This is a genomic window from Phaeobacter sp. 11ANDIMAR09, from assembly GCF_001294455.1.
In the GTDB taxonomy this organism is placed as follows: Bacteria; Pseudomonadota; Alphaproteobacteria; order Rhodobacterales; family Rhodobacteraceae; genus Pseudophaeobacter.
Genome location: NZ_LIKT01000014.1, coordinates 1 through 56,982, shown reverse-complemented (window position 1 = coordinate 56,982; position 56,982 = coordinate 1). Strand labels below are relative to the sequence as shown.

Annotated in this window: 52 protein-coding genes and 1 pseudogene; 26 read left to right on the top strand and 27 right to left on the bottom strand. The window is 57.8% G+C overall.

Features of this window, described 5'->3' with window-relative positions; translation table 11 throughout:
- The first annotated feature begins 175 nt into the window (after window positions 1-175).
- The 5 genes from fabI (at window position 176) to trpE (ending at window position 6,601) form a co-directional block, all read left to right on the top strand.
- Complete coding sequence (gene fabI, locus AN476_RS13095; protein ID WP_054462040.1) at window positions 176-979, top strand: enoyl-ACP reductase FabI; 804 nt, start codon at window positions 176-178, stop codon at window positions 977-979.
- A 174-nt stretch (window positions 980-1,153) separates the two neighbouring features.
- Complete coding sequence (gpt, locus tag AN476_RS13090) at window positions 1,154-1,672, top strand: xanthine phosphoribosyltransferase (RefSeq protein ID WP_054462039.1); 519 nt, start codon at window positions 1,154-1,156, stop codon at window positions 1,670-1,672.
- A gap of 165 nt (window positions 1,673-1,837) precedes the next feature.
- Window positions 1,838-3,040: an aminotransferase gene (locus AN476_RS13085; RefSeq protein ID WP_054462038.1), complete on the top strand. Its 1,203-nt coding sequence runs from the start codon at window positions 1,838-1,840 to the stop codon at window positions 3,038-3,040.
- 190 nt (window positions 3,041-3,230) lie between these two features.
- Window positions 3,231-5,075 (top strand): peptidylprolyl isomerase, encoded by a 1,845-nt coding sequence (locus AN476_RS13080; protein WP_054462037.1) that lies wholly within the window; start codon window positions 3,231-3,233, stop codon window positions 5,073-5,075.
- A 14-nt stretch (window positions 5,076-5,089) separates the two neighbouring features.
- Window positions 5,090-6,601, top strand: coding sequence for an anthranilate synthase component I (gene trpE / locus AN476_RS13075; protein ID WP_054462036.1), 1,512 nt, complete (start codon window positions 5,090-5,092; stop codon window positions 6,599-6,601).
- Between the two features lie 107 nt (window positions 6,602-6,708).
- Here the strand turns inward: trpE and AN476_RS13070 are convergent, their stop codons facing one another.
- Window positions 6,709-8,415 (bottom strand): divergent polysaccharide deacetylase family protein, encoded by a 1,707-nt coding sequence (locus tag AN476_RS13070; protein ID WP_054462035.1) that lies wholly within the window; start codon window positions 8,413-8,415, stop codon window positions 6,709-6,711.
- A gap of 241 nt (window positions 8,416-8,656) precedes the next feature.
- Between AN476_RS13070 and AN476_RS13065 the strand changes: the two genes are divergently transcribed.
- The 7 genes from AN476_RS13065 to lexA all read left to right on the top strand — a co-directional run bounded on the left by AN476_RS13065 (window position 8,657) and on the right by lexA (window position 14,298).
- Entirely contained in the window at window positions 8,657-9,238 is a 582-nt protein-coding gene (locus AN476_RS13065) for an aminodeoxychorismate/anthranilate synthase component II (RefSeq protein ID WP_054462034.1), read from the top strand.
- A complete protein-coding gene (trpD, locus tag AN476_RS13060; RefSeq protein WP_054462033.1) occupies window positions 9,235-10,263 on the top strand; it encodes an anthranilate phosphoribosyltransferase in 1,029 nt (342 codons plus the stop codon). Before AN476_RS13065 ends, trpD begins: the two co-directional genes overlap by 4 nt.
- A complete protein-coding gene (locus AN476_RS13055; RefSeq protein ID WP_054462032.1) occupies window positions 10,260-10,931 on the top strand; it encodes a uracil-DNA glycosylase in 672 nt (223 codons plus the stop codon). The genes trpD and AN476_RS13055 overlap by 4 nt, the downstream gene beginning before the upstream one ends.
- Before the next feature lie 43 nt (window positions 10,932-10,974).
- Window positions 10,975-11,787, top strand: coding sequence for an indole-3-glycerol phosphate synthase TrpC (trpC, locus tag AN476_RS13050; protein WP_054462031.1), 813 nt, complete (start codon window positions 10,975-10,977; stop codon window positions 11,785-11,787).
- A gap of 1 nt (window position 11,788) precedes the next feature.
- Complete coding sequence (gene moaC / locus AN476_RS13045; protein WP_054462030.1) at window positions 11,789-12,259, top strand: cyclic pyranopterin monophosphate synthase MoaC; 471 nt, start codon at window positions 11,789-11,791, stop codon at window positions 12,257-12,259.
- Window positions 12,260-13,432 carry a gephyrin-like molybdotransferase Glp gene (gene glp / locus AN476_RS13040; RefSeq protein ID WP_054462029.1) on the top strand — a complete coding sequence of 391 codons (1,173 nt, stop codon included), beginning with the start codon at window positions 12,260-12,262 and terminating at the stop codon, window positions 13,430-13,432. It abuts the gene before it with no gap.
- A 137-nt stretch (window positions 13,433-13,569) separates the two neighbouring features.
- Window positions 13,570-14,298, top strand: a complete 729-nt coding sequence (lexA, locus tag AN476_RS13035; protein ID WP_054462028.1) for a transcriptional repressor LexA — start codon at window positions 13,570-13,572, stop codon at window positions 14,296-14,298.
- Between the two features lie 93 nt (window positions 14,299-14,391).
- Here the strand turns inward: lexA and AN476_RS13030 are convergent, their stop codons facing one another.
- Window positions 14,392-16,404, bottom strand: a complete 2,013-nt coding sequence (locus tag AN476_RS13030; protein WP_054462088.1) for a ComEC/Rec2 family competence protein — start codon at window positions 16,402-16,404, stop codon at window positions 14,392-14,394.
- Between the two features lie 95 nt (window positions 16,405-16,499).
- Here AN476_RS13030 and gltX point away from each other — a divergent pair, with 95 nt between their 5' ends.
- From gltX to AN476_RS13015, 3 genes are all read left to right on the top strand, one after another.
- The gene (gene gltX, locus AN476_RS13025; RefSeq protein WP_054462027.1) at window positions 16,500-17,900 is read left to right on the top strand and encodes a glutamate--tRNA ligase; all 1,401 of its coding nucleotides are present in this window, start codon (window positions 16,500-16,502) and stop codon (window positions 17,898-17,900) included.
- Window positions 17,901-18,030: 130 nt separating this feature from the next.
- Window positions 18,031-19,326, top strand: coding sequence for a citrate synthase (gene gltA / locus AN476_RS13020; RefSeq protein ID WP_054462026.1), 1,296 nt, complete (start codon window positions 18,031-18,033; stop codon window positions 19,324-19,326).
- A gap of 336 nt (window positions 19,327-19,662) precedes the next feature.
- Window positions 19,663-20,583: a calcium-binding protein gene (locus tag AN476_RS13015; protein WP_054462025.1), complete on the top strand. Its 921-nt coding sequence runs from the start codon at window positions 19,663-19,665 to the stop codon at window positions 20,581-20,583.
- A gap of 159 nt (window positions 20,584-20,742) precedes the next feature.
- Here the strand turns inward: AN476_RS13015 and AN476_RS13010 are convergent, their stop codons facing one another.
- The 8 genes from AN476_RS13010 to AN476_RS12975 all read right to left on the bottom strand — a co-directional run bounded on the left by AN476_RS13010 (window position 20,743) and on the right by AN476_RS12975 (window position 31,219).
- A complete protein-coding gene (locus AN476_RS13010; protein WP_054462024.1) occupies window positions 20,743-21,519 on the bottom strand; it encodes an enoyl-CoA hydratase-related protein in 777 nt (258 codons plus the stop codon).
- 113 nt (window positions 21,520-21,632) lie between these two features.
- Complete coding sequence (locus tag AN476_RS13005) at window positions 21,633-22,118, bottom strand: cytochrome c-type biogenesis protein (protein WP_054462023.1); 486 nt, start codon at window positions 22,116-22,118, stop codon at window positions 21,633-21,635.
- Window positions 22,115-24,085, bottom strand: a complete 1,971-nt coding sequence (locus tag AN476_RS13000) for a heme lyase CcmF/NrfE family subunit (protein ID WP_054462022.1) — start codon at window positions 24,083-24,085, stop codon at window positions 22,115-22,117. The genes AN476_RS13005 and AN476_RS13000 overlap by 4 nt, the downstream gene beginning before the upstream one ends.
- 188 nt (window positions 24,086-24,273) lie before the next feature.
- Window positions 24,274-24,717 carry a cytochrome c maturation protein CcmE gene (gene ccmE, locus AN476_RS12995; protein ID WP_054462021.1) on the bottom strand — a complete coding sequence of 148 codons (444 nt, stop codon included), beginning with the start codon at window positions 24,715-24,717 and terminating at the stop codon, window positions 24,274-24,276.
- Between the two features lie 21 nt (window positions 24,718-24,738).
- On the bottom strand, window positions 24,739-25,767 hold the full coding sequence (gene argC, locus AN476_RS12990) for an N-acetyl-gamma-glutamyl-phosphate reductase (RefSeq protein ID WP_054462020.1): 1,029 nt from the start codon (window positions 25,765-25,767) through the stop codon (window positions 24,739-24,741).
- Between the two features lie 129 nt (window positions 25,768-25,896).
- Window positions 25,897-26,706, bottom strand: coding sequence for a glutamate racemase (locus AN476_RS12985; RefSeq protein ID WP_054462087.1), 810 nt, complete (start codon window positions 26,704-26,706; stop codon window positions 25,897-25,899).
- Between the two features lie 26 nt (window positions 26,707-26,732).
- Entirely contained in the window at window positions 26,733-27,611 is an 879-nt protein-coding gene (locus AN476_RS12980; protein WP_054462086.1) for a lysophospholipid acyltransferase family protein, read from the bottom strand.
- Window positions 27,612-27,796: 185 nt separating this feature from the next.
- Window positions 27,797-31,219, bottom strand: coding sequence for an indolepyruvate ferredoxin oxidoreductase family protein (locus AN476_RS12975; protein WP_054462019.1), 3,423 nt, complete (start codon window positions 31,217-31,219; stop codon window positions 27,797-27,799).
- A 165-nt stretch (window positions 31,220-31,384) separates the two neighbouring features.
- On the opposite strand from AN476_RS12975, the gene AN476_RS12970 reads away from it, so the two are divergent.
- From AN476_RS12970 to grxD, 5 genes are all read left to right on the top strand, one after another.
- On the top strand, window positions 31,385-32,290 hold the full coding sequence (locus AN476_RS12970) for a LysR family transcriptional regulator (protein WP_054462018.1): 906 nt from the start codon (window positions 31,385-31,387) through the stop codon (window positions 32,288-32,290).
- 412 nt (window positions 32,291-32,702) lie between these two features.
- A complete protein-coding gene (purL, locus tag AN476_RS12965; protein ID WP_054462017.1) occupies window positions 32,703-34,868 on the top strand; it encodes a phosphoribosylformylglycinamidine synthase subunit PurL in 2,166 nt (721 codons plus the stop codon).
- Between the two features lie 99 nt (window positions 34,869-34,967).
- A complete protein-coding gene (locus AN476_RS12960) occupies window positions 34,968-35,486 on the top strand; it encodes a hypothetical protein (protein ID WP_054462016.1) in 519 nt (172 codons plus the stop codon).
- Window positions 35,487-35,550: 64 nt separating this feature from the next.
- Window positions 35,551-35,787 carry a BolA/IbaG family iron-sulfur metabolism protein gene (locus AN476_RS12955; protein ID WP_054462015.1) on the top strand — a complete coding sequence of 79 codons (237 nt, stop codon included), beginning with the start codon at window positions 35,551-35,553 and terminating at the stop codon, window positions 35,785-35,787.
- A gap of 118 nt (window positions 35,788-35,905) precedes the next feature.
- Window positions 35,906-36,268: a Grx4 family monothiol glutaredoxin gene (grxD, locus tag AN476_RS12950; RefSeq protein WP_054462014.1), complete on the top strand. Its 363-nt coding sequence runs from the start codon at window positions 35,906-35,908 to the stop codon at window positions 36,266-36,268.
- Window positions 36,269-36,388: 120 nt separating this feature from the next.
- Here grxD and AN476_RS12945 read toward each other — a convergent pair whose 3' ends face one another.
- Window positions 36,389-36,787, bottom strand: coding sequence for a cell division protein ZapA (locus AN476_RS12945; RefSeq protein WP_054462013.1), 399 nt, complete (start codon window positions 36,785-36,787; stop codon window positions 36,389-36,391).
- Window positions 36,787-37,554, bottom strand: a complete 768-nt coding sequence (locus tag AN476_RS12940; RefSeq protein ID WP_054462012.1) for a colicin transporter — start codon at window positions 37,552-37,554, stop codon at window positions 36,787-36,789. The genes AN476_RS12945 and AN476_RS12940 overlap by 1 nt, the downstream gene beginning before the upstream one ends.
- A 265-nt stretch (window positions 37,555-37,819) precedes the next feature.
- Between AN476_RS12940 and tkt the strand changes: the two genes are divergently transcribed.
- The gene (gene tkt / locus AN476_RS12935) at window positions 37,820-39,841 is read left to right on the top strand and encodes a transketolase (protein ID WP_054462011.1); all 2,022 of its coding nucleotides are present in this window, start codon (window positions 37,820-37,822) and stop codon (window positions 39,839-39,841) included.
- A 46-nt stretch (window positions 39,842-39,887) separates the two neighbouring features.
- Here tkt and AN476_RS12930 read toward each other — a convergent pair whose 3' ends face one another.
- The 3 genes from AN476_RS12930 to AN476_RS12920 form a co-directional block, all read right to left on the bottom strand.
- Window positions 39,888-40,172: a hypothetical protein gene (locus AN476_RS12930; RefSeq protein WP_157063753.1), complete on the bottom strand. Its 285-nt coding sequence runs from the start codon at window positions 40,170-40,172 to the stop codon at window positions 39,888-39,890.
- Window positions 40,173-40,387: 215 nt separating this feature from the next.
- Window positions 40,388-41,209, bottom strand: a complete 822-nt coding sequence (locus AN476_RS12925; RefSeq protein WP_054462009.1) for an FkbM family methyltransferase — start codon at window positions 41,207-41,209, stop codon at window positions 40,388-40,390.
- Window positions 41,210-41,249: 40 nt separating this feature from the next.
- Entirely contained in the window at window positions 41,250-42,197 is a 948-nt protein-coding gene (locus AN476_RS12920) for a DUF808 domain-containing protein (RefSeq protein WP_054462008.1), read from the bottom strand.
- A gap of 244 nt (window positions 42,198-42,441) precedes the next feature.
- Between AN476_RS12920 and gap the strand changes: the two genes are divergently transcribed.
- The gene (gene gap, locus AN476_RS12915; protein WP_054462007.1) at window positions 42,442-43,443 is read left to right on the top strand and encodes a type I glyceraldehyde-3-phosphate dehydrogenase; all 1,002 of its coding nucleotides are present in this window, start codon (window positions 42,442-42,444) and stop codon (window positions 43,441-43,443) included.
- Window positions 43,444-43,544: 101 nt separating this feature from the next.
- On the top strand, window positions 43,545-43,688 hold the full coding sequence (locus AN476_RS12910; protein WP_054462006.1) for a hypothetical protein: 144 nt from the start codon (window positions 43,545-43,547) through the stop codon (window positions 43,686-43,688).
- A 134-nt stretch (window positions 43,689-43,822) separates the two neighbouring features.
- Here AN476_RS12910 and coaD read toward each other — a convergent pair whose 3' ends face one another.
- The 3 genes from coaD to AN476_RS12895 all read right to left on the bottom strand — a co-directional run bounded on the left by coaD (window position 43,823) and on the right by AN476_RS12895 (window position 45,977).
- Window positions 43,823-44,323, bottom strand: coding sequence for a pantetheine-phosphate adenylyltransferase (gene coaD, locus AN476_RS12905; protein ID WP_054462005.1), 501 nt, complete (start codon window positions 44,321-44,323; stop codon window positions 43,823-43,825).
- 267 nt (window positions 44,324-44,590) lie between these two features.
- Window positions 44,591-45,025 carry a CBS domain-containing protein gene (locus AN476_RS12900; RefSeq protein ID WP_054462004.1) on the bottom strand — a complete coding sequence of 145 codons (435 nt, stop codon included), beginning with the start codon at window positions 45,023-45,025 and terminating at the stop codon, window positions 44,591-44,593.
- 55 nt (window positions 45,026-45,080) lie between these two features.
- A complete protein-coding gene (locus tag AN476_RS12895) occupies window positions 45,081-45,977 on the bottom strand; it encodes a LysR family transcriptional regulator (RefSeq protein WP_054462003.1) in 897 nt (298 codons plus the stop codon).
- 147 nt (window positions 45,978-46,124) lie between these two features.
- On the opposite strand from AN476_RS12895, the gene AN476_RS12890 reads away from it, so the two are divergent.
- Together AN476_RS12890 and AN476_RS12885 are read left to right on the top strand one after the other, a co-directional pair.
- Entirely contained in the window at window positions 46,125-47,624 is a 1,500-nt protein-coding gene (locus AN476_RS12890; RefSeq protein ID WP_054462002.1) for a CoA-acylating methylmalonate-semialdehyde dehydrogenase, read from the top strand.
- Between the two features lie 203 nt (window positions 47,625-47,827).
- Window positions 47,828-48,427, top strand: coding sequence for a L,D-transpeptidase (locus AN476_RS12885; protein WP_054462001.1), 600 nt, complete (start codon window positions 47,828-47,830; stop codon window positions 48,425-48,427).
- Between the two features lie 166 nt (window positions 48,428-48,593).
- On the opposite strand, the gene AN476_RS12880 is transcribed toward AN476_RS12885, so the two are convergent.
- The 6 genes from AN476_RS12880 to dctP all read right to left on the bottom strand — a co-directional run bounded on the left by AN476_RS12880 (window position 48,594) and on the right by dctP (window position 53,268).
- The gene (locus AN476_RS12880) at window positions 48,594-48,962 is read right to left on the bottom strand and encodes a hypothetical protein (protein ID WP_054462000.1); all 369 of its coding nucleotides are present in this window, start codon (window positions 48,960-48,962) and stop codon (window positions 48,594-48,596) included.
- 160 nt (window positions 48,963-49,122) lie between these two features.
- The gene (locus AN476_RS12875) at window positions 49,123-50,196 is read right to left on the bottom strand and encodes a tartrate dehydrogenase (RefSeq protein ID WP_054461999.1); all 1,074 of its coding nucleotides are present in this window, start codon (window positions 50,194-50,196) and stop codon (window positions 49,123-49,125) included.
- Window positions 50,197-50,221: 25 nt separating this feature from the next.
- Entirely contained in the window at window positions 50,222-50,344 is a 123-nt protein-coding gene (locus AN476_RS23490; protein WP_256363950.1) for a hypothetical protein, read from the bottom strand.
- A gap of 10 nt (window positions 50,345-50,354) precedes the next feature.
- A complete protein-coding gene (locus AN476_RS12870; RefSeq protein WP_054461998.1) occupies window positions 50,355-51,662 on the bottom strand; it encodes a TRAP transporter large permease subunit in 1,308 nt (435 codons plus the stop codon).
- Complete coding sequence (locus tag AN476_RS12865; protein ID WP_054461997.1) at window positions 51,662-52,174, bottom strand: TRAP transporter small permease subunit; 513 nt, start codon at window positions 52,172-52,174, stop codon at window positions 51,662-51,664. Before AN476_RS12865 ends, AN476_RS12870 begins: the two co-directional genes overlap by 1 nt.
- A gap of 65 nt (window positions 52,175-52,239) precedes the next feature.
- On the bottom strand, window positions 52,240-53,268 hold the full coding sequence (gene dctP, locus AN476_RS12860; RefSeq protein ID WP_054461996.1) for a TRAP transporter substrate-binding protein DctP: 1,029 nt from the start codon (window positions 53,266-53,268) through the stop codon (window positions 52,240-52,242).
- 158 nt (window positions 53,269-53,426) lie between these two features.
- Between dctP and AN476_RS12855 the strand changes: the two genes are divergently transcribed.
- Entirely contained in the window at window positions 53,427-54,098 is a 672-nt protein-coding gene (locus AN476_RS12855) for a GntR family transcriptional regulator (RefSeq protein ID WP_054461995.1), read from the top strand.
- Window positions 54,099-54,637: 539 nt separating this feature from the next.
- On the opposite strand, the gene AN476_RS12850 is transcribed toward AN476_RS12855, so the two are convergent.
- The 3 genes and pseudogenes from AN476_RS12850 to AN476_RS12840 all read right to left on the bottom strand — a co-directional run.
- A complete protein-coding gene (locus AN476_RS12850) occupies window positions 54,638-56,215 on the bottom strand; it encodes a methyl-accepting chemotaxis protein (RefSeq protein WP_054461994.1) in 1,578 nt (525 codons plus the stop codon).
- Window positions 56,203-56,511: a hypothetical protein gene (locus AN476_RS12845; RefSeq protein ID WP_054461993.1), complete on the bottom strand. Its 309-nt coding sequence runs from the start codon at window positions 56,509-56,511 to the stop codon at window positions 56,203-56,205. Before AN476_RS12845 ends, AN476_RS12850 begins: the two co-directional genes overlap by 13 nt.
- A gap of 174 nt (window positions 56,512-56,685) precedes the next feature.
- Window positions 56,686-56,982: pseudogene (locus tag AN476_RS12840) on the bottom strand (transposase); the annotation flags it as partial.

The window sequence follows — 56,982 nt, the reverse complement described above, 5'->3', positions numbered from 1 at the left end:
GTTTTCATCCGCACACTAGGCAGCACCTTTGGGAACAGCAAGTGCCACCGACCACAAGTGGGGCTGTTCAGAAGAGGAGCAGACAGTGAGATGAACATGAAAGGTCGCCCCTTGAAGCAGACGCGCCATCATATTAAACGTCTTTAACTTCACGGATCACAGGCGGAGAACCTGAATGTCTAATCAACTGATGACCGGCAAGCGCGGTCTGATCATGGGCCTGGCCAATGACAAATCGATTGCCTGGGGAATCGCCAAGGCCTGTGCCGATGCCGGTGCCGAGCTTGCCTTTTCCTATCAGGGCGACGCCCTGAAAAAACGCGTTGGGCCGCTGGCCGAACAGTTAGGCAGCGATATTGTCCTGCCCTGCGATGTCTCGGACGAGGCCTCAATGGATGCGCTGTTTGCCTCATTGGAGGAAAAGTGGGGCAAGCTGGACTTTGTTGTCCATGCCATCGGTTTTTCCGACAAGAACGAGCTGCGCGGTCGCTATGTCGACACCAGCCGTGACAATTTCCAGATGACCATGGACATCTCGGTCTATTCCTTTACCGCCATTGCAAAACGCGCGGAAAAGATGATGTCCGAAGGTGGCTCGATGCTGACCCTGACCTATTATGGGGCCGAGCAGGTTATGCCACATTATAATGTCATGGGTGTTGCCAAGGCCGCGCTCGAGGCATCGGTCAAATACCTGGCCGAGGATCTGGGCAAGGACGGTATTCGCGTCAACGCGATCTCTGCCGGTCCAATCAAGACCCTGGCCGCCTCAGGCATTGGTGATTTCCGCTACATTATGAAGTGGAACGAGTACAACTCGCCCCTGCGCCGCAATGTGACGACTGATGATGTTGGGAAATCTGCCCTCTATCTTCTGTCCGACCTCAGCTCCGGTGTCACCGGTGAGAACCTGCATGTGGATGCGGGCTACCACGTGGTTGGCATGAAAGCTGTCGACGCTCCAGACATTACCAAATAGACTTGTCTTAACGCCCCTCCTGCCCGGCCCAGCTGCACCTCATTGCCGCTGCGCAAAGCAGGAGGAGACCATCCTCGAATCACTCGTGCTCAAGATCATGCCCATTGGCAGCGCAGAAGTTAGACGCCGCACAAGATCCTGAGCCGCCCTAGTAGCCAAGCCGGAGCCATAAAGATGACAGACCGCCTGCCGCATGAAAAAGGCTTTCACATCAGCTGGGATCAAATCCATCGCGACAGCCGGGCCTTGGCTTGGCGCTTGGATGGCAAGGGTCCCGACGAAGGGTCCTGGCGCGCCGTGGTGGCCATCACCCGCGGTGGCATGGCACCCGCCATGATCGTCAGCCGCGAGTTGGACATCCGCACAGTGGATACCATCTCGGTGAAATCCTACCATTCTGGTGGCGGCGCTCAGGATCAGCAACGTGACGCCCAGGTTCTCAAAAGCCCCGACGCCGATCTGATGCGCGATGGCGAAGGTATCCTGATCATCGATGACCTTGTTGACTCGGGTAAAACACTGGAACTGGTGCGTCAGCTGTACCCCAAGGCCCATTGCGCCACTGTCTACGCCAAGCCCAAGGGTGAACCCATGGTCGACACCTTTATCACCGGCGTCAGCCAGGACACCTGGATCTTTTTCCCCTGGGACATGGCTCTGCAGTATGTCGAGCCCTATCGCGGCCAGGACTGAACAACAGAGCCACCCGTCTAGCACCTATGGAAACGCGCCCAGATTTTGGCGCGTTTTTCTTTGTTAACGCTACGCTTTTCTGCCCCCATAGACAGAAGGATTGCCAAGCTCTTCGCCAGCCCCTACCAATTCTGTTTCAGAACTTTACCGCAAACAGGAGCGGTCATGACCAAAACACGCACAGAGGCCACTTTTCTTTCCCCCATCGTCGAATCCCGTCGCTGGGTGCAGGACGTCTCTTTTCCTCAGGATCGCCCCCTGCTCAACCTGAGCCAGGCTGCCCCCGCTGACCCGCCCCCCTTGGGTCTGCGACAGGCTCTGGCTGAGGCTGCGCTCCACCAGGACGACGCCCATCTTTATGGCGCGGTTCTAGGGCGCACTGATCTGCGCCAGGCGCTGGCGGATCAGATGTCGCAGCACTACGACGCCCAGATATTGCCCGACCAGATCGGCATCACCTCGGGCTGCAATCAGGCCTTTGCGGCCACCATTGCCGCCCTGTGCAGCGAAGGCGATGAGGTCATCATCCCGGTGCCTTGGTACTTCAACCATAAGATGTGGCTGGATCTCAGCGGCACCATTGCCCGCCCCCTCCAGGTTGGTGCGGATATGCTGCCCGATCTTGATGCTGCCAAGGCCCTGATCACCCCGCGCACCCGTGCCATTGTACTGGTCACACCTAACAACCCCACCGGTGTTGAATATCCCGACGCTCTGCTGCGTGCCTATTTTGATCTGGCCCGTGCCCATGAGCTGCACTTGATCGTGGATGAGACCTATCGCGATTTTGACAGCCGCTCAGGCCCGCCCCATGCGCTGTTCCAGGACCCGAGCTGGGCGCAGACCCTGGTGCATCTTTACTCTTTTTCTAAGGCCTATCGACTGACAGGATACCGGGTTGGGGCCATTGCCACCGCACCAGAGCTGTTGTTCGAAATGGAGAAGTTTTTGGATACAGTCACCATCTGCCCGTCACAGCTCGGACAGATCGGAGCAAGCTGGGGCATTCACAACTTGCAAAACTGGCTGGCGGGAGAAAGACAAGAAATTCTGGACCGCAAAAAGGCCATCATCGACAGGTTTCCGATCTTGGAATCCAAGGGCTGGCGGCTTTTGGGCTGTGGTGCCTATTTTGCCTATGTCGAGCACCCCTTTGCACAACCTGCAGAAGAGATCGCAAAGCAGCTGGTCACTGAAGCCTCTGTCCTAATGTTGCCGGGCACCATGTTCATGCCAAAGGGCAGCAAATCGGCAGAACGCCAGTTCAGGATCGCATTTGCCAATGTGGATGCAGAGGGGCTGACAGAGCTGTTTTCTCGCCTCAGCCGTTTTACCCCTGCTGGAGCGAACAACGCAGACGCGCCATAGGATATACATGGATTTCCGGCGAACATAGATCAGATCCCCTGCAAAGCACCGCATTCAAGGCTTTGAACGCGCGCAGGATCTTGCTCCCCATGGGGTGGCAGCGTATGCAAGGTGCGACATTCATTGAAAGAGGCCGCCGCGCGCAATTGCTGCGGCTAGGCCTTTATGAACCGAAAAAGACGAGGGCAGCATGGCCACTGGCATTAAAAAACTATCCAATACTTTTGTTTGGATCCTTATGGGCTTGCTGATTGTTGGCCTGGCCGGCTTTGGCGCGGTGAACTTCAGCAGCTCCATGTCAGCCATTGCTCTGGTTGGCGAAGAGGAGGTCAGCGTTGACGAGTACCTGCGCGAATTGCAGCGCGAACAGCGTGCCCTGCAGGCCCAGAGCGGCCAAGGCCTGACCATGGCCCAGATGGCGGCCTTTGGCATGGATCGCGCGGTCTTGGGGCGTCTGATTTCGATCGCCTCCATCGACAACGAGGTCAAAAATCTTGGGATTTCAGTTGGCGATGACAACCTGCGTCAGGAATTGGCGGAAATCCCTGCCTTTCAGGACGCCAGTGGTAAATTCGACCGCCAGACCTACAGCTTTGCCCTGCAAAACGCCAATCTGAACGAAAGCGAATTCGAAGCTGACCTGCGTCGTGAATCTGCCCGCACCCTGGTGCAGGGGGCCATTGTTGTTGGGGCCAAGATGCCTGACACCCTGACCAAGACCATGACCGATTACATCGGCGCCCGTCGCAGTTTTTCCTATGTCTCCTTCAGCCCCGATCAGATCGCCCTGATCCAGGTGGTTCCTGATGATGAGGTTCTCAAAGCCTTTTACGAGGCCAATGCCGCTGACTTTACCCTGCCCGAAACAAAACAGATCACCTATGCGCGTCTCAGCCCCGAAATGATTCTGGATTCGGTTGAGGTCGACGAAGCAGCCCTGCGCACTCTCTATGACGACCGCAGCGAACAGTATCAGGTGCCCGAGCGTCGCCTGGTCGAACGCCTGGTCTTTGCCGATGACGCAGCCGCCGCCGAGGCCAAGGCCCAGCTTGATGTCTCGGGCACCACCTTTGAGGCCCTGGTTGATGCACGCGGCCTGGCACTGCAGGATGTTGACCTCGGGGATGTGACCGCAGCGACCCTTGGCCAAGCTGCAGCAGCCGTCTTTGACGCCGAGGTGGGCAGCGTCGTTGGCCCGCTTCCCTCGGATCTGGGCCCTGCCCTGTTCCGCATCAATGGCCACCTCGAAGCCCGCCTCACCAGCTTTGAACAGGCGATGCCCGATCTGCGGGATGAGCTGGCAACCGATCGCGCCCGCCGCTTGATCGAACAGCAGGCCGAAGAGATCAATGATCTGCTGGCAGGCGGCGCCACCCTGGAAGATCTGGCCAATGAAAGCGATATGGAAGTAGCAAACATCGGCTGGAGCGGCGAAACTGGCGCTGGCATCACGGCCTACGAGGGCTTTCGCACCGCCGCCAGCGTTGTAACGCTGGAAGATTTCCCAACCGCCGAGTTCCTGGGCGACGGCAGCCTCTTTGCAATCCGCCTGGATGAGATCCTGCCGGAACGCCCCGAGGCCTTTGAAGAGGCCAAGCCAAAGGTCCTGGCCGCCTGGGAGGCCGACCGCGTAGCCAAGGCCCTGCAAGCTGAAGCAGAAGCCCTGCTGGCGGCCACAACAGAGGCTGGTTCCTTCCCCGAAGGCGCTCAGGTTCAGCAGGAAATTGGCCTCACCCGGACCGCCTATCTCGACACGACACCTGCGGATATGATGAACCAGATCTTCACCATGGAGCCCGGAGCGCTGCAGGTGATCAAGGGCGAAGACAGCACCGTTGTGGTGCGCCTGGAAGAGATCCTCCCCGCCGAAGAAACCGATGAGAGCAAGCTCCTGGCCAAGGCTCTGAGTACTCAGCTGGACCAAGCGGTTTCAGAAGCGCTGTTTGCAGCCTTTGTTTCTGATGCGCAGTTGCGTGCAGAACCTCGCGTTGACCAGCAGGCTCTGAACTCTGTCATGACCAACTACTTCCAATAAGCGAGACCTGCCTGATGGCTTTGACCCCAGACTTCGAGAGCTTCGCAACGGCCTATGAGAGCGGTGAAAATCAGGTTGTCTATACCCGCCTGGCAGCGGACCTGGACACGCCGGTCTCTTTGATGCTCAAGCTCACGGGCGCCCAGAAAGACGCCTTTATGCTGGAATCTGTAACCGGGGGTGAGGTGCGTGGCCGCTACTCCATCATCGGGATGAAGCCAGATCTGGTCTGGCGCAGCCATGGCGAGGCCTCATCGCTCAACCGATCCGCCCGCTTTGACTCGGAGGCCTTTGAAGCCCAGTCCGGCAATCCACTGGATAATCTGCGCAGCCTGCTGGCCGAAAGCAGGATCGACCTGCCCGAGGATATGCCCCAGGCGGCCGCCGGGCTGTTTGGCTATCTGGGCTATGACATGGTGCGCCATGTCGAATATCTACCCGACGTGAACCCCGACCCGCTGGGGCTGCCGGATGCTATCATGATGCGCCCCTCGGTGATTGCCGTGCTGGATGGGGTCAAGGGGGAGGTCACTGTGGTTTCGCCGGCCTGGGTCAGCGACGGGCAGACGGCGCGCGCCGCCTATGCGCAGGCGGCTGAGCGAGTGATGGATGCGGTGCGCGATCTGGAACGCGCCATGCCCTCCGAAACCCGTGATCTGGGCGATGCCCGCGAAATCGCGCCGCCGGTGTCAAACTTCACCAAATCCGGCTATATGGAAGCGGTTGAAAAGGCCAAGGACTACATCCGCGCCGGCGATATCTTTCAGGTGGTTCCGGCACAGCGCTGGAGCCAGGAATTTCCTCTGCCGCCTTTTGCGCTCTATCGCTCGCTGCGCCGCACCAACCCCTCGCCGTTCATGTTCTACTTCAACTTTGGCGGCTTTCAGGTCATTGGGGCCAGCCCCGAAATCCTGGTGCGGGTCTTTGGCAACGAGGTGACAATCCGCCCCATTGCTGGCACCCGTCCGCGCGGCGCCACCCCCGAAGAGGACAAGGCAAACGAGCTGGATCTGCTGGCCGATAAAAAGGAACTGGCCGAGCACCTGATGCTCTTGGATCTGGGCCGCAACGACACTGGCCGCGTTGCCAAGATCGGCACGGTGAAGCCAACTGAGCAGTTCATTATCGAACGCTACAGCCATGTGATGCATATCGTTTCCAACGTTGTGGGGGAGTTGCACGAAGACAAGGACGCGCTGGACGCCTTTTTTGCCGGCATGCCTGCAGGCACCGTTTCAGGCGCACCCAAGGTGCGGGCGATGGAGATCATTGACGAGCTGGAGCCGGAAAAACGCGGCGTCTACGGCGGCGGGGTTGGCTATTTTTCAGCCGGAGGCGACATGGATATGTGCATTGCCCTACGCACCGCCATCGTCAAGGATCAGACGCTCTATGTGCAGGCCGGCGGCGGCGTTGTTTATGACAGCGACCCAGAGGCCGAATATATGGAGACGGTGCATAAATCCAATGCCATCCGCCGCGCGGCAGCGGATGCGGCGCGTTTTATCGGCACGGGCAACAGCTAAACCGCATAGGCTGCTGATTTGCGTTAAACCCGATCCAAAACCTCAAAAGGGCCCCCATGACGGCGGCCCTTTTTGTTTGTTTTCAAGCACAAATTGGCCTGTCCTGATCACTCAACCCGAGACAGGGCCGCCTTCAATCCGGCGGAAATTGGGGCCAGGCCAACCTGGCTGGCGCGGTCCTGCAGGCCCCAGAGTAAAAGGGCCGAGATTGTATCAGGCCGCAAACGTCCCAGCATGATCACCGCACCCTCCTGACGGGCCCGAAAGGCCGCCTGATCCAGAAAGCGGCGAATGGCGCGGGGATTTTGCTCGGCCCCGTCAAAGTCACGGAACACCACGCCCGAGGGCAGGCCATCGCGCAGCGCCAGCTTTTGCACAGTGTTCAGACCACTGTTCTGGGTTACCATACCAAAACCAGCCGCCTGCATCACCGTAACCATCTGATCTGCCAGGGGGCGATTGCCCTGAAACCCGGTTTCAACGCCTTCGAGCACGCCGACCGCGAGTGGCATTTTCTGCATCCAGACAGCCATGGCGGTTTCTGCGTCCTGCGGCACTGCTTCGCGCGGCAGGTCGGCCAAAATCATCACCTCAAATCCAGCCGCACGACGCGCCTGCATTTTCTCCGCCGCCTTTGGATCATCCGGCGAGATCGCAAAGGTGAGTGGATAGGGGAAATCCTCCAGGGCTTCGGCACCAATGGCCGCGGCATCGTCAATCAGGACAATGGACATCAATGGGCGGTCCCCCAAAACGGCAAAGGCTTCGGCATTTGCTGCAAAGGGGGGACGATCATCCACGCGCTCTTCAGCGGGGGCTGCGGTCTCACCGTCGACCAGCGTCGGTGAATTGTCCCGTTCAGTAAGCGGCACCACCCGCGTGCCCAGACGGGATCCGGTTGCCGCGCCCTGCGCCGAGGTGAGTTGCTCTTGCTCTTGCTCTGCCTCTGCGGTGGGATCAGGTTCGGCGCCCTCTGGTATCGGCGCAACTTGACTGGCTTGCGGTTGCGGGGCCTCTTCTGTTTCGGGTCTGTCCGCCTCCCCGATCTGGATGGGGCTTGCCGGACTGGTTGAAATGCCCGGCAGGGCCGTCGGCACCGGGGCGCTGCCCAGGTTTGGCCCGGACAAATCGACCACCACAGGGGCGTTCCCTTGGGAAGCCGCGCCAGTCTCCGCCAGTGCGCTGGCCCCAATATCAGCGCCGCCCTCTGCAGCAGCGGCGGGTTCAGCATCGACAGAGGCTTCCGCGGCGGATACCGCCTGGCTGTCTGTTACGGTGCTCTCGCCGGAGGCGGTCTCTTCAGAGCCTGTGATTTGTGCCTCCACCGGCAGCTCTGTTTGCACTTCTGCCGGAGCGGGCGGGGCTGGCACTGCTGCAGTCTCCGTTGAGACGATGGGCGTTGTTTCCTGGCCCGGCGCATCTGGAGCGGCCGTGGTTGTGGTTTCAACAGTGACCGCGCTTGGCGCCTGCGGCAAGGCAGCAACCGCCCCCTCTGTCACATCCCCCGCGCTGGAGCCTTCGGCAGTGCCCACAACGGGTCGGTTGCCAGGCGTGATATCCAACACCGCAACCGGGCTGGTGTCTTCTGAGCTGGAGCCGGCGGGCGAACTGGGAACGGCCTCGACCAGATCGGCATCGCGCCGCTCACTGGCCTCAGGCACCTGTGCCTCAGCAACATCGGGCTGGCTGGATTGATCCGCCGCGGATGTGTCCACCTGCACGCGATCCGGCAAGGGAGAGGACAACGACCACATGGCCGCGCCCCCGACGGCCACCAATGCCCCGATACTCACGCCTCCGAGAAACCCTTTCATCGCGGTCCTGCCTCTCAACACCTGTTTCCGCCCTGTCACCGGGCTGGTTTATCCTCAAAATCCCAGACAGAAAGAGCACATGCCCGCCCGAAATCCTATCGATTTTGTCCCCAGTCAGGCCAGGCTCTGCGTCAATTGAGCCTCCTGCTCTTGACGCTGCCGCGCAAGCCTGAACAAGTATACCGCAACCACTATACTGCGGCGCGCCCCTCGCCCGCCACCCATAAAAGAGCCCGCCAAGATGCTGCTGCTAATCGACAACTACGACTCCTTCACCTACAATCTTGTGCACTACCTCGGTGAGTTGGGTGCAGAGATGGAAGTCCATCGCAATGATGCGCTCACCGTACAGGACGCCATGGCCCTCAAACCCACAGGCATCCTGCTGTCGCCCGGCCCCAAGGCCCCGGAACAGGCAGGGATCTGTCTGCCACTGGCCCTGGCCGCCGCCGAGACAGGCACCCCATTGCTGGGGGTTTGCCTGGGCCATCAAACCATTGGACAGGCCTTTGGGGGCAATGTTGTGCGCTGTCACGAGATCGTGCACGGCAAGATGGGTAAGGTACACCACAAGAACCGCGGCCTGTTTGCCGGGTTGCCTAGCCCCTTTGAAGCCACCCGCTATCACTCGCTGGTCGTCGAGCGCGACACCCTGCCCGACTGCCTAGAGATCACTGCCGAGCTGGAAGACGGCACCATCATGGGGCTGCAACATCGGGAACTGCCGATGCATGGCGTGCAATTTCACCCCGAATCCATCGCCTCCGAGCACGGCCATGCTATGCTCAAGAACTTCCTTGACGACATGAAGGTCTCCGCATGAGCGACATGATCAAGCCGCTGATTGGCGCTGCCGCCGATCGCCCCCTGACCCGTGACGAGGCCATGCAGGCCTTTACCCTGCTGTTTGAAGGCGAAGCTACGCCCAGCCAGATCGGCGGCATCCTGATGGCGCTGCGCACTCGGGGTGAGACCGTGGATGAGTATGCCGCGGCCGCTTCGGTGATGCGGGCCAAATGCAACCCGGTCAAAGCCCCGGCAGGGGCCATTGATATTGTGGGCACCGGCGGAGATGGCAAACATACGCTGAACATCTCTACTGCCACCGCCTTTGTGACTGCCGGGGCTGGTGTTGTGGTGGCCAAACACGGCAACCGCAACCTGTCGTCACGCTCCGGCACTGCAGATGTTCAGGCGCAGATGGGCATCAATGTCATGGTGCCGCCAAAGGTCGTCGAAGCGGCATTGGAGAGCTGCGGTATTGCTTTCATGATGGCGCCCATGCACCACCCGGCAGTGGCCCATGTGATGCCAACCCGCCAGGAGTTGGGCACAAGAACGATCTTTAACATCCTGGGACCACTAACAAATCCGGCTGGCGTCAAACGTCAGCTCACCGGGGCCTTCACCCGTGATCTGATACGGCCCATGGCAGAAACCTTGGGTCAGTTGGGGTCTGAACGCGCCTGGTTGGTGCATGGCTCGGATGGCACGGACGAGTTGACCATCACCGGCATCAGCTGGGTCTCGGCCCTGGAGGAAGACGGGTCGATCCGCGATTTTGAACTGCACCCCGAAGAGGCTGGCCTGCCTGTGCATCCCTTTGAAGCCATTGTCGGCGGCAGCCCTGAAGACAATGCTGCGGCCTTCCGCGCGCTGCTGGAGGGTGACAAGGGCGCCTACCGCGATGCTGTATTGCTGAATGCAGCCTCGGCCCTGGTGGTCGCAAATGCAGCGAGCTCTTTGGGGGAAGGTGTTGAGAAAGCGCGAGAAAGCATAGATTCTGGCAGAGCAAAGCAAAAGCTGGAGTCCCTGGCAAAGATCACCACTGCCGCCGCGACCTCATGACCCCGCAAGCGAGCGCCTCCCAAGTGGCGGAGCAGCTGGGAGGCTGGGCGGATCTGGCGTTTTTTACTCAGGACTGGCCCGCAATACGGGCGCAGCTGGAGGCAGAAAGCCGGGAAATCCTGCCCCCCGATGCCCTGCGCTTTGCGGCGCTTACGCTCACGCCGCCGCAGCAGACCCGTGTTGTGATCCTGGGGCAGGATCCTTATCCAACGCCGGGCCATGCCAATGGGCTAGCCTTTTCCGTTGCGCCTGATGTGAAGCCTTTGCCACGTTCGCTCGCCAATATTTACAAAGAGTTGAGCCAGGATATTGGCGGCCACCCGGTCACTGGGGATCTTCAGAACTGGGCCCGGCAGGGGGTTTTGCTACTCAATACTGCGCTGTCAGTTCCCGCTGGAGAGGCCAATGGCCACAAAGATCTAGGTTGGTCTGCACTGGTTCGACAGGTTCTGGAGCGCAGCTCGCAAAGCCCGACGGCCTATCTATTCTGGGGAAAACAGGCGCAGAGGCTTGAAAAATATGTCCATCCGGGCGATCACCTAATCCTGAAGACAGCCCACCCTTCGCCGCTATCGGCCCATCGCGGTTTCTTTGGTTCAGGGGTGTTTTCGCAGATCAACAGCTGGCTTGCCGCTCAGGGGTCACAGCCAATCGACTGGACGGTCTGATAGGAAAAGATGACAAACACATACGATGACAGGAGGCTGTGACATGGCTGAGAATGTTCTGGACAAGATCAAGGCCTATAAGCTGGAAGAAATCGCCGCTGATAAGGCCGCCAAGCCACTCTCCGAGGTCGAAGCCGAAGCCCGTGACGCCTCGCCTCCCCGTGGTTTTGCCGCAGCACTCTCAACTGCGGCGCGTGATGGCTATGGGCTGATTGCCGAGATCAAAAAAGCCAGCCCCTCCAAAGGGTTGATCCGAGAAGACTTCGATCCGGCCGCCCTCGCCCAGGCCTATGAACAGGGCGGCGCTGCCTGCCTCTCGGTGCTGACAGATACGCCCAGCTTTCAGGGCGCCAAATCCTTTCTGGTCGAAGCCCGCGCGGCCTGCGCCCTGCCCGCGCTGCGCAAGGATTTCATGTATGACACCTATCAGGTTGCCGAAGCCCGCGCCCTGGGCGCCGATTGCATCCTGATCATTCTGGCCTCGGTCAGCGATGCCCAGGCCGCTGAGCTGGAAGACAGCGCCATGGCCTGGGGCATGGATGTGCTTCTGGAAGTGCATGACGAAGCCGAGCTAGAGCGCGCCAGCCTGTTGAAATCTCCTCTGATGGGGATCAACAACCGCAATCTGAAGACTTTTGAAACCACGCTGGACACCACCCGTCACCTGTCGCGGCTGGTGCCTGCGGGGCGCAGCATCGTCTGTGAAAGCGGCCTGTCCACGCCGCAGGATCTGGCGGATATGGCGCGCTACGGGGCGCGGACCTTCCTGATTGGCGAATCCCTGATGCGGCAGGAAGATGTGGCACAGGCAACGCGGAGCCTGCTGGCTGATCCCTTGATTCCCGGAGCGCTCTGATATGTCTCTCACCCATTTCGACACCAAGGGCGACGCCCATATGGTCGATGTCTCGGACAAAGAGGTGACCGCCCGCGTCGCTGTGGCCGAAGGGCATATCACTATGGCCGCTGAAACCTATGAAATCATCGCCCAGGGCAAAGCAAAAAAGGGGGATGTGCTGAGCGTGGCGCGTCTGGCCGGGATCATGGGGGCAAAGAAGACTCCGGATCTGATCCCGCTGTGTCACCCGCTGCCCATATCCAAGGTGGCTGTCGAGCTGACGCTGGACCCCGATCTACCTGGGGTGCGGGTTGAAGCAACAGTCAAAACCACCGGCCAGACCGGGGTTGAGATGGAAGCCTTGACCTCCGTCTCCGTGGCCTGCCTCACGGTCTATGACATGGCCAAGGCCGTGGACAAGGCAATGCAGATCGGCGGCACCCGTGTTGTTTTGAAAGATGGCGGTAAATCAGGCCGTTACGAGGCATAGATGATTTCAGTTTCCGAGGCCCGCACAGCCCTATTGCAGCTCTGCACTCGCACCGAGATTGAGCAGATTCCTTTGACCCAGGCCAATGGCCGGGTGCTCGCGCAAGAGGTGCGCGCCGATCGGGATCAACCCCCCTTTGCTGCCGCCGCGATGGATGGATACGCTGTCAAACGCGACGAGGTTGAACGGCATGCGATGTTTCAGCTCATCGGTGAAGCTGCGGCTGGGCATCGCTTTGAGGGCACTTTAAAACCAGGCCAAGCGGTACGGATCTTTACCGGCGCGCCGGTGCCGGATGGCGCCGATTTTGTTGTTATCCAGGAAGATGTCGAGCGCAAAAACAACCTGATCACCATCCGGGACCACCCCGGAAACTCGGATAACATTCGCCCCAGTGGCGGCGATTTCCGTATTGGCCAAACCATCAGCGCGCCGCGAATCCTGCGCCCGTCGGATGTTGCCCTCTTGGCGGCCATGAATCTCCCCCTGCTGCCCGTCCGCCGCCGTCCCGTGGTTGCGCTGATCTCCACTGGCGACGAATTGGTCATGCCTGGAGGCTCGCCGGGACCAAACCAGATCATTGCCTCCAATACCTTTGGTCTCAAGGCGATGCTGGAGGATTTTGGCGCCAAAGTCTTGGTCTTGCCGATTGCCCGAGACAGCGAAGCTTCGCTCAAAACCGCCTTCTCCCTTGCCCACGATATTGACCTGGTGATCACCATTGGCGGCGCCTCGGTCGGCGATCACGATCTGGTCGCCAAAGTCTCGGCGGATCTTGGGATGCAGCGTGCTTTTTACAAGGTGGCCATGCGCCCAGGCAAACCGCTGATGGCCGGGCGCATGGGCAAGATCGCCATGGTCGGTTTGCCCGGAAATCCCGTATCTGCAATGGTTTGCGGCCACATCTTCCTACGCCCCATGATCCAAAACATGTTGGGTCTACCCGCGCAACACGGGCAGATGCAGACCGCAAGACTGACCCATGGCGTGCCGGGGAATGGCCCGCGTGAACACTATATGCGTGCGACCGTTCTGGAGGGGAAAATCACCGTTTCCCCCAAACAGGACAGCTCGCTTCTCTCAGTCCTGGCTGAGGCCAATGCACTGGCGGTTCTGCCCCCCAATGCGCCGCCTGCGCAGCCCGGCGACAGGATCCAGTATTTGACGATCTAAACGCCACTGTTTGGCCTCGCATCTCAGCCGCTATTGTAAAGCTCTCACAAAAGCGCCCTGTGATGTTCCTGCCGTGTTGACACAAAACGGGAACATGAATAGAACAAAAGCGCAGTGGTTGATTTGGAGGGACGGAAATGCTGACCAAGAAGCAGTTGGATTTGCTTAATTTCATTCATCGGCGCCTGCAAAAGGACGGTGTTCCCCCCAGTTTTGATGAAATGAAGGTTGCGCTGGATCTGCGTTCCAAATCCGGCATCCACCGGCTGATAACCGCGCTGGAAGAACGTGGCTTTATTCGACGCCTGGCCCATCGCGCCCGGGCCATTGAGATTCTGCGCCTGCCAGAAAACATGAGCAGCACGGTGGACGGCCCCGGGAAAAACCAACCAGAGCCGACCTCTGCTGCAATTGAGTTCACAAGCCCAAGGGCTGCACCCGCCATCTCCCCACAGAACACCCCGCCCGCTTCGGTCATTGCCTCTCTGGAAATTCCCGTAATGGGACGTATTGCTGCCGGTGTTCCGATTGAGGCGATCAATCAGATTTCGCATCAGATCGCTATTCCGCAAACCATGCTCTCCTCCAGCGGCAAACACTATGCCTTGGAAGTGCGCGGAGATTCCATGATCAACGCGGGGATCAATGACGGGGATATCGTCGTTATCCGCGAAACGGACACTGCCGATGACGGGGATATCGTTGTCGCCCTGATTGCTGATGAGGAAGCAACCTTGAAACGGCTGTTCCGACGCAATGGTGCTATCGCGTTGGAGGCAGAAAACCCCGCCTATGAAACGCGAATTCTCGCCCCCGATCAGGTCAAGGTTCAAGGACGTTTGGTGGGTTTGATCCGCAGCTATTGATGCTTAGCAGTCCGGCATCGCGAAACGATCTGCGGAACCGCTCACGGGTCACGTCACGGAAGATACCTCCGCCCGCTGACAAATGCGGGTAATTTAAGGGCGTGACCAGGGCCGATTGCCCGCCTGCAGTGCCACGGTGAGGATCTCACCATTTTGGTCCATGGCGATCGCCCCAGTCTGTCTCAACTGATCCGGCCCCACCACGCGGCACCCGCCGGTTGGCCGCAGAGCTTTGTTTGAAATCACCAGGTCTCCCGCCTGACAGGCGGTGAGACCTTCTGCTTGCCGCTTTCCAATGATGTGAAGAACCCGAAAACCGGCAACCTGAATGCCGCCCCTTTTGTCAAACTCTTCCCAGAGCCTTGCCGCCTCGATTTGCCCCGCAAGACTGCCATCGGCCGCCAGCCAATTTCTGGCCGTATAGGCTTGGCTACTTTTGCGCGACAGGGCTCTGCCCTGCGGCTGCAGGACCCCAACAAGCCCGCCATCGCCAGAAATGAGCAGCAAAGGCCGTTGTGTCTGTGCCCAGTTGAACAGTGCAAAGCTGACCAGCAGCAGACCAAGCCATCGCGCCCTGCCTCGCCAAAGCAAGGTAAATAAGGCTCCAAGTGCCAAGAGTGGCAGCACCACAGGGCCCGGCATCACCACCCCGCTTTGGGCATTTGGGAAAGAGGAAACCCAAGTCGCAACGAACAAGATCCATTCCAAGCCAAAATTGAGGAAAAAGATTCCGATTTGCTCGGCGCCTATGGTGGCAAGAAGGAGTGAAAGAACAGCCGCAGGAACCACCACCAGGCCCATTATGGGAACTGCCAATACATTTCCGATCAGCCCATAATGCGACAACAGATGAAAATGGGCCGCCCCAAAAGGAGCCGTCGACACCCCGGCCACGGCGGATGAAATCACCACTGTCAATACTGGGCGCAACCAGGGAGGACCCAGCCGATGGTCTTGGTTTCTGATCCAGCCAAAGACGGCCACCAGGGCCGTCGTGGCAGCAAAGCTCATTTGAAATCCTGGACTCAACAGTGTTTCCGGACGCCGCAACAGCACCAGAGCCGCGGCGACAGCAACCGCACGCAGGGTCAATGCGCGGCGATCCAGCAGTACCGCAACAAAGAGGACCAAAACCATGATAAAGGCTCTTTCGGTCGCAACATTCCCGCCAGAAATACAAAGATAGAGAAACCCCACCGCTAGGGCGGCACCCGCTGAGATCTTTTTTATGTTCCAGCGCAGAGCCAAAGCCGGAATAAAGCAGAGCGTGAAGCGCAGGGCCGCAAACACAAACCCGGTCAGCAGCCCCATGTGCAGCCCGGAAATAGCCAGGAGATGGGCCAAATTGCTGGCACGTAGAGCCTTCAGATCCTCAGCCCCAATGCTGCTGCGATCCCCGGCGATGATTGCGGCTGCAAAGCCACCCGTGCTGGGGCCAAGGCGGTGCCGTACCTCATGGGACAAGCGGTGACGAAACCTGCTCAGAAACAGTTCAGACTGTGCTGGCTGCAGAACGACCAGGGGAACCCTTGTATAGCCATTGGCGCCAATCCTTAGAAACCAGGCGTATCTTCGATAGTCGAACCCGCCTGGTTCGCTGGGTCCCTGAGGCGGCATAAGATGCGCCGTGGTTGCAATTCTGGCGCCCAGCTCCGGCAATTCTTCTGCAAAACCAGGCGCAAGAGAGAGCCGCGCCCGCGCAGGATGGTCCTTGGGGGCAAGTCGGCTCAGACGCAGCCGGTCCAAAGTCAGCCGGACTGCCCCGTTACCTGTGCGGCCCACAGCGATCAATCGCCCCTCCACCGGCCCGTAGTAGCGAAAGTCCAAAACTGGTGCCTGCACCAAAGCGCAGCGCACTCCAGCAACCAAAAACCCAAGACAGATAAAAATAGCGCCCCAGGCGAGGAGTGCCCGAGCATCCGCCGCAACCGTCAATGAAAGCATGGCGACAATGGTCAATGCCAGCCCGGTCCAGGTCCAAAAGCTTGGGTCATTGTGCATCAGAAAGAACAAACCAATTCCTACCCCCAGACAAACCGGAATCCAGGGCATCAGATGCCCGCGCTGCCTCTGCAGGATCCTGTCCATGCGCTGCAGGATCTGCATGGTTGCTCCAGCTTCCCCGCCTCGGTAAACAGACGCAAATTCCGGCTCACTCGCAAAATCCGGCTCATTCTTGGCTTCCAAAGGCAGATCACCTCATGTCAAAACCCGTCGTCACTCGCTTTGCCCCCTCTCCTACAGGCTATTTGCACATTGGTGGGGCCCGCACCGCCCTGTTTAACTGGCTTTTTGCGCGCGGACGCGGCGGCAAATTCCTATTGCGGATCGAAGACACGGATCGGGCGCGCTCGACCCCTGAGGCCACTGCGGCAATTCTGCAGGGTATGGACTGGCTGGGGCTTGATCACGACGGTGAAATTGTCAGCCAGTTTGAAGGGGCTAAGCGCCACGCTGAGGTAGCAGAGCAATTGCTTGCCGAGGGCAAAGCCTACAAGTGTTTTGCCACCCAGGAAGAAATTGCAGCCTTTCGCGATGCAGCCAAGGCCGAAGGCAAATCAACGCTGTATCGCTCTCCCTGGCGCGCGGCCTCTGCCGACAGCCACCCGGATGCGCCCTATGTCATTCGAATTAAGGCGCCCTTGGATGGGGTCACAGTGATCCGCGATCAGGTTCAGGGCGATGTGACAATCCGCAATGATCAATTGGATGACATGATTCTTCTGCGCTCCGACGGCACGCCAGTCTATATGCTAGCGGTGGTTGTGGATGATCACGACATGGGGGTCACCCATGTGATCCGGGGCGATGACCACCTCAACAATGCCGCCCGCCAGATGATGATCTATGACGCCATGGGTTGGGAAACCCCTGTTTGGGCGCATATTCCTCTGATCCATGGTGCAGATGGAAAAAAACTCTCCAAACGCCACGGCGCCCTGGGCGCGCAAGAGTATCAGGCCATGGGCTATTGTGCCGCCGGTATGCGCAACTATCTGGCCCGCCTGGGCTGGAGCCATGGGGATGACGAATTTTTCACCGATGCCCAGGCCAAAGACTGGTTCGGACTGGAGGCAATCGGCAAAAGCCCAGCACGGTTTGATACCAAAAAGCTGGAAAACCTCTGCAGCCAGCACAATGCTGTTAGCGATGACGCTGCATTGCGGCAAGAAATCCAATCCTACCTGATCGCTGCCGGTCAATCACCTCTTGATGACGCTCAGTCAGCAAATCTTGAACGTGCGATGTATTGCCTCAAGGATCGTGCCAAGACATTCCCGGACCTGCTTGAAAAAGCACATTTTATCCTGACTTCACGGCCGGTTGAGCCGGATGAGAAGGCGGCAAAAGCCCTCGTAAATGTATCCGACGGTATACTGAATGAATTGACGCCGCAGTTGCAAAATGCTAGCTGGACGCGTGAAGATCTTGAAGCGCTTCTCAATACATTTGCAGAAGCCCATGACACCAAGTTCGGCAAACTGGCCGCCCCCCTGCGGGCTGTGTTGGCCGGTCGGGCCGCAACACCATCGGTGTTCGACATGATGCTGATCCTGGGCCGTGAAGAAACGATGGCCCGGCTCAACGACGCCACAGGCTGACCCTGTCCTTAACCGGTCAGTAAGCCTGTTCCTATACCACCTCACCTGCGCGATCCGCGCGCAGGTTCTGCCTGCACCGTGCCCGGGATAAAATTCCGGGTATTCGTGCCTGATACAGGAAGGGACATCTATGACCGAGACACAGAAGACCGCAAAGCTCAGCCTGAATGGCCAGGATTATGAGCTTCCCATTTTCTCGCCAACCGCCGGGCCTGATGTTCTGGACATCCGCAAACTCTACGCCCAGGCCGGCGTTTTCACCTATGATCCCGGCTTCACTTCGACGGCCAGCTGCGACAGCACCATCACCTTTATTGATGGCGGCAAAGGCGAGCTTTTGCACCGTGGCTACCCCATTGACCAGCTGGCGTCGCAGTCACACTACCTAGAGGTCTGCTATCTGCTGCTCTATGGTGAGCTGCCCACCGCAACACAGCTGGAAGATTTTGAAGCCCGTGTGACCCGTCACACCATGGTGCACGAGCAGATGCACAACTTCTTCCGTGGTTTCCGCCGTGACGCGCATCCAATGGCCACGCTGGTTGGTGTTGTTGGCGCAATGTCCGCCTTCTATCACGATTCTACTGATATCGCTGATCCGTGGCAGCGCGAAGTTGCTTCGATCCGTCTGATCGCCAAGCTGCCAACCATCGCGGCGATGGCCTACAAATACTCGATCGGCCAGCCGTTCGTTTATCCAAAGAATGATCTCGATTACGCCGCCAACTTCCTGCATATGTGTTTCTCGGTTCCTGCCGAAGACTACAATGTGAACCCGATCCTCAGCCGCGCGATGGACCGGATCTTTACCCTGCACGCGGATCACGAGCAAAACGCCTCGACCTCCACCGTGCGTCTGGCCTCCTCTTCGGGTGCCAATCCGTTTGCCTGTATCGCTGCTGGTATTGCCTGTCTCTGGGGCCCTGCCCATGGGGGCGCCAACCAGGCCTGCCTAGAGATGCTCAAGGAAATCGGTTCTGTTGACCGCATTCCTGAATTCATCGCCCGCGCCAAGGACAAGGACGATCCCTTCCGTCTGATGGGCTTTGGTCACCGTGTTTACAAAAACACCGACCCGCGCGCCACGGTTCTGAAACAATCTGCAGATGAAGTGCTCGAGCTTCTGGGGGTCGAAGACAACCCGCTGCTGCAGGTTGCCAAAGAGCTGGAACAGACCGCGCTGAATGACCCCTATTTCAAAGAGAAGAAACTGTTCCCTAATGTAGACTTCTACTCGGGCATCATTCTCGAAGCTATGGGTTTCCCCACCTCGATGTTCACCCCTATCTTTGCGCTGTCGCGCACCGTTGGCTGGATTTCGCAGTGGAAAGAAATGATCGCAGATCCACAGAACAAGATCGGCCGTCCGCGTCAGCTGTACCTGGGTCAGACCGCCCGCGACTACGTGGATATCGAAAACCGCTGATCGGGCCTGCCGTGGTCCTTTCCAAGCCTCGCCTTTCTGGCGGGGCTTTTTTTGTTTCCGCCCCGACCACGCCACAGAGAGGCAGAGCACTGAGTCGCAAAAGGTCAAAGCCTGGCCTAATTGTGACCATATTCCAGTAAGGCCCGGTCGAAACCGGGTGATCTTGTGTTCATTTTGAGAGATTGGTTCACCAGAGAGAACAATAATCCTTCATCAAAACCATTGTCGTGAGCCTGGTTTGATTTTGATTAGAATGACCCTCTAATTGTCTTGTTACAACACCCCAACCAGAGGTAATTTACACGCAAGATTAATCACTTTCTGGGGGACAATTTTATGGTTTGGATGGCAGCTTTAGGGATCGCCCTGGTGGCAGGGCTCGTACTGATAATTGACGACGACGATGATTCCACTACAGACACCAGCGGTGGGTCTGACACCGATGGCGGTACTGACACCGGTGGCGGCGCGGATATTGACTCCTTTATCGGTGCCAGCGGTGACGATGAAATTGAAGGGGATGATGAGAACAACACCATCCTGGGAAAGAACGGCACTGATACGCTTGATGGCAATGCTGGCGATGACCGCGTCTTTGGGGATGGCGGTAACGATAGCGTACAAGGCGGTGAAGGCAACGACAGCGTTTTTGGCGGCAATGGCGAAGACCTGGTTAAAGGTGGCGAAGATGATGACCTTGTTCGCGGTGGGCGGAATGATGACGTGCTCATCGACTCAACCGGAGCGGATCGGCTTCAGGGCGACGGCGGCGATGATCTGATCGTTGCAAGCGGCACCATGGACGCTGATGCAGCTGCGGCCTTCGAGACAAACCCTGTCCCTGACAATGGTATCGGCAATTTGCTTGACCAGCTGCTCATCGATTTCTCTGCAGACAGCGACACGGAAGGCGATGAAGCCTTTGGCGGGAGCGGAGACGACACTGTGATCTTTGGTGTCAACGACACCGTGGGTGGCGGCAGCGGAGCTGATACTTTTGTGACCGCGTCCTGGCTGGAAGGTCAAGACGCTGCAACGGTGACCGATTTCGATCCAGCCGAAGACCAGCTGATGTACGCATATGACCCTGCAGAGGGTGTACCTGAGCTCACGGTGGAAATGGTAGAAAACGATGATGGCACCACGGACGCAATAGTCTCCGCCAATGGCTCCGAAGTGATCCGCGTTCTAGAACAAGATGATACCTTTGATCTGTCTGAAAACATACTGCTGATCAATGGCGTAAGGGCAGCCTAAACGCGTTTGACCTAAACAGTCTTCCTCTGCCTGCGGTGAACCTGCCAGTTCACCGCAGGCTTTTTTGTCTCCGCAAACCTCTTCCCGGATCCCGACCTCATAAGAAAACCGGCGGAAATGATCCGCCGGTTTTCCTGATTTGACAGAGATTGGGCTTGCTCAGCGTCCTTCGAATTTGGCGCTGCGCTTTTCCAGAAAGGCTGTCACGCCTTCGTTGAAATCACGGCTCTTGCCGCATTCCCCTTGCAAATGGGCTTCAACCGAAAGCTGATCTGGCAGGCTGTTGCCATAGCTGGCACGGATCGCCGTTTTGATGGCGCCAAAGGCCTTGGTTGGACCATTGGCCAGATAGGCCGCACGGGCACGCCAGGTGGCTTCGAATTCACCATCCGGGATGGCTTCCCAGATCATGCCCCAGTCGCTGGCCTGCTTGGCGGAGATCTTGTCGGCAAAAAGCGCCGCACCCATGGCTTTGGCCAGGCCCATCTGACGCGGCAGGAACCAGGTGCCCCCCGCATCTGGCATCAGCCCGATACGGGCAAAGGCCTGCAGGAAATAGGCGCTTTCCGTTGCAATCACCACATCCGCTGCCAGTGCCAGATTGGCCCCGGCCCCGGCCACTGGCCCATTGATCACTGACAGGGTGGGAACCGGGCAATCATAGACCGCTTCCAGCATCGGTGTGTATTCATCCCGCAGGGTGCGCTCCAAGTCCAGATCGCCATTGCCGGAGGCATCGCTCAGATCCTGGCCGGAACAAAAGGCCGCGCCTGCCCCGGTGAGCACGACCGCGCGGGCCTCAGAGGCGGCGCGTTTCATGGCATGGGTGATCTCAGCCCGCATCTGGCCTGTCAGGGCGTTCATCTTGCTCGGGCGGTTCAGTGTGACAACCGCCAGACCATCCTCAAGCGTGTACAGAATTTCCGTGTAATCCATCAAAGCCTCATATCTCTCATGCTCGGGGGCGTGGTTACCCCCCTATTTGCCCGGAACCCTGACGCAAACAACGAAAGACGCAAAGCCGGACCCCGCGTCACAAGACCAAATTGTCACTCATCCAGGATCTTGTTCAAGCGGGCCTGCTCTTCACGACTCAGATCCTGTTCGCCGACTGTCGAGGCCCGTCCACGGCCGCGCATATAACCCGTTGCCACGCCCAGTGCCAAAAGCAACATCAAAGGTCCGGCGGCCCAAAGCATCCAATTTGCACCTGTGGTGGTGGGCCGCAACAGCACATACTCGCCGTAACGCTCGACGACAAAATCGATCACTTCATCGTTGCTGTCGCCCACAACCAGACGTTCACGCACCAGAACCCGCAGATCCCGCGCCAGGTCGGCGTTGGATTCGTCAATGTTTTCATTGCGACAGACCAGGCAACGCAGGTCCTTTGACAATTCACGGGCCCGGGATTCTAGCGCGGGATCCGCCAAAACCTCATCCGGCTGAACTGCCAAAACCGGTTCCGGCAGTGTTGCCACTGCGCCAATCAGCACCAGGGCGAGGGCAAAGGCCCATGTCTTTTGAACAGTCATTCCGCTGCCACCCCTGCTGCTGTCTTGGCGCCACCCTGTCCCTTACCGGCGCCCGCGGCGACACGGAAGCGACGATCGCTCAGGCTCAGGAAGCCACCAAGTGCCATCAGCAGGCAGCCGCCCCAGATCCAATTGGCCAGGGGTTTGATATAGGTGCGCACCGTCCAACCACCGCTATCTTGCTGGTCGCCAATCACCACATAGAGATCGCGCAGCAGACGATAATCGATTGCGGCTTCGGTTGTTGGCATCTTGGCCACGGGATAGTTGCGCTTTTCAGGATGCATCACCGCGACATCATGCCCAGCTTTGGTCACGGTTACAGTTGCCATTGTAGTGAAATAATTCGGTCCACGTGCATTGTCGACACGATCAAGGGTCAACTCATATTCCCCAACGGTAAAGGGCTTACCGATCTGGGCAACGCGGATATCCTCAACCTCCCATGCGGTCAGGCCGGCGATGGCAAAGATGGTGACGCCAAGCCCGGCATGGGCCGTAGCCTTGCCCCAATCGGCACGCGGCAGACGCAGCAGGCGCGACAGGCTGCCGGTGCGCCCCCACAGATCCACCAAAGCCCCAAACACAACCCAGGAGCCCAGAAACAAGCCGATAGGCCCAAGACCAGAGCGCCCGGTCTGCATCGCCCAGGCCAGAACAGCCAAGGCCACTGCCAACAGGAAGACATAACGCAGCTTCTTTATGGTCCGCCCCAGATTGCCGCGCTTCCACGGCAGCATCGACCCGATGGGGAGGATAGCCCCCAAAAGCACCATGAAGGGGGTGAAAGCCGCATTAAAGAAGGGCGGCCCCACGGAGAGTTTCCGGCCAAAGGCCATTTCGGCCACGATGGGCCACATCGTGCCAAAGAAGACCACAAAGCAGCCAACGGCCAGCAAGATGTTATTGGCCACCAGCGCACCTTCACGGCTGACCAGTCCAAAAACACCACGGGCCTGCATCGCCTGGGCGCGGGCGGCAAAGAGCGTCAGAGCCCCGCCGGTAAAGAAAGCCAGGATCATCAGAATAAAGACCCCGCGCTCGGAATCATTGGCAAAGGCATGCACCGAGGTCAGCAGGCCCGAACGCACGATAAAAGTGCCGATCAGCGAAAATCCAAAGGCCAGGATCGCCAGCAGGATGGTCCAACTTTTCAACGATTCCCGTTTCTCGACCACGATGGCCGAATGCAACAGGGCTGCCGCCAGCAACCAGGGCATAAAGGAGGCGTTTTCAACCGGATCCCAGAACCAGAAACCGCCCCAGCCGAGTTCGTAATAGGCCCACCAACTGCCAAGCGCGATACCGATGGTCAAAAAGATCCAGGCGGCCAGCGTCCAGGGGCGCACCCAACGGGCCCAGGCCGCATCAACCCGGCCCTCGATCAGGGCGGCCACGGCAAAGGAAAAGGCCATCGAAAGCCCCACATACCCGAGGTACAAAAACGGCGGATGGAAGGCGAGGCCCGGATCCTGCAGCAGCGGGTTCAGATCCTGCCCATCAAAGGGCGGCACTGCAAGGCGCAGGAAGGGATTGGAGGTAAAGAGGATAAAGGCAAAAAATGCCACCCCGATCGAGGCCTGTACCGCCAAAACGCGCGCCTTCAGGGTCTGCGGCAGTCCACCGCCAAAGACCGAAGCCACCGCGCCAAACAGGGCAACAATCAAGACCCACAGCAACATCGAGCCCTCATGGTTGCCCCAGGTGCCGGATATTTTATAGAGCATCGGTTTGGCGGAATGGCTGTTCAGCATCACCAGCCGCAAAGAGAAATCCGAGGTCACAAAAGCCCAAACTAGGGCGCCAAAGGCAAAGGCGGTAAAGAAGAACTGCGCCTGTGCTGCGGGCTCGGCCACGGCCATCCAGCCAGGCCAGCGTTTATGGGCACCAATCAATGGGACCACCATCTGAACGATAGCAATCATGAAGGCGAGGATGAGGGCGAAATGTCCGAGCTCTGTAGTCATGTCTTTGTCTATAGTCGTTACCGAGTAGCGGGCCAATGGGAAAACCAATGGACCAGGCCGCGTCCCGCCGCCGCAGCGCCTGTCGTTTGGCAAAAATCAGCGCGCCAAAACGACACTCCCCCCGCAAAACAGTGTTTGCGGGGGGAGTGGAATAAACGGGTAGTAGGCAACTTCAGCGGAGCCTGGCTTTAGGTTTCCGGCTCCTGATAGACGCCCTGGGCCTTTAGCGCATCCACAACCTCTTTGGGCATATAGGTCTCATCGTGTTTGGCAAGAATTTCAGAGGCTTCAAAGACTCCGTTCACCAGTTTTCCGGTGCCAACCATGCCTTGGTTCTCTTCAAACAGATCCGGCAAAACACCAACAAAGGTGACAGGCACCGTGGCGCCACCATCTGTCACAGAGAACCGCACGGCCTCACCCTGACCGCGTACCAGGCTGCCCTCCTCTACCAGGCCCCCAATGCGGAACACCTCGCTGGGCGGCGGCGGGGTTTCCGCCACCTGACTGGGCGAGCGGAAATAGTTGATCCCATCCCGCATCGCATAGCCAATCAACCCGGTGGCCACCACCAGGGCAATCGCCGCAAGAGCGATGACCTGAATCCGGCGTTGTTTCTTGAGGTTCTTCATCCCAGAGGCCTTTCGGTGCTGTTACGGGAACAGCGGCGCCATCATCAGCCCCGCAGTCTCGTCTTCACCTAGCATCAGGTTTGCATTCTGCAAGGCCTGGCCGCTGCTACCTTTTGTCAGGTTATCCAGCGCAGCAAAGACAATGGCGCGGCCTTCGATCCGGTCCGCAGCCACACCGATATGGCAGAAATTGGAGCCGCGTACATGATGGGTACTGGGCGCTTCGCCAAACGGCAACACCTCAAGGAAGGGCTCATCGCGATAGGCCTGCTCAAAGCACTGATGGATCGCAGCTGCGTCGCCCTTTACATAGACCGTCGCCAGAATACCCCGGTTGACGGGCACCAGATGCGGGGTGAATTGCACCCTAACTGGACGCCCTGCCAGGGCGGAGAATTCCTGATCAAACTCTCCCAGGTGCCGATGGGTGCCGCCCACCGCATAGGCGTTGTAGCCCTCGCTCAGCTCCGCATGCAGCAGGTTTTCCTTGAGTGCCCGCCCCGCACCAGAGACGGCGCATTTCAGATCCAGAATGATTTCATCGAGATCAATCAGGCCAGAAGTGATCAGCGGACGCAGCGCAAACTGACCGGTAGCCGCGTTGCAGCCGGTACCGGCCACCAGACGGGCAGACTTGATTCCCTCGCGGTAGAACTCGCTGAGGCCATAGACCGCCTCTTCCTGCTGCTCCAAAGCTGCATGCGGGTTGCCGTACCATTTTTCATATTCGGCCGGATCGCGCAGCCGGAAATCCGCCGACAGATCAACCACTTTCAACCCCTTTGGCAGGGCTGCGATCACTTCCTGGCTGGTTTTATGCGGCAGGGCGCAAAAGCACAGGTCGATACCAGAAAAATCAATTTCACTGATTTTGCAAAGCGTTGGAAGCGACATATGACGCAGATGTGGGAAGACCTGCGCCATGGTCAGCCCGGCTTTACGCTCCGCCGCCAGAGCTTTGATTTCGATATTTGGATGGTTCGCAATCAGCCGAACCAGCTCTGCGCCCGTGTAGCCACTGGCGCCAAGAATTGCCACTTTATGGGTCATGTCAGACCTCGCATTGATATGTCTTCGTCAAACTCTCGCATATGGCGAGAGACAATAGGAATGGATGTGGGCTGTCTTTGTCCTGGATCACCTCCCCGGCAGTCACACCGGGGCAGATCGTGACAAAACTCAGGCCGCCTGAAAACGGATTTCTCGTCGGAGAAACTGCGTTGCGCGATCGCTCACACGGGCCGGATCGCCGGTGGTGAAATAGCCACCTTTGCCGGAGCCCTTCATATCCGGGTGCCGCTCCAGATAATCTGCCAGACTGTCCGCCACCAGAGTGCCCTGGCTAAAGACTTTGACCCCTGCCCCCAGCGCCGCCTGGAACTCTTTTTCCATCAAGGGATAATGCGTACAGCCCAGAATCGCGGCCTGGGGTTCTGGCATCTTGCGCTGCAGCGCATCCACATGGCTGCGCACCAGGGCCTCGGCCAGGATCATGTCACCGTCTTCAATGGCATCGACGATGCCGCCGCAGGCCTGGGCCTCGACATCCACACCAATGGCGCGAAAGGCCAGCTCCCGCTGAAACGCGCGGCTGGACACGGTGGCGGGGGTTGCAAACAATGCCACATGTTTGACCTCCACCTCGCGCGGCGGGCTGTTATCGCCCCATTGGCGCTCGGTCAGGGCCTCGATCAGCGGAACAAAGACGCCAAGGACGCGTTTGCCCTCGGGCAGGCCCTCTTCCTGCATCCGGCGCAGCGCTGCTGCCGAAGCGGTGTTGCAGGCCAGAATGACAAGGTCGCAGCCCTTGTCCCACATGTCGGCCACGGCGGCCTTGGTGAGGTTGTAGATATCCTCGGCATCGCGCACCCCGTAAGGCGCCCGGGCGCTATCAGCGTAGTACAGAAAATCCACGTCCGGCAGACGGGACTGGGCGGCGTTCAGGACGGTAAGCCCGCCCAGACCGGAATCAAAGATACCTACGGCCATGATCTCTCTTTCAGGCCTGATGTTCATCAGGCGCGATGTTTCTCCTCAAACTCAAACCCATAGTCATAAGATTTGAGCGGCTTTGGAGACAGCTCATACGTGGCTTTGCGCAGGAAATCCATCATTCCTTTTGTGTCCTTGGCCAGGGGCGTGAGGATATCGCGGCTGATCGGCTTGCCGATCACCACCTTGACCGGGGTATCCACCCTCTTGTTGAACTCCTTGATCAGCAGCCCCATGCGCAGGGTGGAATGCAGATGGCTGGCGATCTGAAACAGACGCGAAGTATGGCCTTCAAAAAACACCGGCACCACAACCGCATCGGATTTGGCGATCATCCGCGCGGTAAAGCCGCGCCAACCGGGATCCATCGGGTGGGAAAAGGGCTTGGCCGCGGTGGAAACCGTCCCGCCAGGGAAGATGCCAATGGCCCCGCCCTGCCCCAGGTAATCAAGCGCTGCCTTGCGGGTCTGAAGATTGGTCTTGAGCGCCTCTTTGGTTTCCGCAAAATCCACTGGCAGGATCACCTTGTTCAGGTCTTCGGCCTTGCGAAAGATTTGATGGGCGAGAATACGGAAATCCCCGCGCGTTTCCGCTAGGATATGGCCCATCATCAAGCCGTCCAGAATGCCATAGGGGTGATTGGCGATCAGGATCACAGGCTTGTCTTTGGGAATGTTGTCCAGGCTGCCGGCTGTCACATCCAGTGTCAGACCGTAGCGGTCGGCCATCACGCTCCAGAAACTGCGGCCATTGGCCACTTCCTGCTCGTAGCCATCCGCACGTTTGATCAATTGCAGACGACCCGTGGTGTTTTCCAGCAGGCGGATCATGGTGCGTCCGGGGGCCGATCCGGCGGAATGGGCGTAGGAGATATCACGGGCGATATGACGAGCTGAGGACAAGAGGGAGCTCCCGAATTTTGGCGACACAGTCTAGGCCGCTTATAAGACAATTTCATAACAGCCACATGACAATAGGCCGGGCCGTTCCCACCAAGGTCAATTGACATAGCCAAATGACATCAGGGGAGGCAACCGATCTGGTCACCTCCCCCTTTCTTTCAGCACATGTGGTGTACGCGAGGCCGTTACTCAGCGGCCTCGGTGAGCGGCGATCCCGCCTGACGCAAAGCAATCAACAGCTCTTCGCGGCGCTTGGCGGCCTTGGTCTCGCTTTCCAGTTTCACCGGACCAAAGCCCCGGATCTGCAGCGGCAGTTCAGCGAGTGCAATCAGCGGCTCAAGGGTGTCGGCACTCGCTTTGGGCAGCCATTCTTTCATGTCGGACTCAAATTGCTTGATCAGCGCCCGCTCCATCTTGCGCTCAGCCGTATAGCCAAAGACATCCAGCGGTGTATTGCGCAGCGGCTTCATCTTGGCCAAGAGGCGCAGCCAACGGGTCATGCCGGGGCCAAATTTGCGCTTTTGCGGACGGCCATTGACCAGCTTGCCGCCAAAGATCGGCGGCGCGAGATTGTAAGAGACCTTCAGATCGCCTTCAAACTCAGCGGCCAGTTTTTCATGGCTCGACAGCAAGAGACGCGCGACTTCATATTCGTCCTTATAGGCCAGGAGCTTGTGATAGCCCTTTGCCACGGCTTCCTTGAGCGCCTTGTCCGAGATGCCGTCCAGCAGTTTGGCATAGCGCTTGGCCAGGCCTGCGCCCTGATAGGCCACCAGCTGATCACTGCGGAAGGCAATGATCTCTTCCAGAGACTTGGGCAGCTCGACCACATTGGCAGGCTTGGCAATCTTGGCGGCCTCGGCAGGCTCCACAATGGCCCAGCGACCAATCTCAAAGGCGCGCAGGTTCCGCTCAACCGCAGCACCGTTTAGGGTGATGGCCTGGGTGATCGCCGCGTGGTTCACCGGGATCAAGCCCTGCTGCCAGGCAGCCCCAAAGACCATCATGTTGGAGAAAATGGAATCTCCCATGGTGGCACGGGCCAGCTCAGAGGCATCGAACAGCGACAGATCATCCCGCAGACGCGCCTGAAGAGCGACCTGCAAGCGGTCGGTGGGCAGGTTGAAATTGGTGTCGCGGGTAAAGTCTCCGGTGATGATTTCGTGGCTGTTGACCACGCCGCCGGTCTGGCCGGTTTTCATCAAGCCGATGGTCTTGGCACCTGCGCTCACCACCAGATCGCCGCCGATCAGCGCATGGGCTTCACCAGTGGCGACGCGAATGGCGCTGATGTCTTCGGGCCGTTTTGCCAGACGGCAGTGGATATGCACCGCGCCGCCCTTTTGCGCGAGGCCGGCCATTTCCATCATGCCAGCGCCCAAGCCATCAATCTGAGCCGCCTGTGCCAGCACTGCGCCAATGGTCACAACGCCAGTGCCGCCAACGCCAGTGATCACCACGTTATGGGTGCCACTGATCTCGGGCAGCTTGGGTTCGGGCAGATCCGGCAGGTTCAGCTCGGCTGTGGCCTCTTTACGGATCTTGGCGCCCTCGACCGTCAGGAACGACGGGCAAAAACCGTTGACGCAAGAGAAATCCTTGTTGCAGGAGCTTTGATCAATCGCCCGTTTGCGGCCCAGTTCTGTCTCTTTGGGCACAATCGACACGCAGTTGGACTGAATACCGCAATCACCGCAGCCTTCGCAGACGTCCGGGTTGATAAAGACCCGCTGATCGGGATCGGGGAACAGACCCCGCTTGCGACGGCGACGCTTTTCGGCGGCGCAGGTCTGGATATAGATGATGCCAGAGACACCCTCGACCTGTTCAAATTCCTTTTGCACCTCCATCAGCTCGGCACGTTCATGCATCCGCATGCCAGCAGGGAACAGCTTGGCGTCGACATCTTCCTTGTCGTCATAGACCACCGCGATGGTCTTCATCCCCATGGCTTTCAGCTCATGTGCAATCTGATGGGCGGTCAATCCGCCCTCGGCCTGCTGACCGCCGGTCATTGCAACCGCATCATTATACAGGATTTTATAGGTAATATTGGTGCCCTCAGCCAGGGCGGCCCGAATGGCCTGAACGCCGGAGTGGTTATAGGTACCATCGCCGAGGTTCTGGAACACATGGGTCCGCTTGGAAAAGGGTGCCTCACCGATCCAGTTGGCGCCCTCTGCCCCCATATGGGTAAAACCGGTGGTTTCACGGTCCATCCACTGCACCATGAAGTGACAGCCAATACCGGCATAGGCACGGCTGCCCTCGGGCAGTTTGGTCGAGGAGTTATGCGGGCAACCCGAACAGAAATAGGGCAGACGTGCCGCGATCTCTTCTGCGTTGTCCGCCCGCTTGGCATCATCCAGCGCGGCCAGACCCGCCTTGACCGCCTCGGTATCACGACCTTCCTCAATCAGGATGCCGCCAAGTTTCTCGGCAATCATGATCGGGTCAAGCGCATATTTGGTTGGGAAAAGCTCTTCGCGATCGGCGGTACCTACGCCCCCCTTGTACCAACCATAGACCCGGCGGCCGCGACGGTCGTCAAAGATCGCTTCTTTGATTTGCACCTCGATCAGCTTGCGCTTCTCCTCGACAACCACAATCAAATCAAGGCCTTCGGCCCAGGTGTTGAAGCCCTTCATATCCATCGGCCAGGTCTGCCCCACCTTATAGGTGGTGATGCCCAGACGCTCTGCCATGGCCTCATCGATGTTGAGCAAGGACATGGCGTGCACCAGATCCAGCCAGTTTTTGCCAGCTGCTACAAAACCGATCTTGGCACCGGGTTTCCCCCAGACGCGCTTGTCCATCTTGTTAGCATGGCTAAAGGCTTCGGCGGCGAAACGTTTGTAATCGATGATCCGGTCTTCCTGCTGAAAGCGGTCATCGGCCAGACGGATGTTCAGCCCCCCTTCCGGCATCTCAAACTCGGGACGCACGATCTGCATGCGGTCTGGATCGCCATCCACCACCGACGTCACCTCGATGGTGTCTTTCATCGTCTTTAGGCCAACCCAAAGCCCGGAGAACCGGCTCAGCTCATAGCCATAGATGCCGTAGTCCAGGATCTCCTGAACGCCTGCGGGGCTAACAATGGGGAGGTAGCAATCCAGCAGCGACCATTCCGACTGGTGCAGCACGGTGGAGCTTTCGCCGGTGTGGTCATCGCCCATCGCAACCAACACACCACCGTTTTGGGAGGTGCCCGCCATATTTGCATGACGGAAGGCATCGCCCGAGCGGTCAACGCCGGGACCCTTGCCGTACCACAAGCCAAAAACCCCGTCATATTTGCCTTCGCCACGGGTCTCTGCCTGCTGCGCACCCCAGAGCGCCGTGACAGCGAGATCCTCATTGAGACCGTACTGGAAGGTCACATCCGATTCAGTGAGCGGCTTTTTTGCCCGCTCCATCTGCATATCGACAGCGCCCAGCGGTGATCCACGATACCCGGTCACCAGACCCGCCGTGTTCAATCCGGCTGCTTTGTCGCGGGCCTTCTGCATCATCATCAGACGCACCAGAGCCTGGGTCCCATTCAGCATGATGGGTGATTTGCTCAGGTCATATTTGTCATTCAGAGAGATCTTTTGCGTGCTCATCCGGGCCTCCCAACCATAAATTAGCTTGCAGTGCTTGATCCTACAATAGGTCATAATTGCTGACCTGTATAGGCGGTTTTTTTCTTTTCCCTGACGTAGGCATGGAAAATTGAAACAAAACTATGATTTATGTAGTCTGCCAAAGACTGATCGAAAGAGACGGGTATGGATTGGGATAAGCTCAGAATTTTTCACGCCGTTGCCGATGCCGGCAGCCTGACCCATGCCGGGGACAAATTGAACCTGTCCCAATCTGCGGTCAGTCGCCAGGTGCGCGCGCTTGAGGAAAGCCTCAACGCCACCCTGTTTCACCGCCATGCGCGGGGGCTGATTCTCACCGAACAGGGGGAGCTGCTGTTTGACGCCACCAAATCTATGTCTGCCCGGCTGGAGGCCGCCTCGGCCCGCATCCGCGACAGCGAAGAAGAGGTCTTTGGTGAGTTGCGGGTCACCACCACCTTTGGCTTTGGCACATTGTGGTTGGCGCCACGGCTGACCAAGCTGTTTGAACAGTATCCCAACCTCAAGATCGACCTGATGCTGGAGGAGCGGGTTCTCGACCTGCCCATGCGCGAAGCAGATGTTGCCATCCGGATGAAAGAGCCAAGCCAGGCCGATCTGGTCCGCAAACGACTAATGACGGTGCGCATGAAGCTCTATGCCTCGCGCAAATACCTCGATCTGAATGGCACGCCGGAAACGGCAGAAGACATCAAGGACCACCGGCTGATCTGCCAAAACCAGCGCTCGGCGCAGGTGGGCTCTGCCTCGATCCTGGTGCAAAGGTTGCTGACCCACAATCCAGGATCGCTGCTGACCGTCAATAACTACTTTGGCGTTTTGCAGGGGGTTTTGCATGATCTCGGCATAGGGATTCTGCCGGACTATGTGACCGAAGATTTCCCGGATTTGGTGGAGGTTTTCCCTGAAACAGAAAACAACGGGGTCCCAGTTTACCTGGCCTACCCAGAGGAATTGCGCCATTCGCAGCGCGTTTCCGCCTTCCGCGACTTTGTCCAGACCGAGATCATGGCCCACCGCAAACACATGAAAGAGCTTGGGAAATTGTAAGCTGCGGCCAGCCGTTGACGAGCCATGCAAAAAGTGCATAGCGGCAATGCCATTTCACAAGCACTAAACATCTTGAAGGGTCAGCATCATAGCCCTAAATGGAGCCTATGAAGACGGAGGCAAACGCCTCTCTTCATACCTCCCTGTTGGACTTCGGCCGAGCTTAGTGCTCGGCCTTTTTTTTGCTCAATCGCCCCGCAGGGCAAGGCTTGCACCCCTAATCTCCGCCCTCTTTCTGCATCTGCCTGAAATTGATGCAGTCAAAGACCTCGACGGTTAAGGCGGCGGCACTCTGTAAATATGCAGGCCTGAGCCAAATCGACGCGATAGGGCTTTGAGATACCCCCTTCCCCATTGGGCCTGGTTGCTCTAAAAGCCGCCTCAGTAGCACCATGGGGGGCCATATCGCGCCATGCAAGAACCAGCCATTACATCCGAACTGATCGCAAGCCACGGCCTGAGCGCCGACGAATACGACATGATCCTCGAGATCATCGGACGCGAACCCAGCTTCACCGAACTTGGCATCTTCTCGGCCATGTGGAACGAGCATTGTTCCTATAAGTCGTCCAAGAAATGGCTGCGCACCCTGCCCACCGATGGGCCTCAGGTGATCTGCGGCCCTGGCGAGAACGCCGGCATCGTCGACATCGGCGACGGCGACGCCGTGGTATTCAAAATGGAAAGCCACAACCACCCCTCTTATATCGAACCCTACCAGGGCGCGGCCACCGGTGTTGGCGGCATTCTGCGCGATGTCTTTACCATGGGCGCCCGCCCCATCGCCTCGATGAACTCACTCTCCTTTGGCGAGCCCGCGCACCACAAAACCCGCCAGCTGGTCAACGGCGTAGTCGAAGGCATCGGCGGCTATGGCAACTGCTTTGGCGTGCCCTGCGTTGGCGGCGAAGTTCGCTTTCACCCCGCCTACAATGGCAACTGCCTGGTCAATGCCTTTGCCGCAGGCCTGGCCAAAACCGACGGCATCTTCTACTCCGCCGCTTCCGGCGTTGGCATGCCGGTGGTGTACCTTGGCGCCAAAACCGGCCGTGACGGCGTGGGCGGTGCCACCATGGCCTCGGCCGAATTCGACGACACCATCGAAGAAAAGCGCCCCACTGTTCAGGTTGGCGACCCTTTCACCGAGAAACGCCTGATGGAAGCCACGCTGGAGCTGATGCAGACCGGCGCGGTGATCTCGATCCAGGATATGGGTGCGGCTGGTCTGACCTGCTCGGCCGTGGAAATGGGTGACAAGGGTAAACTGGGGATCAAGCTGAACCTCGAAGACGTGCCCCAGCGCGAAGAAAACATGACCGCCTACGAGATGATGCTCTCGGAAAGCCAGGAACGCATGTTGATGGTGCTGAAGCCCGAGCTCGAAGCGGATGCGCGCGCCGTGTTTGAAAAATGGGACCTGGATTTTGCAATCGTGGGTGAAACCATCGCTGAGGACCGGTTCCTGATCCTGCACAATGGCGAGACCAAAGCCGATCTGGTGCTGTCCAAACTGGCCTCCACCGCGCCAGAATATGACCGCCCCTGGGTGGCCACGCCTGCGGCAGAGCCGCTGACGGATGCGGATGTGCCCACCATCGATCCGATTGACGGGCTAAAGGCATTGCTGGCTTCACCCAACTATGGCGGCAAACAGTGGGTCTATGAGCAATATGACACCACCGTCATGGGCGATACCGCCCGCCGTCCCGGTGCCGGTTCCGGCATCATCCGCGTGCATGGCACCGACAAGAGCCTGGCCTTCACCTCGGATGTAACCCCGCGCTACGTCAAGGCCAACCCGGTTGAGGGCGGCAAGCAGGCGGTGGCCGAGGCCTATCGCAACCTGACAGCTGTGGGCGCCAAGCCCCTAGCCACAACCGACAACCTGAACTTTGGCAACCCCGAAAAGCCCGAGATCATGGGCCAGTTTGTGGGCGCCATTCAGGGCATCGGCGAGGCCGTTGCCGCGTTGGACATGCCCATCGTTTCGGGCAATGTCTCGCTCTATAACGAGACCGATGGTCAGGGCATTCTGCCCACGCCAACCATCGGCGCCGTTGGCTTGATTGCCGCTGGCGAAGAGGCGATCACCGGCGAAGCCCGCGATGGCCATGTGGCCCTGTTGATCGGTGAAACCATCGGCCATCTCGGCCAGTCTGCCCTACTGGCAGAGGTGTTCAACCGCGAAGACGGCGACGCCCCAGCGGTGGACCTGGACGCGGAAAAGCGCAACGGTGAATTCATCCGCGCCAACCGCGAATGGATCAAGGTCTGCACCGACCTTTCTGATGGCGGCCTGGCGATGGCGGCCTTTGAACTGGCTGAAGAAGGCGGCGTGGGCGTACAGATCGACGCCGGCGACACCCCGACCCTGTTTGGCGAAGACCAGGGCCGCTATCTGGTAGCCTGCAACTTTGACCAGGCCGAAGCGCTGATGCTGGCCGCCGGTCAAGCTGGCGTTACCGTCACCGCGATCGGCCGCTTCACTGGCGACAGCGTCAAGATCGGCGGCTCCGAAGCCCCTCTGGCGGAGCTGCAAGAGGTCTTCCGCTCAAGCTTTGCCAGCGCAGTCGCCTAAGGGACTTGGCGGCCCCTTTTTAGGGGTCAAAAACAAGACGATCTGGGTGGGGTGGCACAGTCACCCCACCTTTTCTTTTTGAGTTGAGGACCCCCGCTCGTGCAACTGCCGGAGTTAAAAGAGGATTGCAGCCGCTGCGCAGCCCTGTGCTGTCTTGCCTATCCTTTTGAAGCTGAAGAGGATTTTGCTCTCCTGAAGGAGCCAGATCACCCCTGCCCCAATCTGGGACAGGATTTCCGTTGCACGATCCATGCCGATCTGATCCCCTGCGGCTTTGGCGGCTGCGTCGCCTATTCCTGCGCTGGCGCTGGCCAAAGGGTGACGCAAATTCTGTTTGACGGCGAAACCTGGCAAGAGGATCCTGATCTGCTGCATCACATGACCTATGCCCTGCGCGTGCTGCGCCCCATTCACGAGGCTCTGCTGGTGCTGCAAGAAATCGCGGCACTCGATCTGCCAGCTGAATCGCGGGCAAAATGTTCAGCCCTGACCCTGGCCCTGTGCCCGGAAGATCCCAAAACCATATGGGATTTTGAGCAAGACCACCTGCAAGAGGCCCTGGCCGAACTGCCGGATTTTGTTGAAACCATCGCAGATTTTGCACTGGGCGCCACCTAATCCTGCTTGCACAGCCCCCCACAGCAACCTACATTTTTGGAAATGAGTAAAAGGACGACCCCGGATGCCAATGCAAGCCCAAGAAATCGAAGACCTGCTGCGCGAGACCTTTCCTGATGCGGAAATCCAGGTCGCAGGCCATGACGGCGTGCATATGTCTGCCATGGTGGTGGACGAGAGCTTTCGCGGCAAGAACCGGGTGCAGCAGCAGCGGGCCGTCTATGCTGCGCTCAAAGGCAAGATGGATGGCTCCAATGGCGAGCTGCACGCCCTGGCCCTGACCACCAAAGCCCCTGAGTGAGTGAAATCCTGGTCGCAGCCACGGCTCTGATCGCACTTGCGATTTGGATCTTTTTCGAACTCGAACCCTATATCGAACAATACCGCCATAGGCGGAACCGTCAAAAGGACATCTAGACATGAGCGACGCACAGAGCCGCATCGATGAGACCGTAAAAGCCAGCGACGTGGTGCTCTTTATGAAAGGCACCAAGGAAATGCCACAGTGCGGGTTTTCCTCGCGCGTGGCAGGCGTGTTGAACTACATCGGCGTTGAGTACACCGATGTGAACGTCCTGGCCGACGAAGAGATCCGCGCCGGCATCAAAGAATATTCCGACTGGCCCACCATCCCACAGCTCTACATCAAGGGCGAATTTGTCGGCGGTTGCGATATCATCACCGAGATGACCCTCTCGGGTGAGCTGGACGGCATGTTTGCCGACAATGAAATCGCCTTTGACAAAGATGCCGCAGACAAGATCCGCGAAGCAAACGGCTAAGGACGGCTGATCGCCCTGAGTGCAGATCCCTGCAACCGGGACAGGCCCCAGAAGAAAACAAAGCCCCTTCCAGCACAAAGCGGAAGGGGCTTTTTTAGGTCTAGGGAAGGTCTAGCAGACCTATTGGGCTGCGGAATTTTCTTCGATCTGCTGGGCCAGAGATTCTGCCCGCGCGGCGAGTTCTGCCAGTGTTTCCGGCACCTGCGGCGGCACCACCGGCACCTCGATGCGCTCAGGCTCAGGCGGGGGCGTGTTTTTCAAAGCCTCCAATTCAGCCACGCGTTCCGCCAGTTCGGCCTCGACCTCCTTGATGCGATCCTCCACCGCAGCGGTTTTATCCGCAAGCATCAAACCTGCCATCAGCAGCATCCGTGCCTCGGGCATCCGACCGATTTGATCCGACAGAACCTGGGCTTCATCATCCAGCATCTTGGCGGCGGAATGTAGATAGCTTTCTTCTCCCAGCTGGCAAGAGACTTCAAAGCCGCGGCCACCGATATGAATGGTTACTTCGGGCATCAGACTTCCTCTCCTTCCGGCAGGTTTTGTGCATTGGCCAAGAGCGGTTCCAATTTGGTAAGAACCGCGTTCACCTGGGCCTGGTCCCTGGCCTGAGACTCGCGCAGCGCTTCATTGGTGCTGAGCAATTCCTGATTGGCCTGGCGCAATTCATCCAGCTGCACCTGAAGCCTGTCATCCTGGGGGGGTGCAACGGCCGCGGCAGAGGCCTGAGCTTCGGCAAGCTGGGCCTTCAACGCATTCAGTTCGGCCTGTAACGCCGCCTGATCCACCGCATCGCCCAAATCGCCAGCGGCCTCCCCCGAGACCTCCTCAATCTGAGCCATCAGCTGTTGGTTGGTCGCTTTCAAATCGGAGAGTTCAGTCTCCAGGGCCTCTTTTTCCGCAGCCAGACCGTTGCCAGCACTTTCCAAAGCGCCCTTCAGCCGGGTCACTTCCAGTTTCAGCGCATCTTTTTCATCGGTGTTACCGACCTCATTGCGCAACAATTCCAACTCGGCCTGCAGCGCTTCCATGTCACCATTGTCGGCTGCTGGGGCTGCCTGCTCTGCCTCTTTCAGGCGGTCGTGCAGCACCTTTACCCGCTCTTCGAGTTGCGCATTAGCGGTTTTTTCTTCTTCCAGAGCAAGCTCCAGATCAGAATTATCCGCAGCGGCACGAGCCTCTTCCTGAGCTTCGGCCCGGGCCTGCTCCAGTTGCACGACCCCGGTTCCGATCCGCTCCATGGCCGCCAAAATGCGCCCCTGCAACTCTTCGATCTGCGTCATACCTGTCCCTCACCCCTCATCAGTTCTGCTGGCGCTTGTCGCCCTGTCTCTTCCGGCATTTCGAAGTAGCCAGCGCGAATCGCTCTGCCACAGCTCCATTGCCAACAGCTTAACGAAGTCAGGAGTAAAACACCCCCTCTTTGCTTTCAAGCACTTGCAGCACTCAGTTCGTCTTACCGGCGGGGAATGGCGTAGAAAGCTTGATCTTTGGGCTGTCACTGCTATTGAGCGGCTAACCCGCCTGGTAACCCAAAGGAAAACTTCAGTGGATCTGACAGCCCTGCGCACCGCCAACCCCGACCATTGGAACAAGGCCGCCGCCATCCGCGCGCTGGCCCTCGATGCCGTCGCCGCCGCCAATTCCGGCCACACAGGTATGCCCATCGGCATGGCCGATGTTGCGACCGTTTTGTTCGAAAAGCACCTGAAGTTTGATGTCGCCGCGCCGCAGTGGCCCGATCGTGATCGCTTCATCCTCTCTGCCGGTCACGGCTCGATGCTGATCTACTCCCTTTTGTACCTCTGCGGTGACAAACAGGTGACACTGGATCAGATCAAAAACTTTCGTCAGATGGGCGCTCAGACCGCAGGGCACCCTGAAAACTTCCTGCTCGACGCGGTTGAAACCACCACTGGCCCCCTGGGTCAGGGGATTTCCAACGCCGTTGGCTTTGCCATGGCCGAAGAGATGCAGCGCGCCCAGTATGGCCGCAAAATCGTTGATCACCACACCTATGTCATCGCAGGCGATGGCTGCCTGATGGAAGGCATCAGCCAAGAGGCCATCGGTCTGGCCGGGCGTCATTCGCTGGGCAAGCTGATTGTGCTGTGGGACAACAACAACATCACCATCGACGGCACGGTGGAGCTGTCGGATCGCACCAACCAGGTGCAGCGCTTCCGCGCCTCTGGCTGGCAGGTGATCGAAATCGACGGACATGACCCCGTTGCCATTGATGAGGCGCTGACCGCGGCTAAGAAATCGAAGAAACCTTCGATGATTGCCTGCAAAACCCATATCGCTCTGGGCCATGCGGCACAGGACACCTCCAAGGGCCACGGCGCGCTGACCGATGCAGATCAGATGGCCGAGGCCAAAGCGGCCTATGGCTGGACCACAGGTCCCTTTGAAGTGCCCGCCGAGATCAAATCCCAGTGGGAAGCCATTGGCGCCCGTGGCGCTGATGAGCGTGCCGCCTGGGAATCCCGTTTCGCTGAGACCTCGCAGCAGAAACAGGACCGCTTCAACCGCGCCTATGCGCTGGATGCCCCCAAGAAACTCTCGGCCACCGTCAAGGCACTGAAAAAGCAGGTCTCAGAGGAACAGCCAAAGGTTGCCACCCGCAAAGCCTCGGAAATGGCGCTGGCGGCGATCAACCCGATCATGCCGGAAACGGTTGGTGGATCCGCTGACCTGACCGGCTCCAACAACACCAAGACCGGCGATCTGGGTGGCTTTGACACCGATAACCGCAAGGGCCGCTATGTCTATTGGGGCATCCGCGAGCACGGTATGGCCGCCGCGATGAACGGCATGGTCCTGCACGGCGGTATCCGCGCCTATGGTGGTACCTTCTTCTGCTTCACCGATTATGCCCGTCCTGCGATGCGTTTGGCCGCCCTGTCCAAGATCCCAACAGTGTTTGTCATGACCCATGACAGCATCGGCGTTGGCGAAGATGGTCCAACCCACCAGCCGGTCGAGCATCTGGCAATCTGCCGCGCAACACCAAACACCTATGTGTTCCGCCCAGCGGATGCGGTGGAAGCTGCCGAGGCGTGGGAAATTGCCCTGACCGAAAAGGAAACACCTTCGGTCATGGTGCTCACCCGGCAGAACCTGCCCACCGTGCGCACCGAGCACAAGCTGAGCAACCTCACTTCCAAAGGCGCCTATGTGCTGGCCGAAGCCGAAGGTAAGCGTCAGGCCATTCTGATTGCCACCGGTTCCGAGGTCTCTCTGGCGATGGAAGCCAAGGCCCAGCTCGAAGCCCAAGGCATTGGCACCCGCGTGGTCTCCATGCCATCGATGGAGCTTTTCGCCCAACAAGACGAAGCCTACCGCCGCAAGGTCCTGCCTGCAGGTCCTGTGCGTGTCGGCATCGAAGCAGCTGTCCGCGCCGGCGGTTGGGATCGCTGGTTGATGGGCGAGCGCGGCCAGGACAAAAAGGCCGGGTTCATCGGCATGGACCGCTTTGGTTCTTCTGCTCCAGCTGGCGAATTGTTTGAGAAATTCGGCATCACCGCCGAGGCCACCGTCGCCAAGGTGAAAGAGCTGCTGGGTTAAGCCCTGCACATGTCAGAACAAGAAGGGGCGCCAATGGCGCCCTTTTTCATGTCTGCTCTTTGTCTTCGTTTAACGCAGTGAGAGCCTTCCGCGCATAGTCCACCCGAAACTCATACTCACCGCGTGCCACAACGATCTCTGGTGGTTCAATGCGCATGGCGAGAAAAGCCTGCCTCAAATGGGTGCCGGACAAGGGAATATAGTCGGGGCTTTCTCCTGAAATCCTGTTGTACAAACGTCCCCCAAACCACCCTGCCCGCCCTGCTGCGGCTTTGGCCGTGGCCAGGCGAAAGTGCAAAAATCCCTTCAACTGATCTGCATCCAAAGGCATCTGATCGGCGGCTCTACTCAGAGCAGAAATCGGCGATGCTACTCCGCCTAACACAGCTTCATTCCCCCCCAATTGGGTCGGCGAAGGTCCCGATAGAACCCGGATTATTGGTTTTCTTGGGGGATTGGTCATCTTATGCGCGGAAATCTAAAGCGAGCACTGACGCGGAGTTCAGCAGACCGCGTGGTCAAAAACGCGGTCCACGAGCCAGTAAATTATTTCGCATATGAGGCCAAATCAAAGGTTTCGTGAACCATCAAAAAATTCAAACCCTGTAGCAGATCCTGCCCCTGCTCCAAGCTCGCTACGATGATGTCTCGCTCAACTGGGATGGTCAGGTCTTCGACCCTGTAGATCTTATAGCCCTGCTCAGAGAAGATATCAAAAACGGCCAGAAAATCCTTATTCAGCTCACCACTGGCGCGGTGATCCGACAGACCACTCTCAATCATGAAGACCGGCTTTTGCTCCGCATCAAAGATACCCTGAGCGCCTTTCAGAACCTCCAGCTCGAAACCTTCGACATCGATCAGAAAGAAACTGCGTTGGGTAAGGGCTGCCGTGGGAATCAGATCGTCGATGCGCCGGATATCCACCTTGAAGGACAGGCTCTTGGGATTGCGCGCCCAGCCCTGAACCAAAGAGGCCCCCGTGCCGACGCCAAAAATCTCGGCCTGCCCGGTTTCGCCGCCACAGGCATTGGCGTGGACTGTGGCACCATTTTCATACCCGTTCAGTTCCAGGTTTTTGCGCAATAGGCTGACATTGTCAGGCACCGGCTCAACTGCAATGGCAGGAACGCCCATGCTCTGTGCCAGGCAGACATAGTAGCCATAGTTAGCACCGATATTCACGAAGAGGTCTGCGCGAGACAGGAAACTTTGAATCAGCTTGGTTTCTTCTTCTTCAAAACCACCTGATTGCATCACCTCGGGGCCGATGAATTTGAAGCCCAAGGGCGTCTCAACGGCGGGACGTTTGTGAATGCGATTGCCGCGCCGCGCCCGGAGTTTTCCTCTGACCCAGTCCAATACCATCTAATGTCTCCCAAAATTCATAAATTGCAGGCATTCCTGATCAGCCTTTGGCAAAGAACCGCGACAAGGCCAAGACAGCCGGTATCAGCACAAATCCAAGGGCAACACCAAAAACACCATCCATGGCGGCCTTGGCGCTCCATTCCACAAACCCGGTCCAGGCCTCTGGCACCATATGACCGACCGCATAGGCCCAATCATGGATGTGGTGACCCAACCAGCTAAAGCCCAGAACCTCCAGCCCATGAATGATGATCGAACCGCCCACCCAGAGCATTGCTGCGGTGCCCACCACAGAGAGGATCCACATCAACACAGGCATAAATTTGACCAAGCCACGGCCCAGACCGCGCCCGATGGGGGTCGGCGCATTCCCTGCAAGAAACAGGCCGACGTCATCCATTTTGACAATCACCGCCACAGATCCATAGACCGCCACAGTCACACCAATGGCAACCACCGCAAGCGTCGCCGCCTGCATCCAGACATTCGGAGCTTCGATCGCAGCCAGCGCAATCGTCATGATCTCGGCTGACAGAATAAAGTCGGTCTTGATGGCGCCTTTGATCTTCTGCTCTTCCAGATGGCCGGGGTCCTTGATGCTCATGTCCTGCTCAATCTCGTGGCTGGCATGGGGAAAGAGCACGTGAAAAACTTTCTCGGCCCCTTCAAAGCACAGGTAACTGCCCCCAAGCATCAATAACGGCGTGATCGCCCAGGGGGCAAAATTGGCCAAGAGCATTGCCACAGGCATTAGCAAGATCAGTTTGTTAAACAGCGAGCCGCGCGTGATGCGCCAGATGATCGGCAATTCGCGCGCAGGCGCAAAACCCTGCACATATTTCGGCGTCACTGCGGCATCATCAATGATCACGCCGGCAGTCTTGGCCCCGGCCTTGCCTGCCGCAGCCGCGACATCATCCACCGAAGCTGCCGCCACTTTGGCAATGCCTGCGACGTCATCCAATAAGGCCAGCAAACCGCTCATGTCGAAATACCCTTTTCCCCGGCAGAATAATTCCCTGCAACCTACCCGATCTGCGCGCGGAGACAAGCGTTAGCGCCACCGAGCCGCAGAGCATTATTTCCGTTAACGCCACCGGGGCAAACCGTTAACGCCACCGGGGAGGTTTTGCGCTAACAGGCTGTGTTTTCGTCATATTTGCCCCTTTAGCAGGAAACCAATGACGTCTATACGCGACGGCAAGATTAGCTCGCCTGGAGACATGCTCATGACCATCAAAGTCGGGATCAACGGTTTTGGCCGCATCGGCCGCTGCACCCTGTCACACATTGCCGCCTCGGGGCGCGATGATATCGAAGTTGTCAAAGTCAACGCGACCGGCCCGCTGGACACAGCAGCTCACCTGATCAAATACGACTCTGTGCATGGTCGCTTCCCAAATGAAGTCACCGTCGGCGAAGGCACCTTGAATCTGGGTCGCGGCGACATGCAGATGTTCTCGACCTATGACATGGACGCGCTGGACTGGTCCGGCTGTGACGTGGTTCTGGAATGTACCGGCAAATTCAACGACGGTGAAAAGGCCAAGGCGCATCTGGCGCGCGGCGCAGGCAAGGTTCTGCTTTCCGCCCCCGGCAAAAACGTCGACAAGACCATTGTCTTTGGCGTCAACGACAATGAGCTGGAGACGGGTCACACCATGATCTCCAACGGCTCTTGCACCACCAACTGCCTGGCCCCGGTTGCCAAGGTGCTGAACGATGCCTTTGGCATTGAATCCGGCATCATGACCACCATCCACGCCTACACTGGGGACCAGCCCACCCTGGACCGCCGTCACGATGATCTGTATCGCGCCCGCGCCGCAGCCATGTCGATGATCCCCACCTCCACCGGTGCCGCCAAGGCCCTGGGTGAAGTGCTGCCAGCCCTGAAGGGCAAGCTGGACGGGTCAGCTGTTCGTGTGCCAACGCCAAATGTATCTGCAGTTGATCTGACCTTTGTGGCGCAAAAAGGCGTCACCGAAGAGCAGGTGAATACGGCAATCGCCGAAGCGGCCTCAGGGTCAATGAAGGGCGTATTGGGCTACACCGAAGAAAAACTGGTCTCCACCGATTTCAACCACACCGAAGAGAGCTCGATCTTTGCAGCCGACCAGACCAAGGTCATCGGCGGCCGTTTGGTACGTGTTCTGGCCTGGTATGACAACGAGTGGGGCTTTAGCTGCCGCATGGCCGATGTCGCTGTTGCGATGGGTCGCCTGAGCTAAGGCGCCAAGGCCTGGTAGTTTCTGGCTAAGGCCAAGACACTCTTGAGATTTTTCACCCGCTCAGGCATATCTGAGCGGGTGTTTCTTTTTGGCGAGACCCCATGACACCGAAAATTGCAAACTGGCTTGGCCTATTGTTGGTCCTTGGTATCCTTGCCGATCTGTTTCTTGCCGACGGGACGAACCTGCTGTTCCTGGCCAAAAAAATGTATGAACTGATGGATTGGATCGCCTTTTGGCGATAGCAGCCCGCCGGAGGTGGCGCCCGCAACGAGACGGCAGGTCAGCTCCTGCCCGTCAAAATAAAAAGGCGCGGCTGCAGATGCGCCACGCCTTTGAACGACTGTTTTAGACCAGTTGCGGCCAGATTGGTGAACCCTCAGGTTTTTCCCAGCTGCTTTTTCAGCTGCGCGAGCACCTGCGGCGTGACAAAGCTGGAAACATCCCCATCCAACCGGGCGATTTCCTTGACCAGTTTGGAAGCAATGGCCTGGTGCCGCGCCTCTGCCATCAAAAACACGGTTTCGACCGAACTGTCGAGCACCCGGTTCATGCCAACCATCTGGTATTCATACTCAAAGTCTGCAACAGCACGCAGCCCCCGCACGATGATCTGAGCGCCCACGTCGCGGGCACAATCAATCAGCAAGTTTTCAAAGGGATGCACCACGATCTCGGTGCCGGTCTCGGCGCTCAGTTCCGCACATTCCGCCTTGATCATGGCGACTCGTTCTTCCAGCGAGAACAGCGGCCCCTTGTCGCGATTGATCGCAACCCCAATGACCAGTTTATCCACCAACGCACTTGCGCGGCGAATAATATCGATGTGACCCAAAGTGATGGGATCAAAAGTCCCTGGATACAAGCCGATACGCGTCATTGGCCCCTCCTGACAATTCGCAGTTTCTGTCTAAGCTATGGCCCAGACCAAACAGCCTAAGCCCTAGGGATGCAAGAGGGGGAAAATACGCAGAGCGCCATTCCTGCGCGTCATCTGGTCGCGACCCTACGTTCCTTGTGACGCTCAGACAGAGCTAGCCCTGCCCCGAGCGTTCCAGGGCCCGCAAACATCCGGTTCATACGAGGGCAGAGCCCCTGCAGTCGCAGCCATGATGCCAGATCGGGGTGCAGGATAGACGTCCAGGGATCAATGCCCCATGATCATGCCTTCCAGCGCGTCTTTTTCCATGGCGATTTCTGCCAGCTGCGCCTTGACCACGTCCCCCAGGGAGACCAGGCCAACCATCTTGCCCTCTTCAACCACTGGCATGTGGCGGAAACGCCCTTCGGTCATCTGTTTCAGGATGTCCTCGACATTGGATTGGCTGGAGCATGTCACCAGCTTTGTGGTCATATAGGCGCTCACAGGTTTTTGCAGACAACCCGAGCCACTGGTGCCCAGCTCCCGGACGATGTCACGCTCTGACAGGATGCCGTCGGCTGTTTGGCCATCAGAAGAAACAACCACCGTACCGATCCCCTTGTCCGAAAGCAGAGCTGCTGCATCAGCAACGGACGCATCTGGGGCCACGGTCACAACTGCGGCACCCGCCTTGGATTTCAGAATCAATTGAACCAGCATATGTGCTCCTTTGGTAATTTTATGTCGTATTCCCAAGCGTTGCCGCAACGCCGCGTCAAGTCAAGGCCTCCAGCCGGGCCACCTCGTCGCGGATGCCCTTGGTCAGGGCGCGGGCAAAACGGTTGAGCCGCTCACTGCGTTGATCGCCCTGATGGCGCACCAGATAGAAACTGCGGGTCAGGCTGATTTTATCGGTCAGGACTTTGCGCAGCATCCGGTGCGCAGGCAGCGAGAAATCATGCGCCACACAGAGCGCCGTGCCCTGGGCCGCCAGCTTAATCTGTACCGAAACTGAATTGGAGGCCAGCGCCACCCGCTCGATCCCAAGATTGCTGATATAATCCAGCTCCTGATCAAAGATCATGTCCGGGATATAACCGATCATTTTGTGGCCCTTGAGGTCTTCGAGCTTTTTGATCGGGGGATGTTTGCGCAGATAGTGGTGCGAGCCCACCATGTGCAGTTTGTAATCGGTCAGTTTCTGCACCAAGAGCTGCCCTGCCGTGGGTGCACTGACCGTCACTGCCATATCCGCCTCCCGGCGGCTGAGATTGATCACCCGAGGCAAGGCCACAATCTGGATGTCCAGATCCGGGTGTTCCTCGCAGATTTGGGCACAGACCTGCGGCAGGATGTAATTGGCGCTGCCATCCGGCGCCCCAATGCGGATCTGCCCGGACAGGGTATCACTAGGCCCGGTAAGCGCCTCGGCCCCGGCGCGCATGGCCTGTTCAGCTGCCTCCGCATGCACCAAAAGCCGGTCCCCTGCCGCGCTCAGCGCATAGCCCTGTGGGGATTTGACAAAAAGCGGGGTTTCCAATGCAGCTTCAAACCGGGCAATACGCCGGCCAACAGTGGCGGGATCCATTTTTAAGATACGCCCGGCACCAGACAGGCTGGCTTCACGGGCTACCGCCAAAAACACTTTCATATCATCCCATTGAGCATCCATCTGCACGGTCCCCTCAGTTTGATCCAGGAGTTTTCCACCCCGTTAACCATTTGCGTTCTTGCAAATCCTCTTTGAAATCTTTCCCCTTTTCCACCTCTTTTTGCAAGACTAAGCTTTGGCCAACTGATCAAGAGGAGGTTTTTTCAGATGCAAGAACTCACCCATTACATCAATGGCGAACACGTCAAAGGCACCTCGGGCCGTTTTTCTGACGTCTTCAACCCAGCCACTGGCGAAGTGCAGGCAAAATGCCCACTGGCCAGCAAGGAAGAGATGGAGCATGCGGTTGCCGTAGCGGCCAAGGCGCAGCCCGCTTGGGAAAAAGTAAATCCGCAGCGTCGCGCTCGTGTGATGATGAAATTTGTCGACCTCTTGAACCGCGATATGGACAAGCTGGCCGAAACCCTGTCGCGTGAGCACGGCAAGACTTTCCCCGACGCCAAAGGCGACATCCAGCGTGGTCTGGAAGTTGTAGAATACTGCATCGGCGCGCCGCAGATGCTGAAGGGTGAATTCACCGATAGCGCCGGCCCCGGCATCGACATGTATTCCATGCGTCAGGCCCTGGGTGTGACCGCGGGTATCACCCCGTTCAACTTCCCAGCGATGATCCCCATGTGGATGTTTGCTCCAGCAATTGCTTGCGGCAACGCCTTTATCCTCAAACCTTCCGAGCGTGACCCCTCGGTGCCTTTGATGCTGGCGGAACTGCTGGAAGAAGCTGGCCTGCCAAAAGGCATCATCCAGGTCGTAAACGGCGACAAAGAAGCTGTGGACGCGATCCTGTTTGACGACACTATCCAGTCGGTTGGTTTTGTGGGCTCCACCCCAATTGCTGAATATATCTACGGCACCGGCTGTGCCCAGGGTAAGCGCGTTCAATGCTTTGGCGGCGCCAAGAACCACATGATCATCATGCCCGACGCCGACCTCGACCAGGCGGCTGACGCCCTGATCGGTGCAGGCTACGGCGCGGCAGGCGAACGCTGCATGGCCATTTCGGTTGCGGTTCCTGTCGGAAAAGAGACAGCGGACAAGCTGATTGAAAAGCTGATCCCCCGCGTTGAGAGCCTCAAGGTTGGCCCTTACACGGCTGGCGATGATGTTGATTACGGTCCTGTTGTGACCGCAGCTGCCAAGGCTAACATCGAGCGCCTGGTTCAGACCGGTGTTGATCAGGGTGCGGATCTGGTTGTCGATGGCCGTGACTTCAGCCTGCAGGGCTATGAAGAAGGTTTCTTTGTTGGTCCAAGCCTGTTTGACAATGTCACCACTGACATGGACATCTACAAGCATGAGATCTTTGGCCCGGTTCTGTCCACCGTGCGCGCTGAAACCTATGAGGAAGCGCTGTCCTATGCGATGGATCACGAATATGGCAACGGTACGGCCATCTATACCCGCGATGGTGACACCGCGCGTGACTTTGCCAACCGGATCAACATCGGCATGATCGGCATCAACGTGCCAATCCCCGTGCCACTGGCCTATCACACCTTTGGCGGCTGGAAGAAATCTGCCTTTGGCGATTTGAACCAGCACGGTCCGGACGCGTTCAAATTCTACACACGCACCAAAACCATCACCTCTCGCTGGCCTTCGGGCATCCGTCAGGGTGGCGAATTCAACTTTAAAGCAATGGATTAACCCCTTGCTTAAATGAATAAAGAAAGGAGCCCCGAAGCAATTCGGGGCTCCTTTTTGTTTCCCCATTGAAGGGAACGGCTGAGGGGAACGGCGGCAACAATCCGGTCAAAAACGCAAAAGTGATGTGCCCAGGTCTTTTCACACCTGGATCCTATCCCATATGGGTAGGCAGTCCCTCCCAAAAACCTCTGTGTGGCCCGAACATGTCTTCAAAACCTCTCCATCGCCGCGCCGCCCTTCTGGGGCTTGGTGCAACGCTTGCCACCCCTGCATTGCTGCGGGCACAATCGAGCGACGCCTTCCCGCAAAGTGAAGATCCGATTTCCGATCAGCCTTCGGTCAAACGCAATATCTCCTCTTTTCAGCAGCAGAGCTGGCAGGACCATTTTGAGGAATTGGGTGTGGGCTGCCTGTTGGCAGATGTGACTTCGCGGGCAGTGCATTATTGGGGCAGCGACGGTGAAACCTATCGCCTCTACCCCTCCTCTGTGCCGATGTCGGAAGAACTGACCAAACGCGGCTACACCAAAGTGGTGCGCAAAGCGGAAAACCCCAGCTGGACTCCGACGGCTTCCATGCGTGAACGCGACCCAAGCCTGCCAAGGCGACTACCCGGTGGGCCCGGCAACCCGTTGGGAACCCGCGCCATGTACCTCAGCTGGCCGGCCTATCTGGTGCATGGAACCCATGACACCCGCAAAATCGGGCGGCAAAGCTCATCAGGCTGTATTGGTCTTTACAATCAGCATGTTGAGCAACTCTATCCGCTGGTTAAAGTCGGCACTCAGGTACGTGTGCTGTAACGACGCCCTCAAAGGCCAGGTCTCAGCCTAGCCCCTGAGCAGAACCTGGCTGATCCCAGCCCTTGGCTCCTGCTGACTGGCGCCAAACCCCCCCTGCCTTTGGATCAACTCAGCAACAGGTGTTTTGGTTTCAGACCTTTTTCGTAGCGCAGAATGGCCTTTTCCATCAGGGGAACCCCCGACAAAACCGCCTCGCTGGCGGTGGTATGGGCATTGTAGTTAAGGCGTCCGGAAACAAATCCGCCTTGGGCAGCCGCGCCACATGGTCCGGCGTTGACAACCGATCCGCAAAGACCAGACGCTCGGACCCAATGCCGCGGGCCTTGGTCTCATTCAGCAGGTTTTGTTGCAGAATTTCGTTTGGCGCCAGACTCCACAAGACACGGTCCGGCACCCCATGCAGCAGCGTCATCCAGACATCAAAATCCTGCGGTGTTGCCCAATTGGGGTTCTTCAAACTGCAGGACACAAAAGCATCCCCTGGCAGCCCCAATGCGCTGCGATCAAGACCCACATCAGGATGTTCACGAACCATCGCGCCAGAAGCTTTTTCGACTCCGGCGTGGATACTCCGGCCTATTGGGTTTTTAGGCAGATCTTTCACCAAGAATTTAGCGGGGTTTGCAGTGACCACTGCCGCTACAAACCCCGCGATGCCTGATCCACAGCGCCTAGGTTTAATGCTGGCGTTTTCGTCAGATGTTTTCGCCGCGAATGGCTTCGCACAGGGCGTCCGTCACCTCTTGAGTGGTGGCATTGCCGCCGACATCAGGTGTCATTACGCCCGAAGCACAAACAGCTTCTACTGCACGCATTAAGCGCTTGGCTGCGTCCCCTTCGCCAAGATGTTCGAGCATTTGCGAAGCGGTCCAGAAGGTCGCCACGGGGTTGGCAATACCTTTGCCGGTGATGTCAAACGCGGATCCATGGATTGGCTCAAACATCGACGGATAGCGACGCTCGGGATCAATGTTGCCAGTTGGCGCCACGCCAAGGGAACCCGCCAAGGCGCCTGCCAGATCAGAGAGAATGTCGGCATGCAGGTTTGTTGCCACAATGGTGTCGAGGCTTTGCGGGTTTTTCACCATCCGCACTGTCATGGCATCCACAAGCATCTTGTCCCAGGTCACATCCGGGAATTCCTGAGCCACTTCGGCGGCAATCTCATCCCACATCACCATGCCAAATCTCTGAGCATTGGATTTTGTCACTACGGTAAGCAGTTTGCGCGGACGCGATTGGGCCAGAGCGAAGGCGTAGCGCATGATCCGTGTCACGCCGACCCGCGTAAAGATCGAAACCTCGGTTCCGACTTCCTCGGGAAGTCCTTTGTGGGCGCGTCCACCGTGCCCTGAGTATTCGCCTTCGGAGTTTTCCCGCACGATCACCCAATCTAGATCCTTGCGCTTCACCCCCTCAAGGGGGGATTTGATGCCTGGCAAGATACGGGTTGGGCGAACATTGGCGTATTGATCAAAGCCCTGACAAATCGGGAGACGCAGGCCCCAGAGCGTAACGTGATCCGGCACGTCCGGCGCGCCAACCGCGCCAAAGAAAATTGCGTCGAAACCCTTGAGTTGTTGGGTGCCATCTTCGGGCATCAGGGCACCGGTTTTCTTATAGCGTTCCGAGCCCCAGTCAAAGCTGGTGACATCCAGTTGGAAGCCGCCATCGCGCCGGGCCAGTGCCTCCAGCGCTTGCAAACCTGCGGCAATGACTTCCGGACCAATGCCGTCTGCCGGAATTGAAGCGATTTTGTAAGTTTTCATGTCTTGAGACCGTTTTTATTAGTTTTCAGAGAGATCCGCGTGCAAAGGCGATCAGGTAGAAGAGCAACAGCCCCACTGCCAGAGCGCCCACAATCTCCGGCCACCAGCCGAAGTCGTAGACCTTGTGTTCTTCGTCGTTGGTATCCATCGCTCTCTCCTCAGAGTCCGGGCAGCCAAAGCGCGATTTGCGGGAAAGCCATCACAAGAGCGAGGCCAATGATCTGCAAGCCGATGAAGGGAAGCACGGCCAGGAAGATCTCCTGCAAGGTCACGTCTTTGGGCGCTACTGATTTCAGATAGAAGCAGGCTGGGCCAAAAGGCGGCGACAGCATGTAGATCTGGATGTTCATGGCAAAGAGAATGCCAAACCAGACCGGGTCATACCCCAGCTGGGTCACCACCGGAGCAAAGACCGGAACCGTGATAAACACAATTGCGATCCATTCCAGGAAGGTGCCCAGGAAGAAGATGATCGCCATCATGATGATGATCACCACAATTGGCGCCACGTCCAGAGCAGTGAGAAGGCCGCTGAGGAACCGGGTGCCGCCGAGAATGTTGTAGATCCCAACAAGGCTAACCGCACCGATGATCAGCCAAAGAATGGAGCCGGTGGTCAGCGTGGTGGCCCAGAGCGCTTCGCGCACCCCTTTCAGGGTGAGTTCCCTGCGGGCGGCGGCGACGATCAACGCTCCCACAGCACCAAGTGCTGCGGATTCAGTCACGGTGGCGATACCGCCGTAAATTGAGCCCAAAACGCTGAAGATCAGCAAGAATGGTAGTATCAGGCCCTTGAGATACTTTAGCCTCTGCACCAAAGATAATTCGGCCGCCGGGTGATCATAAACCGGTCCCATGGCAGGATTCAGCCGCACCCGGATCAGCACGTAGGTGATGTAAAGAGAAGCCAGCAACACGCCCGGCAAGATGCCTGCCGTGAACAGGTCTTTGACCGACACATTGGCCTCGGCCCCATAGACAATCAACACAACGCTGGGCGGAATCAGAGTCGCCAGCGAACCGGAGGCCGCCAGAACACCAATCGACAGCTTGCGATCATAGCTAAGCCGGAAAAGTTGCGGCAGGGCGATGACTCCCAGAAGGACGATTTCGCCCCCGACCACACCGGACATGGCTGCAAGGATTACGGCAACCAGACAGGTTTGCACCGCGACACCGCCGCGCATCTTGCCACCAAGGATCGCCATAGAGTCAAAGAGCTCTTTTGCCACCCCGGATCGTTCCATGATGTTGGCCATGAAAACAAAGAAGGGCACTGCAATCAGCGCCTGTTTGTCGGCAACTTTGGTTACTGCTGAGGTCACGAGAATGAAGCCATTGGTGCCATAGGCAAGATATGCGGTCGAAACCGAAATCAGAAGTGTCGAGGCCCCAAGCGGCACGCCCATCGCCATCAGGCTGAATAGGGCCGCAATGATGAGCAACGTAATTAATTCTATGCCCATTATTCGACACCCATTTCGGTTGGTTCCGCCAAGTCCTTGGACGGCGTAAAGAGGTTTGCAAGGAGCTGCAGGAAGTAGAGAGCACCGGCAAAGAAGAAGGCGGTTTTGACGTAGGTTGGGATTGGCGGATCAAAGGCGCTGCCGGTGGTCTGTGGGGCTGCGAGCACCTTCACCATAGGCCCCCACAGCATGATGATGAGACCGCCAACGCCCAGCATGGAAATCACGATGGCAATGCGCTTCATCCGGCGCCAGACCTGTTCCCCGACCAGGAGTTCCATCGTGGTCACGGTGATATGGCGCCGCTGTTGGGTCACCGCGCCAACACAGAACAACCATGCAGTAGCGACAAGCGCCATGATAGTTTCAGATGTCCAAGAGGTTGGCGCACCCAAGGCATAGCGCATAAAGACTTCATAGACCGAGAGCCCGATTGCCGCGAGGTAGAAGACGCCGCAAGCTTTGCCCAGGAACACGCTCAGTCGGCCTATGGGCTCGACAAGTTTCTGCATGATATTATCTTTTCCAGATTGGGTAACTGGCGAGGCTTATCCCGTCCTCGCCAGTCCAATCGGCCTTACTTCAACAGGCCGATCGTGCGCATGTAGGTATAATGAGCTTCGAGAGCCGCACGAGCGGCCGGTGATTTATCGGCGGTTTCTTCCCAGGCCTCCACCGCAATCGCGCGGAACTTGTCACGCTCTTCCTGTGGCCAATCGATCACGTTGATCTCTCCGCTGGCGACATCCTTGGACACCTGTGCGCGGTCTTGCAGATCGAGTTGGCGGCGCACATCGTCATAGGTCGCGTAGAACCAGATCTCGAGCGTGCTCTGCTGCGCAGGCGTAAGGCTCTCCCAAACGCCCTTGTTGATTGTAAACTGGCGCACAGCCATGGAGTGGATACCCGGATAAAGGGGGTTCTTTGCGATCTGGTGGAAACCGGACGTGGAGTTATTGATATAGGCCGAGGCGTCGGCAGCGTCGATTACGCCCTTTTCCAGCGCGGTAAACACGTCACTCAAAGACATGGACACAGGCGCGGCTCCGGCTTTTTGGAACACGGTTGCAGCAAGCCCCGAAGGGGAGCGAATTTTGATACCTTCCAGGTCGGCAACGCCATTGATCTCGGCCTTGGCCACAAGCGCTTCCTTAGCGGATGCGGCACACCCAACGACGTGCACTGCATCGGGAAGCGTCGCATCCCACAAGGCCTGCAGTGCATCACGACCGCCGCCATGGCGACAGAAGGTCTGCACCTGATCCACGGAATCATAGCCCGCGATCAAATCGCCCAGAATGGCAAAGGCGGGATCACGGCCAGCAAAATAGGATACCGCTGTCAGATCGCCAGACAGTACCCCCGCCATAACGGCCTCAGGTGTTTCCTTACGGTCCACGATCGCGTTGATCGGGAAGAACTCGATGGACAGCTCGCCTCCCGACATAGCCTTAAGACGTTCACCCCATTCTTCGGCAATGTAGGTGTATTCAAACGCACCCGATTGGGTCGACGTTTGAAGCTTCAGAACCGTCTCGGCCTGAGCCATACCGGACATTGCGCCAGCCGTTAGCGCCACAGCCGCGGCGAGTCTTTTCAAAGTCATTCTGTTTCTCCTCCCTGTGCTGGGCGGCCTCTGAGTGAGGCATTTGTCTTGCCCAAGCTGCCTATTGCAGCATTTAATGTCGGCATTAATTGCGAATATTTTCGAATGAGTCAACGCCGACGTAGTGACCTTCGGAAAATTGATTGCTAAGAGAGAGTATGGAGAACCAAAGCAAAACGACCCGCGCGGAGGGGGCCTATCGCCTGCTCAAAACCGAAATCCGTCTGAACAGGATGGCGCCGGGGCTGCAGTTGACCGAACCTGAGTTGGCTCAGCGGTTCAGTGTAGGCCGCTCGACAATCCGCGAAGCACTCATCCGCCTTGAAAGCGAAGGCTTGGTTGAATTGATACCGCGAAAAGGCATGCGTGTCTTGCCTCTCCGCGTCGAAGACATGCGCGAAATTTATGAAATGCTGATGGTTCTGGAGCCAAACATAGCGGGAAAACTCGCTACCAAAGGTCTTACTGATCGGGAACTCGAACCAATTGAACAGGCCATGCATGATATGGAGGTCGCGCTTGAAAATCAGGATCTGGAGACTTGGGCCGGTGCCGATGACCGCTTCCATATGGGGCTGCTTAGCCTGCACGGAAACCACAGGCTCAGCGCCGTCGTTGCGGAACTCAGCGACCAAGTGCACCGCGCCCGTATGATTACCTTGCGATTGCGTGACATGCCGACAAAATCAAACGCCGAGCATCGAAAAATTGTCGATTGTATACGTAGCCAAGATGTCAAAGGCGCTATTAGTGCATTCTCCCAACATCGCTGCAGAGCCGCAGATGAACTGGTCAGTATTCTCGAGAAATCAGGCATTGGACAACTTTGAAAGCTGGCCGTTGTTTTACGCAACAGTTGTGGTCGCGGGATTGCGGACCCGTCGTTAAGGCGGTTCGCATGGCGAAAGACGTGATCCAAAAAGAAGAAGCCGCAGAACCATGCGCCTGAGTTCAAGGCCAAAGCCGATATTGAATGTCCGCTGATGGGCAATCAGAGAAACTTTGCAAAGGTCACGTTCTGCGCAAAGCTGCCGACGACGCAGAACCGAGGCGGTCTGACTGGTCAGTGCGCAACCCTAGAAACGCTGGAAGGTCAGCTCCTTGGCCTTTCACGACCTTCGTGCTTGGTGCGGGTTCAGCCGTGCCGAGAGACCAAAGAATCTGGCCGAGTTTCCCGAAGCTATCATTCAACGGATGATTGCTGCCCAAACAAATGCCGGTCCTCCGACCAAAGGCCGCGGTACGCAGAAAACCGTTTTCTGTTGCTTCAAATAGTAGCGGAAAGGATCTGCTAAAGAGCTCCGCAAGAAACACAAACGGGCACTTGGCAGAAAGGCCAGATGCCCGATTGCAGTAATTTTGCTCCAGCCTAAGCAGCAGCGCAGGTAGGCGTCACAGCAATTTGTTGATCCAGTTCAAACCGCGCCATCAATCCCGAGAGCTTGGTTGCATCTGCGTGCAACATGTGGCCAGCGGCAGTCGCCTGTTCGACCATGGCTGCGTTTTGTTGGGTCACATTGTCCAGCTGGCTAACACCGGTGTTGATCTCCCCCAGGCCCGTTGATTGCTCAACCGCGCCATTGGCAATGTCTGAAATCAGTTTTGAAATCTCGTTCACCCGTCTGATAATGGTGCCAATAGATTTCCCTGCATCGCCAACAAGGGTAACACCCTGTTCAACCTGCTTTGAACTCTCGGTAATCAGCGCTTTGATCTCAGTCGCTGCATCGGCAGAGCGCTGCGCCAATCCGCGTACTTCGGAAGCAACAACCGCAAAACCTTTGCCTGCTTCCCCAGCACGTGCCGCTTCCACACCAGCGTTGAGGGCCAGAAGGTTGGTCTGGAAAGCAATGTCATCAATAACCCCAATGATCTGCGCAATCTGATCAGAGGAACTCTCGATTGTCGACATCGCTGCAACTGCCTTTGTGACAATTTCACCGCTGCCTTCAGCTTCTTTGCGCGCCTCATCCATGGTGTTTTCAACATTGCGTGCGCCATCTGCTGCGGATTTCACTGACACAGTCATTTCTTCCAGAGCCGCGGCTGTTTCTTCCAGCGTGGCGGCCTGACTTTCGGTCCGATGCGACAGATCATCCGAGGCCTGGCTGATTTCGGTGGCCCTGCTTTTAATGCTCTCACTGGCCCCAATCACCTGCTCCATAGTTTCTTTCAGCGAGGTCACCGTTGCGTTGAAATTCGTGCGCAGCTCTTCGTATTCACCTGGGAAAACCCCGTTGATGGTGCAATCCAACCGGCCACGTGCCATCTCGCCCAGATGTAATCCGACAGTTTCCACAACATGTTCAGCATCTTGCTGACTTTTGGAGGCCTTGGCTTGCGCTTCTTCGGCAAAGAGCGTCTGCGCACTAGCTTCTTCTTGCTGGTGTTTCAGCTCAGCATCAGCAGCGATACTTTTGAGCATACTAAGCAACAAAACGCCTGCTTCCAGCAAAACAATAATAGCGTGCAAAACGGTGCGCTGGAGGTTCGCCATCAAATCACCACTGGGGTAGACCATCTTAGGCAACAGAACACTAAAGGAGATATGGTGCAGCGCGATCAAGACAGTTGCAAATATCAACGCCCTAGGATTAGCAAGGGTTGAGACAATGGCAAGAGCCGCGAAGAACATCATATGGGTATCCAGCTGCCAAGCATGGCCACTCAGCGATGCTGTCAGCAAGATACAGTGGGCCACAAAGCTGAAACTCAACAAATAGTCCCTTGTTGAGGGAGGCAGAGCCTTTGACGCATATGCAAGAACACCCAGTACCATGCTGAGACCCGCAAAGATCCACCAACTGCCATTGTCATTCAGATAAAATGCGGCAACTGCCGGGCCTGGCACCAAGAGCCAACTGGCGATTTGCTGAATGCTACGTTCGTTTGCCAAGATTCCGCTGACGGAACTCGATTTTTCCCCGGAGGGTTTTATATTGCGCATATTTCTAAGATTCTTTCTCCATCGATCACCAGCCAAGCACCATACGCGTAAAGCTGGGAAACGCTTTCAGGACTTTCCAGTGCAACCAGAACACCCAAGGGTGCGCGCTCTGGTGCCACTTCTTGCACACCGGCCTTTTTGGCAATCCACGCGGGATCGCCCCAGGGAGATGCAACAACCAGTGCGATATCTCCAACTTGGGGACGTGCTTGCATAAACAGCGGCAAGATTGGGGAACAGATCACAATGGCCGAAGTGAACACCATGAGTGCTGCGTCTGGAACGGAAACTTTCATCTTGAGAGCTTTGCAGTAAAATCCCTTATCGAATCTAAAGACCCAAAGAGTGGCCCTGACAAAAAACCGAAAATCTTAATGGGTCAAAAGAAAAGGCTAACGTTTTTGAGAACTGTAGTGTGTTTTGGACTGACAGAAGTTGAGCGGCGCCACTTGCGTGGTCCAATTTGAAAGTTAGTGCATGATTGGCCTTTGGCCCACCGGGACGATGGCTTCAGGCGCGGGTGGTCGGTAGCCCAGAGCACTGTGTGGTCGTTTGGTGTTGTAGTGTTTCGTTCAGCTTTCGATGATGAGTTGAGCCTCTCGGAAGGAGTAGAAAACCTCCCCGTTCAGCAGTTCGTCGCGCATCCGCCCGTTGAAGCTCTCGCAAAATCCGTTCTCCCACGGCGATCCTGGCTCGATACACGCGGTCTTTGCACCGACAGCTTTGATCCAGTCTCTGACGGCCTCAGCGATAAACTCTGGGCCGCC

Excerpts from the sequence above, each read along its gene's own strand:
- AN476_RS12975 (WP_054462019.1), bottom strand. The coding sequence starts at position 31,219 with ATGAGCACGCAAAAGATCTCTCTGAATGACAAATATGACCTGAGCAAA.
- AN476_RS13070 (WP_054462035.1), bottom strand. The coding sequence starts at position 8,415 with ATGAAAGGGTTTCTCGGAGGCGTGAGTATCGGGGCATTGGTGGCCGTC.
- AN476_RS12955 (WP_054462015.1), top strand. The coding sequence starts at position 35,551 with ATGCCAATGCAAGCCCAAGAAATCGAAGACCTGCTGCGCGAGACCTTT.
- AN476_RS13010 (WP_054462024.1), bottom strand. The coding sequence starts at position 21,519 with ATGGATTACACGGAAATTCTGTACACGCTTGAGGATGGTCTGGCGGTT.
- AN476_RS12880 (WP_054462000.1), bottom strand. The coding sequence starts at position 48,962 with ATGGTTCGTGAACATCCTGATGTGGGTCTTGATCGCAGCGCATTGGGG.
- gltA (WP_054462026.1), top strand. The coding sequence starts at position 18,031 with ATGACCGAGACACAGAAGACCGCAAAGCTCAGCCTGAATGGCCAGGAT.
- AN476_RS13005 (WP_054462023.1), bottom strand. The coding sequence starts at position 22,118 with ATGACTGTTCAAAAGACATGGGCCTTTGCCCTCGCCCTGGTGCTGATT.
- trpC (WP_054462031.1), top strand. The coding sequence starts at position 10,975 with ATGGCTGAGAATGTTCTGGACAAGATCAAGGCCTATAAGCTGGAAGAA.
- gap (WP_054462007.1), top strand. The coding sequence starts at position 42,442 with ATGACCATCAAAGTCGGGATCAACGGTTTTGGCCGCATCGGCCGCTGC.
- AN476_RS13030 (WP_054462088.1), bottom strand. The coding sequence starts at position 16,404 with ATGCAGATCCTGCAGCGCATGGACAGGATCCTGCAGAGGCAGCGCGGG.
- AN476_RS12885 (WP_054462001.1), top strand. The coding sequence starts at position 47,828 with ATGTCTTCAAAACCTCTCCATCGCCGCGCCGCCCTTCTGGGGCTTGGT.
- fabI (WP_054462040.1), top strand. The coding sequence starts at position 176 with ATGTCTAATCAACTGATGACCGGCAAGCGCGGTCTGATCATGGGCCTG.
- AN476_RS12945 (WP_054462013.1), bottom strand. The coding sequence starts at position 36,787 with ATGCCCGAAGTAACCATTCATATCGGTGGCCGCGGCTTTGAAGTCTCT.
- AN476_RS12875 (WP_054461999.1), bottom strand. The coding sequence starts at position 50,196 with ATGAAAACTTACAAAATCGCTTCAATTCCGGCAGACGGCATTGGTCCG.
- ccmE (WP_054462021.1), bottom strand. The coding sequence starts at position 24,717 with ATGAAGAACCTCAAGAAACAACGCCGGATTCAGGTCATCGCTCTTGCG.
- AN476_RS23490 (WP_256363950.1), bottom strand. The coding sequence starts at position 50,344 with ATGGATACCAACGACGAAGAACACAAGGTCTACGACTTCGGCTGGTGG.
- AN476_RS12985 (WP_054462087.1), bottom strand. The coding sequence starts at position 26,706 with ATGGCCGTAGGTATCTTTGATTCCGGTCTGGGCGGGCTTACCGTCCTG.
- AN476_RS12910 (WP_054462006.1), top strand. The coding sequence starts at position 43,545 with ATGACACCGAAAATTGCAAACTGGCTTGGCCTATTGTTGGTCCTTGGT.
- AN476_RS12855 (WP_054461995.1), top strand. The coding sequence starts at position 53,427 with ATGGAGAACCAAAGCAAAACGACCCGCGCGGAGGGGGCCTATCGCCTG.
- AN476_RS13000 (WP_054462022.1), bottom strand. The coding sequence starts at position 24,085 with ATGACTACAGAGCTCGGACATTTCGCCCTCATCCTCGCCTTCATGATT.
- AN476_RS13055 (WP_054462032.1), top strand. The coding sequence starts at position 10,260 with ATGACCCCGCAAGCGAGCGCCTCCCAAGTGGCGGAGCAGCTGGGAGGC.
- AN476_RS12930 (WP_157063753.1), bottom strand. The coding sequence starts at position 40,172 with ATGCCTTTGGATGCAGATCAGTTGAAGGGATTTTTGCACTTTCGCCTG.
- AN476_RS12845 (WP_054461993.1), bottom strand. The coding sequence starts at position 56,511 with ATGAAAGTTTCCGTTCCAGACGCAGCACTCATGGTGTTCACTTCGGCC.
- glp (WP_054462029.1), top strand. The coding sequence starts at position 12,260 with ATGATTTCAGTTTCCGAGGCCCGCACAGCCCTATTGCAGCTCTGCACT.
- lexA (WP_054462028.1), top strand. The coding sequence starts at position 13,570 with ATGCTGACCAAGAAGCAGTTGGATTTGCTTAATTTCATTCATCGGCGC.
- AN476_RS13080 (WP_054462037.1), top strand. The coding sequence starts at position 3,231 with ATGGCCACTGGCATTAAAAAACTATCCAATACTTTTGTTTGGATCCTT.
- AN476_RS12940 (WP_054462012.1), bottom strand. The coding sequence starts at position 37,554 with ATGACGCAGATCGAAGAGTTGCAGGGGCGCATTTTGGCGGCCATGGAG.
- AN476_RS12865 (WP_054461997.1), bottom strand. The coding sequence starts at position 52,174 with ATGCAGAAACTTGTCGAGCCCATAGGCCGACTGAGCGTGTTCCTGGGC.
- AN476_RS12850 (WP_054461994.1), bottom strand. The coding sequence starts at position 56,215 with ATGCGCAATATAAAACCCTCCGGGGAAAAATCGAGTTCCGTCAGCGGA.
- dctP (WP_054461996.1), bottom strand. The coding sequence starts at position 53,268 with ATGACTTTGAAAAGACTCGCCGCGGCTGTGGCGCTAACGGCTGGCGCA.
- AN476_RS12895 (WP_054462003.1), bottom strand. The coding sequence starts at position 45,977 with ATGGATGCTCAATGGGATGATATGAAAGTGTTTTTGGCGGTAGCCCGT.
- coaD (WP_054462005.1), bottom strand. The coding sequence starts at position 44,323 with ATGACGCGTATCGGCTTGTATCCAGGGACTTTTGATCCCATCACTTTG.
- grxD (WP_054462014.1), top strand. The coding sequence starts at position 35,906 with ATGAGCGACGCACAGAGCCGCATCGATGAGACCGTAAAAGCCAGCGAC.
- AN476_RS12900 (WP_054462004.1), bottom strand. The coding sequence starts at position 45,025 with ATGCTGGTTCAATTGATTCTGAAATCCAAGGCGGGTGCCGCAGTTGTG.
- AN476_RS13065 (WP_054462034.1), top strand. The coding sequence starts at position 8,657 with ATGCTGCTGCTAATCGACAACTACGACTCCTTCACCTACAATCTTGTG.
- AN476_RS12890 (WP_054462002.1), top strand. The coding sequence starts at position 46,125 with ATGCAAGAACTCACCCATTACATCAATGGCGAACACGTCAAAGGCACC.
- trpE (WP_054462036.1), top strand. The coding sequence starts at position 5,090 with ATGGCTTTGACCCCAGACTTCGAGAGCTTCGCAACGGCCTATGAGAGC.
- AN476_RS12970 (WP_054462018.1), top strand. The coding sequence starts at position 31,385 with ATGGATTGGGATAAGCTCAGAATTTTTCACGCCGTTGCCGATGCCGGC.
- trpD (WP_054462033.1), top strand. The coding sequence starts at position 9,235 with ATGAGCGACATGATCAAGCCGCTGATTGGCGCTGCCGCCGATCGCCCC.
- AN476_RS12920 (WP_054462008.1), bottom strand. The coding sequence starts at position 42,197 with ATGAGCGGTTTGCTGGCCTTATTGGATGACGTCGCAGGCATTGCCAAA.
- AN476_RS12925 (WP_054462009.1), bottom strand. The coding sequence starts at position 41,209 with ATGGTATTGGACTGGGTCAGAGGAAAACTCCGGGCGCGGCGCGGCAAT.
- moaC (WP_054462030.1), top strand. The coding sequence starts at position 11,789 with ATGTCTCTCACCCATTTCGACACCAAGGGCGACGCCCATATGGTCGAT.
- gpt (WP_054462039.1), top strand. The coding sequence starts at position 1,154 with ATGACAGACCGCCTGCCGCATGAAAAAGGCTTTCACATCAGCTGGGAT.
- argC (WP_054462020.1), bottom strand. The coding sequence starts at position 25,767 with ATGACCCATAAAGTGGCAATTCTTGGCGCCAGTGGCTACACGGGCGCA.
- purL (WP_054462017.1), top strand. The coding sequence starts at position 32,703 with ATGCAAGAACCAGCCATTACATCCGAACTGATCGCAAGCCACGGCCTG.
- AN476_RS12870 (WP_054461998.1), bottom strand. The coding sequence starts at position 51,662 with ATGGGCATAGAATTAATTACGTTGCTCATCATTGCGGCCCTATTCAGC.
- AN476_RS13085 (WP_054462038.1), top strand. The coding sequence starts at position 1,838 with ATGACCAAAACACGCACAGAGGCCACTTTTCTTTCCCCCATCGTCGAA.
- AN476_RS13015 (WP_054462025.1), top strand. The coding sequence starts at position 19,663 with ATGGTTTGGATGGCAGCTTTAGGGATCGCCCTGGTGGCAGGGCTCGTA.
- gltX (WP_054462027.1), top strand. The coding sequence starts at position 16,500 with ATGTCAAAACCCGTCGTCACTCGCTTTGCCCCCTCTCCTACAGGCTAT.